Annotated in this window: 54 protein-coding genes (2 of these 54 running past the window's edge); 28 read left to right on the top strand and 26 right to left on the bottom strand. The window is 70.9% G+C overall.

Translation table 11 applies throughout. The features are described from left to right. From gltB to A4R43_RS17310, 3 genes are all read left to right on the top strand, one after another. On the top strand, positions 1-171 hold the end of the coding sequence (gene gltB / locus A4R43_RS17320) for a glutamate synthase large subunit (RefSeq protein WP_113693279.1). It extends 4398 nt beyond the left edge of the window; 171 of the gene's 4569 nt are visible here — the last part of the coding sequence; its start codon lies off the left edge, out of view; the stop codon is at positions 169-171. A 65-nt stretch (positions 172-236) separates the two neighbouring features. After that, positions 237-1745, top strand: a complete 1509-nt coding sequence (locus tag A4R43_RS17315) for a glutamate synthase subunit beta (protein WP_113693278.1) — start codon at positions 237-239, stop codon at positions 1743-1745. A 199-nt stretch (positions 1746-1944) separates the two neighbouring features. After that, positions 1945-2460, top strand: coding sequence for a GNAT family N-acetyltransferase (locus A4R43_RS17310; protein ID WP_113693277.1), 516 nt, complete (start codon positions 1945-1947; stop codon positions 2458-2460). Positions 2461-2464: 4 nt separating this feature from the next. On the opposite strand, the gene A4R43_RS17305 is transcribed toward A4R43_RS17310, so the two are convergent. Next, positions 2465-3517, bottom strand: a complete 1053-nt coding sequence (locus A4R43_RS17305) for an SDR family oxidoreductase (RefSeq protein WP_113693276.1) — start codon at positions 3515-3517, stop codon at positions 2465-2467. Positions 3518-3587: 70 nt separating this feature from the next. Here A4R43_RS17305 and A4R43_RS17300 point away from each other — a divergent pair, with 70 nt between their 5' ends. The 4 genes from A4R43_RS17300 to A4R43_RS17285 all read left to right on the top strand — a co-directional run bounded on the left by A4R43_RS17300 (position 3588) and on the right by A4R43_RS17285 (position 7655). Continuing rightward, positions 3588-4466 carry a LysR family transcriptional regulator gene (locus A4R43_RS17300; RefSeq protein WP_113693275.1) on the top strand — a complete coding sequence of 293 codons (879 nt, stop codon included), beginning with the start codon at positions 3588-3590 and terminating at the stop codon, positions 4464-4466. A 100-nt stretch (positions 4467-4566) separates the two neighbouring features. Next, the gene (locus A4R43_RS17295; protein ID WP_113693274.1) at positions 4567-5103 is read left to right on the top strand and encodes a hypothetical protein; all 537 of its coding nucleotides are present in this window, start codon (positions 4567-4569) and stop codon (positions 5101-5103) included. A 177-nt stretch (positions 5104-5280) separates the two neighbouring features. Continuing rightward, complete coding sequence (locus A4R43_RS17290; RefSeq protein ID WP_113693273.1) at positions 5281-6168, top strand: trypsin-like serine peptidase; 888 nt, start codon at positions 5281-5283, stop codon at positions 6166-6168. A 95-nt stretch (positions 6169-6263) separates the two neighbouring features. Beyond that, entirely contained in the window at positions 6264-7655 is a 1392-nt protein-coding gene (locus A4R43_RS17285) for a class II 3-deoxy-7-phosphoheptulonate synthase (protein WP_162788502.1), read from the top strand. A 133-nt stretch (positions 7656-7788) separates the two neighbouring features. Here the strand turns inward: A4R43_RS17285 and A4R43_RS17280 are convergent, their stop codons facing one another. The 6 genes from A4R43_RS17280 to A4R43_RS17255 all read right to left on the bottom strand — a co-directional run bounded on the left by A4R43_RS17280 (position 7789) and on the right by A4R43_RS17255 (position 14858). After that, positions 7789-9114 (bottom strand): wax ester/triacylglycerol synthase family O-acyltransferase, encoded by a 1326-nt coding sequence (locus A4R43_RS17280; protein ID WP_113693271.1) that lies wholly within the window; start codon positions 9112-9114, stop codon positions 7789-7791. Between the two features lie 225 nt (positions 9115-9339). Then, a complete protein-coding gene (locus A4R43_RS17275) occupies positions 9340-9936 on the bottom strand; it encodes a TIGR03086 family metal-binding protein (protein WP_113693270.1) in 597 nt (198 codons plus the stop codon). Positions 9937-9954: 18 nt separating this feature from the next. After that, positions 9955-10965, bottom strand: a complete 1011-nt coding sequence (locus A4R43_RS17270) for a sigma-70 family RNA polymerase sigma factor (RefSeq protein WP_236809224.1) — start codon at positions 10963-10965, stop codon at positions 9955-9957. A 130-nt stretch (positions 10966-11095) separates the two neighbouring features. After that, the gene (locus tag A4R43_RS17265) at positions 11096-12592 is read right to left on the bottom strand and encodes an SPFH domain-containing protein (RefSeq protein WP_236809078.1); all 1497 of its coding nucleotides are present in this window, start codon (positions 12590-12592) and stop codon (positions 11096-11098) included. Positions 12593-12621: 29 nt separating this feature from the next. After that, positions 12622-12828 (bottom strand): hypothetical protein, encoded by a 207-nt coding sequence (locus A4R43_RS17260; RefSeq protein WP_113693268.1) that lies wholly within the window; start codon positions 12826-12828, stop codon positions 12622-12624. Continuing rightward, complete coding sequence (locus A4R43_RS17255; RefSeq protein WP_113693267.1) at positions 12825-14858, bottom strand: Stk1 family PASTA domain-containing Ser/Thr kinase; 2034 nt, start codon at positions 14856-14858, stop codon at positions 12825-12827. The genes A4R43_RS17260 and A4R43_RS17255 overlap by 4 nt, the downstream gene beginning before the upstream one ends. A 123-nt stretch (positions 14859-14981) precedes the next feature. Between A4R43_RS17255 and A4R43_RS17250 the strand changes: the two genes are divergently transcribed. Both A4R43_RS17250 and A4R43_RS17245 read left to right on the top strand, forming a co-directional pair. Continuing rightward, positions 14982-15350, top strand: coding sequence for an Rv2175c family DNA-binding protein (locus A4R43_RS17250; RefSeq protein WP_113693266.1), 369 nt, complete (start codon positions 14982-14984; stop codon positions 15348-15350). 241 nt (positions 15351-15591) lie between these two features. Then, on the top strand, positions 15592-17121 hold the full coding sequence (locus tag A4R43_RS17245; RefSeq protein WP_113693265.1) for a sodium:solute symporter family protein: 1530 nt from the start codon (positions 15592-15594) through the stop codon (positions 17119-17121). Positions 17122-17206: 85 nt separating this feature from the next. On the opposite strand, the gene A4R43_RS17240 is transcribed toward A4R43_RS17245, so the two are convergent. From A4R43_RS17240 to A4R43_RS17220, 5 genes are read right to left on the bottom strand one after another with little or no spacing between them, the layout of a single operon-like run. Continuing rightward, positions 17207-17995 carry an LLM class F420-dependent oxidoreductase gene (locus A4R43_RS17240; RefSeq protein ID WP_113693264.1) on the bottom strand — a complete coding sequence of 263 codons (789 nt, stop codon included), beginning with the start codon at positions 17993-17995 and terminating at the stop codon, positions 17207-17209. After that, on the bottom strand, positions 17992-18942 hold the full coding sequence (locus A4R43_RS17235) for a phytoene/squalene synthase family protein (RefSeq protein WP_113693263.1): 951 nt from the start codon (positions 18940-18942) through the stop codon (positions 17992-17994). The genes A4R43_RS17240 and A4R43_RS17235 overlap by 4 nt, the downstream gene beginning before the upstream one ends. Further along, positions 18939-20396 (bottom strand): phytoene desaturase family protein, encoded by a 1458-nt coding sequence (crtI, locus tag A4R43_RS17230; protein WP_113693262.1) that lies wholly within the window; start codon positions 20394-20396, stop codon positions 18939-18941. The genes A4R43_RS17235 and crtI overlap by 4 nt, the downstream gene beginning before the upstream one ends. Next, entirely contained in the window at positions 20396-21487 is a 1092-nt protein-coding gene (locus A4R43_RS17225; RefSeq protein ID WP_113693261.1) for a polyprenyl synthetase family protein, read from the bottom strand. The genes crtI and A4R43_RS17225 overlap by 1 nt, the downstream gene beginning before the upstream one ends. 60 nt (positions 21488-21547) lie before the next feature. Continuing rightward, positions 21548-22108, bottom strand: a complete 561-nt coding sequence (locus A4R43_RS17220; RefSeq protein WP_113693260.1) for a CGNR zinc finger domain-containing protein — start codon at positions 22106-22108, stop codon at positions 21548-21550. 56 nt (positions 22109-22164) lie between these two features. Here A4R43_RS17220 and A4R43_RS17215 point away from each other — a divergent pair, with 56 nt between their 5' ends. From A4R43_RS17215 to A4R43_RS17200, 4 genes are all read left to right on the top strand, one after another. Continuing rightward, the gene (locus A4R43_RS17215) at positions 22165-22848 is read left to right on the top strand and encodes an AzlC family ABC transporter permease (RefSeq protein ID WP_113693259.1); all 684 of its coding nucleotides are present in this window, start codon (positions 22165-22167) and stop codon (positions 22846-22848) included. Further along, complete coding sequence (locus A4R43_RS17210; RefSeq protein WP_113693258.1) at positions 22845-23153, top strand: AzlD domain-containing protein; 309 nt, start codon at positions 22845-22847, stop codon at positions 23151-23153. The genes A4R43_RS17215 and A4R43_RS17210 overlap by 4 nt, the downstream gene beginning before the upstream one ends. 61 nt (positions 23154-23214) lie before the next feature. Beyond that, positions 23215-24099 carry a methylenetetrahydrofolate reductase gene (locus A4R43_RS17205; protein ID WP_113693257.1) on the top strand — a complete coding sequence of 295 codons (885 nt, stop codon included), beginning with the start codon at positions 23215-23217 and terminating at the stop codon, positions 24097-24099. A gap of 40 nt (positions 24100-24139) precedes the next feature. After that, a complete protein-coding gene (locus tag A4R43_RS17200; RefSeq protein ID WP_113693256.1) occupies positions 24140-25813 on the top strand; it encodes a DUF885 domain-containing protein in 1674 nt (557 codons plus the stop codon). Between the two features lie 9 nt (positions 25814-25822). Here the strand turns inward: A4R43_RS17200 and A4R43_RS17195 are convergent, their stop codons facing one another. Then, entirely contained in the window at positions 25823-26719 is an 897-nt protein-coding gene (locus tag A4R43_RS17195; protein WP_113693255.1) for a LysR family transcriptional regulator, read from the bottom strand. 81 nt (positions 26720-26800) lie between these two features. Between A4R43_RS17195 and A4R43_RS17190 the strand changes: the two genes are divergently transcribed. Together A4R43_RS17190 and A4R43_RS17185 are read left to right on the top strand one after the other, a co-directional pair. Next, positions 26801-27769: a threonine ammonia-lyase gene (locus A4R43_RS17190; RefSeq protein ID WP_113693254.1), complete on the top strand. Its 969-nt coding sequence runs from the start codon at positions 26801-26803 to the stop codon at positions 27767-27769. 176 nt (positions 27770-27945) lie between these two features. Next, positions 27946-28857 carry a DMT family transporter gene (locus tag A4R43_RS17185; RefSeq protein WP_113697674.1) on the top strand — a complete coding sequence of 304 codons (912 nt, stop codon included), beginning with the start codon at positions 27946-27948 and terminating at the stop codon, positions 28855-28857. A 37-nt stretch (positions 28858-28894) separates the two neighbouring features. Here A4R43_RS17185 and A4R43_RS42780 read toward each other — a convergent pair whose 3' ends face one another. From A4R43_RS42780 to A4R43_RS17175, 3 genes are all read right to left on the bottom strand, one after another. Further along, positions 28895-29053: a hypothetical protein gene (locus tag A4R43_RS42780; protein WP_162788501.1), complete on the bottom strand. Its 159-nt coding sequence runs from the start codon at positions 29051-29053 to the stop codon at positions 28895-28897. A 150-nt stretch (positions 29054-29203) separates the two neighbouring features. Further along, positions 29204-29788: a GNAT family N-acetyltransferase gene (locus A4R43_RS17180; protein ID WP_113693253.1), complete on the bottom strand. Its 585-nt coding sequence runs from the start codon at positions 29786-29788 to the stop codon at positions 29204-29206. Then, positions 29785-30306 (bottom strand): YbaK/EbsC family protein, encoded by a 522-nt coding sequence (locus tag A4R43_RS17175; RefSeq protein WP_113697673.1) that lies wholly within the window; start codon positions 30304-30306, stop codon positions 29785-29787. Before A4R43_RS17175 ends, A4R43_RS17180 begins: the two co-directional genes overlap by 4 nt. Positions 30307-30519: 213 nt before the next feature. On the opposite strand from A4R43_RS17175, the gene A4R43_RS17170 reads away from it, so the two are divergent. From A4R43_RS17170 to A4R43_RS17155, 4 genes are all read left to right on the top strand, one after another. Further along, the gene (locus A4R43_RS17170) at positions 30520-30960 is read left to right on the top strand and encodes an SAV_6107 family HEPN domain-containing protein (protein ID WP_113693252.1); all 441 of its coding nucleotides are present in this window, start codon (positions 30520-30522) and stop codon (positions 30958-30960) included. Continuing rightward, positions 30960-31724, top strand: coding sequence for a maleylpyruvate isomerase family mycothiol-dependent enzyme (locus A4R43_RS17165; RefSeq protein ID WP_113693251.1), 765 nt, complete (start codon positions 30960-30962; stop codon positions 31722-31724). The genes A4R43_RS17170 and A4R43_RS17165 overlap by 1 nt, the downstream gene beginning before the upstream one ends. A 192-nt stretch (positions 31725-31916) precedes the next feature. Then, the gene (locus A4R43_RS17160; protein ID WP_113697672.1) at positions 31917-32564 is read left to right on the top strand and encodes a VOC family protein; all 648 of its coding nucleotides are present in this window, start codon (positions 31917-31919) and stop codon (positions 32562-32564) included. Between the two features lie 77 nt (positions 32565-32641). Continuing rightward, the gene (locus tag A4R43_RS17155) at positions 32642-33730 is read left to right on the top strand and encodes a GNAT family N-acetyltransferase (RefSeq protein ID WP_418190827.1); all 1089 of its coding nucleotides are present in this window, start codon (positions 32642-32644) and stop codon (positions 33728-33730) included. Positions 33731-33844: 114 nt separating this feature from the next. On the opposite strand, the gene def is transcribed toward A4R43_RS17155, so the two are convergent. Together def and A4R43_RS17145 are read right to left on the bottom strand one after the other, a co-directional pair. Next, a complete protein-coding gene (gene def, locus A4R43_RS17150; RefSeq protein WP_113693250.1) occupies positions 33845-34348 on the bottom strand; it encodes a peptide deformylase in 504 nt (167 codons plus the stop codon). A gap of 50 nt (positions 34349-34398) precedes the next feature. Further along, positions 34399-39027 (bottom strand): ATP-dependent helicase, encoded by a 4629-nt coding sequence (locus tag A4R43_RS17145; protein WP_113693249.1) that lies wholly within the window; start codon positions 39025-39027, stop codon positions 34399-34401. A 122-nt stretch (positions 39028-39149) separates the two neighbouring features. On the opposite strand from A4R43_RS17145, the gene A4R43_RS17140 reads away from it, so the two are divergent. Continuing rightward, complete coding sequence (locus A4R43_RS17140) at positions 39150-41087, top strand: Hsp70 family protein (RefSeq protein WP_113693248.1); 1938 nt, start codon at positions 39150-39152, stop codon at positions 41085-41087. 7 nt (positions 41088-41094) lie between these two features. Here the strand turns inward: A4R43_RS17140 and A4R43_RS44450 are convergent, their stop codons facing one another. Next, the gene (locus tag A4R43_RS44450) at positions 41095-41217 is read right to left on the bottom strand and encodes a hypothetical protein (RefSeq protein WP_257791795.1); all 123 of its coding nucleotides are present in this window, start codon (positions 41215-41217) and stop codon (positions 41095-41097) included. 33 nt (positions 41218-41250) lie between these two features. Between A4R43_RS44450 and A4R43_RS17135 the strand changes: the two genes are divergently transcribed. From A4R43_RS17135 to A4R43_RS17125, 3 genes are all read left to right on the top strand, one after another. Further along, entirely contained in the window at positions 41251-41445 is a 195-nt protein-coding gene (locus A4R43_RS17135) for a DUF3046 domain-containing protein (RefSeq protein WP_113697670.1), read from the top strand. A 207-nt stretch (positions 41446-41652) separates the two neighbouring features. Beyond that, a complete protein-coding gene (gene recA / locus A4R43_RS17130; RefSeq protein ID WP_113693247.1) occupies positions 41653-42696 on the top strand; it encodes a recombinase RecA in 1044 nt (347 codons plus the stop codon). Positions 42697-44152: 1456 nt separating this feature from the next. Next, on the top strand, positions 44153-44689 hold the full coding sequence (locus A4R43_RS17125) for a regulatory protein RecX (RefSeq protein WP_113693246.1): 537 nt from the start codon (positions 44153-44155) through the stop codon (positions 44687-44689). A 14-nt stretch (positions 44690-44703) separates the two neighbouring features. Here the strand turns inward: A4R43_RS17125 and A4R43_RS17120 are convergent, their stop codons facing one another. From A4R43_RS17120 to edd, 3 genes are all read right to left on the bottom strand, one after another. After that, positions 44704-45465 carry a VOC family protein gene (locus A4R43_RS17120; RefSeq protein ID WP_113693245.1) on the bottom strand — a complete coding sequence of 254 codons (762 nt, stop codon included), beginning with the start codon at positions 45463-45465 and terminating at the stop codon, positions 44704-44706. Between the two features lie 87 nt (positions 45466-45552). Continuing rightward, a complete protein-coding gene (eda, locus tag A4R43_RS17115) occupies positions 45553-46176 on the bottom strand; it encodes a bifunctional 4-hydroxy-2-oxoglutarate aldolase/2-dehydro-3-deoxy-phosphogluconate aldolase (protein WP_113693244.1) in 624 nt (207 codons plus the stop codon). Further along, a complete protein-coding gene (edd, locus tag A4R43_RS17110) occupies positions 46173-48041 on the bottom strand; it encodes a phosphogluconate dehydratase (protein WP_162788500.1) in 1869 nt (622 codons plus the stop codon). Before edd ends, eda begins: the two co-directional genes overlap by 4 nt. 283 nt (positions 48042-48324) lie before the next feature. On the opposite strand from edd, the gene A4R43_RS17105 reads away from it, so the two are divergent. The 4 genes from A4R43_RS17105 to A4R43_RS17090 all read left to right on the top strand — a co-directional run bounded on the left by A4R43_RS17105 (position 48325) and on the right by A4R43_RS17090 (position 52183). Beyond that, positions 48325-48618, top strand: coding sequence for a hypothetical protein (locus A4R43_RS17105; RefSeq protein WP_113693243.1), 294 nt, complete (start codon positions 48325-48327; stop codon positions 48616-48618). After that, positions 48615-49448, top strand: a complete 834-nt coding sequence (locus A4R43_RS17100; protein WP_113693242.1) for a hypothetical protein — start codon at positions 48615-48617, stop codon at positions 49446-49448. Before A4R43_RS17105 ends, A4R43_RS17100 begins: the two co-directional genes overlap by 4 nt. Positions 49449-49512: 64 nt before the next feature. Beyond that, positions 49513-51426, top strand: a complete 1914-nt coding sequence (locus A4R43_RS17095) for a fumarate reductase/succinate dehydrogenase flavoprotein subunit (protein ID WP_113693241.1) — start codon at positions 49513-49515, stop codon at positions 51424-51426. 1 nt (position 51427) lies between these two features. After that, on the top strand, positions 51428-52183 hold the full coding sequence (locus tag A4R43_RS17090; RefSeq protein ID WP_113693240.1) for a succinate dehydrogenase/fumarate reductase iron-sulfur subunit: 756 nt from the start codon (positions 51428-51430) through the stop codon (positions 52181-52183). A gap of 52 nt (positions 52184-52235) precedes the next feature. Here A4R43_RS17090 and A4R43_RS17085 read toward each other — a convergent pair whose 3' ends face one another. The 4 genes from A4R43_RS17085 to A4R43_RS17070 form a co-directional block, all read right to left on the bottom strand. Next, positions 52236-53150: an amino acid ABC transporter permease gene (locus tag A4R43_RS17085; RefSeq protein ID WP_113693239.1), complete on the bottom strand. Its 915-nt coding sequence runs from the start codon at positions 53148-53150 to the stop codon at positions 52236-52238. After that, positions 53147-53827, bottom strand: a complete 681-nt coding sequence (locus A4R43_RS17080) for an amino acid ABC transporter permease (RefSeq protein WP_113693238.1) — start codon at positions 53825-53827, stop codon at positions 53147-53149. The genes A4R43_RS17085 and A4R43_RS17080 overlap by 4 nt, the downstream gene beginning before the upstream one ends. Before the next feature lie 92 nt (positions 53828-53919). Next, positions 53920-54762, bottom strand: a complete 843-nt coding sequence (locus A4R43_RS17075; protein WP_113693237.1) for a glutamate ABC transporter substrate-binding protein — start codon at positions 54760-54762, stop codon at positions 53920-53922. Positions 54763-54778: 16 nt separating this feature from the next. Then, positions 54779-55507, bottom strand: coding sequence for an amino acid ABC transporter ATP-binding protein (locus tag A4R43_RS17070; protein ID WP_205215494.1), 729 nt, complete (start codon positions 55505-55507; stop codon positions 54779-54781). 241 nt (positions 55508-55748) lie between these two features. Between A4R43_RS17070 and A4R43_RS17065 the strand changes: the two genes are divergently transcribed. Then, positions 55749-55876: the 5' end (the start) of a response regulator transcription factor gene (locus A4R43_RS17065; protein WP_113693235.1), read on the top strand. Its footprint extends 547 nt past the window's final position; the window shows 128 of its 675 coding nt (coding positions 1-128); the start codon lies at positions 55749-55751; the stop codon falls past the right edge of the window.

Genomic DNA, 55876 nt, shown 5'->3' with positions numbered 1-55876 from the left:
CTGACCCGGTCGGTGGTGGCCGCCTCCCTGCTGGGCGACTGGACCCGCCGCTCGGCCGCGTTCACCAAGGTGATGCCACGGGACTACAAGCGGGTTTTGGACGCGGCGAAGGCGGCGAAGGCCGCCGGCCGCGATGTCGACGAGGCGATCATGGAGGCGGCTCGTGGCTGACAATCGCGAAGCACACCACGAGTGCCGACCGGGTGCGGGTGCCCCGCAGGACAAGGAGGCGGCTCGTGGCTGACCCCAACGGTTTCATGAAGTACCAGCGGGCCGAGGCGGCCAAGCGCCCGGTCGACGAGCGCCTCGGTGACTGGCGTGAGGTCTACGAGGCCATCACCCCGGCCGAGCGCAACGAGCAGGTGCGCACGCAGGCCACGCGCTGCATGGACTGCGGCATCCCGTTCTGCCACTCCGGGACCGCGGGCTGCCCGCTGGGCAACCTGATCCCGGAGTGGAACGACCTGGTGCGCCGGGGCGACTGGGAAGCGGCCAGCGACCGCCTGCACGCCACCAACAACTTCCCGGAGTTCACCGGGAAGTTGTGCCCGGCGCCGTGCGAGGCCGGGTGCGTGCTCTCGATCTCGCCGCTGTCCGGCGGGCCGGTGACCATCAAGCGCATCGAGCAGACCATCGCCGACCAGTCGTGGGAAGCCGGGTACGTGCAGGCCCAGGCGTCGGCGGTGTCCTCGGGGCAGCGGGTGGCCGTGGTCGGCTCCGGTCCGGCCGGGCTGGCCGCCGCGCAGCAGCTGACCAGGGCGGGCCACGAGGTCACCGTGTTCGAGCGGGACGACCGGCTCGGCGGGCTGCTGCGGTACGGCATTCCCGAGTTCAAGATGGAGAAGAAGGTGCTCGACCGGCGGCTCGCGCAGCTCCGCAAGGAGGGCACGAAGTTCGTCACCGGCTGCGAGGTCGGCGTGGACCTGACCGTGGACGAGCTGAACGAGCGGTTCGACGCGGTGGTGCTGGCGGTCGGCGCGCTGCGTGGCCGCGACGACCGCGAGACGCCGGGCCGCGAGCTGGCCGGGGTACACCTGGCGATGGAGCACCTGGTGCCCGCGAACCGGTACGTCGAGGGTGACGGGCCGCCGGAGATCGACGCGAACGGCAAGCACGTGGTGATCATCGGCGGTGGCGACACCGGCGCCGACTGCTACGGCACGGCCACCCGCCAGGGCGCGCTTTCGGTGACCCAGCTGGACCAGTACCCGGAGCCGCCGTCCACAAGGGACGACGACCGGTCGCCGTGGCCGACCTGGCCGTACATCCTGCGCACCTACCCGGCGCACGAGGAGGCCGGTGAGCGCAAGTTCGCGGTGGCGGTGAAGCGGTTCGTCGGTGACGAGAACGGCCACGTGCGCGCGGTCGAGCTGCAGCACGTGAAGGTGACCAAGGACCCGGAGACCGGGCGGCGCGAGGTGGTGCCGACCAGCGACGAGGTCGAGGTGCTGCCCGCGGACCTGGTGCTGCTGGCGATCGGCTTCGAGGGTGTGGAGCACATGGCGCTGCTCGACGGGCTTGGCCTCTCGCTGACCAAGCGCGGCACGCTGTCGTGCGGGGCGGACTGGCAGACCTCCGCGCCGGGCGTTTTTGTCTGCGGTGACGCGCATCGCGGCGCGTCGCTGGTGGTGTGGGCGATCGCGGAAGGCCGCTCGGTGGCGAACGCGGTGGACGCCTACCTCACCGGTGCGTCGGACCTGCCCGCCCCGGTGCACCCGACGGCGCTGCCGCTCGCCGTGGTCTGAGCTGCTATGGTCAGGGGGCCGGACGTGGTGTCCGGCCCCCTGAGCTTTTTCGAAGGACGTGAGTTGATGCCCGCCGCGCAGGCCGCTGCGTTCCGCAGTGGCACCCGGACCGTGCTCACCGTCCGGACTCCCGCCTAGCCGACGCCGAACCGGCTCGGTTTCGAAGGCGCGGAGTCCCCACACCTTCGAAAGCTGGACAATGCATTCTCCGTTGTGGAAAACCCGACCGGAAACTCCGGAAGATCGCGCCGCGATTCACGCGGTCAACGCCGCCGCCTTCCCGACCGCCGAAGAGGCCGACCTGGTCGACGCCCTGCGCGCCGATCCGGAGGCCTGGATCGACGGGCTGTCGATGGTGGCCGAGACCGCGGACGGCGAGATCGTCGGCTACGCCCTGCTCACCCGCTGCCAGGTGGGCGGGGAACCGGCGCTCGCGCTGGCACCGTGTGCGGTGCGGCCCGATCACCAGCGCACGGGTGCCGGTTCCGCGGCCATCCGCGCCGGTCTCGACGCCGCGCGTCGCCTCGGCGAGAACCTCGTGGTGGTGCTGGGACATCCCGAGTACTACCCGCGGTTCGGCTTCACCCCGGCCTCCGGGTTCGGGGTGCGGGCGTCGTTCGAGGTGCCGGATGAGGCGTTGATGGCGCTCTCGCTCGACCCGGCACGGCCGACGCCGGCGGGCGTGATCCGCTACCCGGCGGCGTTCGGGGTGTAACCGATCACGGGATGATGTGGCGCTTGCGCAGCTCGTCGAACAGGCGCCACATCATCTCCTCGGTGTCGACGAACTCACCGAAGCCGAACCGGCGTGCCTTGGTGCCGTCGGCGAACATGTCGTAGTCCCACGACAGCACAAAATCGGCGAACGGCCAGGCCGAAACCCGTTGGTACGGCGTGGGTTCGAGGTTGTGCTCGGCGACGATCCGGTTCCACAGCGGTTCCTTGTCCGCCATCACCACCTCCAGCGACATGGGCAGCGGGGGAGCGGTCTCCATGCCGAAGTACCGCGCGATCTTCGGCCACAGCTCGCTCCATCGGAACAGGTCGCCGTTGTTGATGTTGAACGCCTGGTTCGCGCAGCGCTCGTCGGTGGCCGCCCAGACGGTGGCGCGGGCGAGCAGCCCGGCGTCGGTCAGCTCCAGCAGCTTGTCGTAGGCACCCGGTTTCCCGGGGAAGCGCAGCGGCAGGCCGAGTTCCTTGGAGATGGTCGCGTACACCGCGATGGACACGGCCAGGTTCATCGGGTTGCCCAGCGCGGTGCCGCCGACCACGGACGGCCGGATCGCCGACCAGGTCCAGGATTTCCCCTGCTGCCGCCGTTCCAGGAACTCCTGCTGGTCCACATTGAACTCGGGCGGCAGATGCCCGGCGTCGTCCTCGCGGGCGGGTGTCTTGAATGGACCGAGGTGCGCGCCGTAGACCTTGTAGCCCTGCATGAGGCTGACGTGACGCAGTCCGGCGGCGACCGGCTCGATCGCGTCGACCACGTTCACCAGCATCGCCAGGTTCGGCGGCACCAGCTCGGCCCAGGTCGGGCGATCCTGGTACGCGGCGTAGAAGATGTGCGTCACGTCGGTCAGCTCGCCGAGTTTCGCGTGGCAGTCCTCGGCGTCCAGCAGATCGACGGCGACGTGCCGCACGCGCTCGGCCGGCTCACCGCCGCGCCGGGACAGGCCGATGACCGTCCAGTCGCCGAGCCCGACGAGGTGTGCCACCAGGTTGCTGCCGATGATTCCGTGTGCGCCCACGACCAGGGCGACCTTGTTGCTCATGCCTCGATGTTCGGCGGCCGTAGAACATAAGTCCAAGTCTTGTTTCGCATGCGGCCGATAAGCTTTGTTCATGAGCACGCTGCGCCGCTTCGAGTACCTGGTCGCCGTGGTGGACGAGGGGTCCTTCACCAGGGCCGCCGAACGGCTGCACGTCACGCAGCCCGCGTTGTCCCACCAGATCCGCGCGCTGGAACACGACGCGGGCGGTGCCCTGCTGGAACGGCTGCCGCGTGCGGTTCGGCTGACCGCGATGGGCCGCGCGATGCTGCCGCACGCCAGGGCCGCGCTCGCCGACGCCGAGCGCGCGGTCTGCGCCGCCCGGCAGGCCGCCGGGCTGGAGGCCGCGGAACTGCGCGTGGCCACGGTGTACTCGGTGAGCCTGGGCGTGCTGCCGCCGGTGCTGCGGGAGTGGAGCCGGCGGCACCCCGGTGTCGCGATCACGCTTTTTGAGCACCGGCACACCGGCGAACTCCGCGAAGCGATGCTCGCGGGGCAGGCCGATCTCGCCGTCGGGCCGCGTCCGGACGGCTGGGAGGGCCCGGTGCGCACGCTGGGGGAGGAGGACTTCGTGGTGGTGCTCGCCGCGAACGACCCGGCGGCACAAGGGAAATCGGTGCGCCTCGCGGACCTCGCCGACCGCGGCTGGGTGCACTACGCGCCGGAGAACGGGCTCGCCGAGGTGCTCGACCAGGCGTGTGCGGCGGCCGGGTTCACCCCGCGCGCGGCGATCCGCGCGGCACAGACCGCGGCGGTCCCACTGCTCGCCGCCGCCGGGCTCGGCCCCGCGCTGGTCCCGTCGAACGTCCTGCCCGACGACTTCGCGGGCGCGGTGCGCCTGCCCGATCCGCCGGTGCGCCGGGAATTGACCGCCTACACCCGGGGCACGCCGGATCCGGTGGCCGAGGCGTTCGGCGAGTTGCTGGCCGCCCGAGCCTTCCAGGAATTTTGAGAAAATTTCTCCCCGTGCCCTGTACGTTCCCGTGAAAGATTATTACGCTCCCGTCCGGTTCGACCCTGCGGCAGTAATGCGAAACCGTTCTGGAGGGAAAATGCGCAAATTCCTGGTGCGCTCGTTCGTGGCGGGTGCGATCGCGTCACTCGGTGTGCTGGCGAGCGCCGGTGTGGCCTCGGCTTCGGCCGACGGCGCCGATCCGGTGTTCGACCAGCCGGGCGCGGAAGTGGGCGCCATGGTGACCAAGCTGACCCACAGCCAGGCCACCTCGCGGCTGCGCTCGTCCGGCATCACCTGGTCGTCCAGCGGTGGCTGCAGCGACCGCAACCGGCCCAACTGCACGTCGTTCGAGCAGGTCAACCTGGCCACCATCCAGGGGGCCCAGACGCTGAAGTCGGCCTCGGGCTGCGGCCTGAACGTCACCGGCGGCACCGAGACCGGCCACGCCAGCGGCACCTACAGCCACTGGAACGGCTACAAGCTCGACTTCTCGCTGAGCAGCTGCCTGACCAACTACATCAAGGGCAACTTCAGCGCCATCGGCGGCAACAAGTGGAAGGCGGGCTCCGGCAACATCTACTACCTCGAGTCCAACCACTGGGACGTCACCTTCTACAACTGCGGCGGCTGCTGATTTTTCCGAATGCCGGAATCTGTGCGTTGAACGGCGTACTGATTCCGGCATTCGGCGCACAACTTTCGTCTTGAGCGGGGCAGATGGCGTATTGCCGCTGTGTAGTTGCCTGATTACCGTCAATTCGTTCGGGCGGCAAGAAACCGTCGGGTGCGAAGGCGACGAAGAGGTGGCGCGATGAGGCGAGCTTCGATATTGACCGCGATCGGACTGGTGCTCGGCGCGCTGCTGACCGCTCCCGCCACCGGGCAGGCGCAGGCCGCCACCGACTACTGGACCCCGGAGAAGATGCGCTCCGCGGTGCCGGTGGAGAAGCTGCTCACCGCACCGCAGGCCGGGGTCGGCGATGTGCTCGCCGGGCTGCCGGAGATCATTCCCGCCGCCTTCCCGAGCACCGGCGGGCCGTGGGAGGGCGGCGGTGACGTGGTCAAGACCGCGGGCCGGGTCTTCTTCACCATGGGCGGCCAGAACGCCTCGTGCAGCGGCAACGCGGTGACCAGCGCCAACAAGAGCACGGTGATCACCGCCGGGCACTGCGTGAAGTACCAGGGCGCCTTCCACACCAACTGGATCTTCGTGCCCGGCTACGACAACGGGAACGCGCCCTACGGTGAATGGCCCGCCACCAGCACGCTGACCACGCCGCAGTGGGAAGCCGGCGAGGACATGAACTACGACATCGGCGCGGCCGTGGTGGACCAGGTCGGCGGACAGTCGCTGACCGACGTGGTCGGCTCGCAGGGCATCGCGTTCAACCAGCCGCGCAACCAGAACATGTACACCTTCGGTTACCCGGCGGCCGATCCCTACGACGGCACCACGCTGATCCACTGCAGCGGCAGCACGTTCACCGACTTCCTGCTCACCAGGGACCACGGGATGAGCTGCGACATGACCGGCGGGTCCAGCGGCGGGCCGTGGTTCCTGCAGTTCGACGAGCAGACCGGCCGCGGGGTGCAGGCTTCGGTGAACAGCTTCGGCTACGTCTTCCTGCCCGGCGTGATGTTCGGCCCGTACTTCGGCGCCGAGGCGCAGGCGCTCTACAACGAGGCGCAGGCCGCATGACCGCGGGATGAAAGGTGAACGAGTTCGCGGTGTTCACTGCATGGGACTGGCGTCCCGGCGACCGGGAGACGGGGGTCACCCCATATTCTTGACCCGTGAACTGGACAGTGGACGTTCCCGTAGACACGCTCCCTGAACTCCCGCCGCTGCCGCCCGAACTGCGGGCCAGGCTCGACGAGGCACTGGCCCGCCCGGCGGCCCAGCAACCCGACTGGCCCGACCAGGGGCTGACCCGGCGGGTGCGCGGCGTGCTGGAGAGCGTGCCGCCGATCACCGTGCCCGCCGAGATCGACCGGCTGCAGCAGCGGCTGGCCATGGTGGCCAACGGTGAGGCGTTCCTGCTCCAGGGCGGTGACTGCGCGGAGACCTTCGAGTCCAACACCGAACCGCACATCCGGGCCAACCTGCGCACGCTGCTGCAGATGGCGGTGGTGCTGACCTACGGGGCCAGCCTGCCGGTGGTCAAGGTGGGCCGGATCGCCGGTCAGTACGCGAAACCGCGCTCGGCCTCGACCGACTCGCTCGGGCTGCCGGTCTACCGCGGCGACATCGTCAACTCGCTGGTGGCCAAGCCGGAGCTGCGGGTGCCCGATCCCGGCCGGATGATCCGCGCCTACGCGAACGCCGGTGCCGCGATGAACCTGGTGCGCGCGCTGACCGCGGCCGGCATGGCCGACCTGGCCCAGCTGCACGACTGGAACCGCGACTTCGTCCGCACCTCGCCCGCCGGGGAGCGGTACGAGGCGCTGGCCAGCGAGATCGACCGCGGCCTGCGGTTCATGTCGGCGTGCGGGGTCACCGACACCTCGCTGCACACCACCGAGATCTTCGCCAGCCACGAGGCGCTGCTGCTGGACTACGAGCGCTCGCTGCTGCGGCTGGACAACGCCGACGCGGCCAACCCGAAGCTGTACAACCTGTCCTCGCACTTCCTCTGGATCGGTGAGCGCACGCGGCAACTGGACGGCGCGCACATCGCCTTCGCCGAGCTGCTGCACAACCCGATCGGGTTGAAGATCGGCCCGACCACCACGCCGGAGCAGGCGGTGGAGTACGTGCGGCGGCTCGACCCGCGCAACGAGCCGGGCCGGCTGACGCTGATCGCGCGCATGGGCAACGGCAAGGTGCGCGAGGTGCTGCCCGCCATCGTGGAGAAGGTCGAGGCGTCCGGGCACAAGGTCATCTGGCAGTGCGACCCGATGCACGGCAACACGCACGAGTCGTCCACCGGCTACAAGACCCGGCACTTCGACCGGATCGTGGACGAGGTGCAGGGCTTCTTCGAGGTGCACCGCAAGCTGGGCAGCTACCCCGGCGGCATCCACATCGAGCTGACCGGCGAAGACGTCACCGAATGCCTCGGCGGTGCGCAGGACATCTCCGACATCGACCTGGCCGGCCGCTACGAAACCGCCTGCGACCCGCGGCTGAACACGCAGCAGTCGCTGGAACTGGCCTTCCTGGTCGCGGAGATGCTCCGCTCGTAATTTGGCCGCGCCTCCGGCGCGGCGGCGAGGTCGCTTTTGAGCCGGTGACTGGAGCGACCTCGGAGCACGGCCTTGGGGGCCGAGCCCCGAGCCCGCTCCAGTCACCGGCGCGACCTCGCGGGCGGTGTCGGGCTCACATGCAGGTGGCGACCAGCTTCGCGGTGGACTTGTCGAAGGCGTCCCGCAGGGAGCCGAGGTCGGCGACGGCCTCGCCGTTGGCCTGCAGCCCGATGTGCACCGACTCGCGGTAGATCGACACCGCGATGCCCAGCGCCTGGTGCGGCGGCAGCGGCACCAGCGGGTAGATCTCCCGCAGCCGCGCGCCGTCCAGGGTCAGCGGACGGCCGGGCATCGGCACGTTCGTCACCACGGTGTCGAACAGCAGCGGCGCCGCCCGCCCGGCCGCCCTGGTGGCCAGGCGGTGCACCGGCGCGGGCAGCCGGTTCGCCAGGATCGGGAAGGCACCCGGCCCGGTCGCGGTGCCCTTGGCCTTGGCGTGGTCCATCGACCGGCGCACCGCGTGCAGCCGCGCCACCGGGTCGTCCAGGCCGACCGGCAGGTCGCACAGGTAACCCGAGAGCTGGTTGCCGTCGGTGCTGCCCTGCTGCCGCGCGCGCACGCTGACCGGGATCAGCGCACGCAGCGTGCGATCGTCCGCGCGCTGCCCGCGGTTGACCAGCCAGCTGCGCAGCGCACCGGCCACGATGGCCAGCACCACGTCGTTGGTGGTGCCGCCGTGTGCCTTGCGCACCCGGCGGAGATCGGCCAGGTCCAGGCGGACGAAGCCGAGGCAGCGTTCGTCGGCGTTCGGCGCGGAGATCGGTGAGGTCGGGTACGGCCGCGCGGCCCGCAGCACCGACGACGCGATCGACGCGCCTTCGGTGGCTTGGGCGACGACGGCGGAGAAGCCGTCCTTGAGCAGGCCCAGCGGACTGCGCGGCGGCTTGGCGGCGACCGGCTTGGCGGCGGTGGCGCGAGGCGTGCGGGCGCCGGGCAGTTCGTCGAGCAGGCCCGACCCGATCGAGAAGGCGCCGGCGCCGTCGGTGAGCGCGTGGTGCAGCTTGAGCAGTACCGCGAACCGGCCGTCGGGCAGCCCGGTCACCAGGCACAGGTCCCACAGCGGGCGGTCCATGTCGAGCGGTTCGGCGATCCACAGTGAAGCGAAGGCGGCGAGCGGTTCCGGTTCGTACAGCGAGGAAACGTGGTGCACGTGGATGTGGTCGGCGGGGTCGAAGCCGGGGTCCTCGGCCCAGGCCGCGCCGCCCGGCGGCAGCAGCGTGGGGCGAATGTGCTTGCGCAGCTTGGGAATCCGCGCCGCGCGAGCGGCGAGCAACCGGCCGAGGTGCGCGGTGTCGGCCGGCCCGTCGAAGGTCACCACCGCGCCCATGTGCATCGGGGTGCGTTCGCCCTCCAGGCAGAGGAAGGCCACATCGAGTCCGCTGAGCTGGCCGTCGAGCATCGATCAGACCTCCCTGGAATGGTTCGTGGAATCGGCAACCAGTTCATCAGCATGACGTGTCAGGGGAATGGTCGGGGTGTTTCCACGGGGATAACGCATCCTCTCGTTCACTCGAAAGGAGGACATTCGATCTTCCGGGGATTCCTCGCTGTCGAGTTTCCCGCCGATCCCCGGCCGGAGGCAGCCGCCTTTTGCCCTAAACGCGGTGAAACCGTTGCCAGGTAACTAATCTCGGCTGACTAGCCCGGGCGAGTGTGAGCAAGCTCTCCGGCCCAGAAAAGCGAGCAGGCGGTCACCGGCGGACGCCCCGGCGGGTACTGCGATCGGTGCGGCGAATCGCTCCGGACGGTCGGCGGCGGTGACGAACAGTGCGGAAAGCTCGAGCATTTCCGCGGCGAGCGCGGGCGGTAGTGGACGGTCGTGCCCGCAGGCGCGCGCGACGTCCCAGCCGTGCACCGCGATCTCCAGCGCCCCGGCACCGGCAACCACGACCGCGGTCATCGGCGCCCCCGCCACCGAGACCGGACCCGCCGCCGGTTCACCCATCCAGGCGCCGAGAAGTTCACCCGCCCGTGCCCGCACGGCAGCCGCCGGATCACCCGGCACCGGCGCCACCGGGTCGAGGCCGACGCGGCCGAGGTTGGCAGCTTCGGCCAGCGCGATGAGCGCGTCGTCCAAATGCGCCAGCAGTGCACGCAGGTCCCAGTCCCGGCACGGGGTGGCGTTGCCCATCGACTCGTCGGTGACCAGCCGCAGGCAGCCCAGCGTGTAACCGACGGCGCGCTCCAGCAGGGCGACCCCGCCGGCCAGCGCGGGCGGCATGGGGGACACGGCGGTGGCTCAGGCCGTGGCGGCCGGGTAGTCGGCGGGCAGCGACTCCGGCAGGTCGAACACCGCGAACAGGTCCGCGTCCACGAAGTTCGCCACGTGGCTGATCCCGGCCGGGCCGACGGTGAGCACCTGGAGGTTGAACGCGCGGAACCGCTCGCCGTCGCGCTCGCGCAGGTAGGTGCCGAACGCGGGCTGCCCGTTGGCCCAGGTGGGCAGCAGGCGGGTGTGGCCGGGGCGGCACGGGCACCGGCTGCTCAGGTGGCGCGCGATCCGCTCGGCGCCGAGGTACCAGCCGGCGAACGGCGGCATCTCCCAGACCGCGTCCTCGGTGAACAGCGAGATGATCGCCGGGATGTCCTTGGCCTCGAAGGCGGTGACGAACTTGTCGAGCAGTTCGCGCTGGTCGGCTGCCGACGGCTCGGTCACCTCGTTCTCGGTCGGCGCGATCTTCTCCAGCTGGGCGCGGGCGCGCTGCAGGATGCTGTTCACCGCCGGGGTGGAGATGTCCATCAGCTCGGCGACCTCGGCGGCCCGCCACTTCAGCACGTCACGGAGGATGAGCACGGCACGCTGACGCGGCGGCAGGTGCTGCAGCGCGGCCACCAGCGCCAGCCGGATGCTCTCGCGCGAGGTGACGATCGCCGCCGGGTCGGCGCCGTCGGCCCCGGTCAGCGCGTCGGGCACCGGCTCCAGCCACGGCACCTCGTGGCGTTCCTGGAGGTCGTCCTCGGGCTCGCAGCCGGGCGCGCCGAGCCCGGTCGGCATCGGACGCCTGCCGCGGCTCTCCAGCGCGGTCAGGCAGGCGCTGGTGGCGATGCGGTAGAGCCAGGTGCGCAGCGAGGAGCGGCCCTCGAAGCGGTCGTAGGCACGCCAGGCGCGGAGGTAGGTCTCCTGCACCAGGTCCTCGGCGTCGTGCACCGAGCCGAGCATCCGGTAGCAGTGCGCCATCAGCTCGCGCCGGTACGGATCGGCCTGGCTGAGGAAGTCACCGTCGACCCCCGGGCTCATCGTCTCCGTCATCGTCACCACGACCTTTCCTCCCGCCTTGCCGAATCCTAGGCCGCCCAGATGGCTCCGTCAGCGGTATTGACCGGACGCGGGCGGCGAACTCATCGGTCGGCGGGAAATACGTGTCCAGCCCGCGATCGGTTCAGCGCAGGTCGGTGGTGGTGGGCACCACCGAGCCGTTGGCCTCCGGCTCCACCGGCTTGCTGGTCTGGCCCATCGCCTCCATCAGCTGGCGGGCCAGGCCGAGTCCGGTGCCGCCCAGCGAGAGCGCCTTGCTGAACATGTCGGACACACCGTCGGCGCCGTTGAGCACCACCATGTGGTCCACGCTGCCGAAGGCCTTCGCCCCGGCTTCGACGATCTCCGGCCAGCGTTCGGCCAGCTGCTGCGCCACCACGGCTTCCTGGTTCTCCGCCAGCGCCGCGGCCCGCGCCTTGATGGCGTCCGCCTCGGCGAGGCCCTTCGCCTTGGCCGCCTCGGCGTCGGCGAGACCCTTCGCCCTGGCGGCTTCGGCCTCGGCCAGGCCCTGTGCCTTCGCCGCGTGCGCCTGGGCGTCACCGGTTGCCCTCGTCGCCGCGGCGCTCGCTTCACCGCGTGCCTTGGTGGCCTGCGCTTCGGCCTCGGCGGCGGTCTTCACCTTGGTCGCGTCGGCCGCCGCCCGCAGCTCGGTCTCCTTGGCCTCGGCCTGCGCCTTGGCGATCGCCGCGTCGCGCTCGGCGTCCGCGGAGGTCCTGGTGTCGTAGGCGCGCGCGTCGGCGGGCTTGCGGACCTCCGACTGCAGCCGCTGCTCGGCCAGCGCGGCCTCCAGCTCCGCCGCCCTGGTCTCCTGCACCACGACCTCCTGGCGGGCGGTCGCCTCGGCCAGCGGACCCGACTGGCCCGCCTTCGCCCGCGCCTGGTCCACTTCGGCCTGGAACCCGGCCTGCTTGATCTCGCTCTCGCGGATCGCGCCCGCCTTCTGCGCGGCGGCGACCTGCTCGGCCTCGGTGGCCTCCTGGTCGCGCTGCGCCTCGGCGATGCGGGCGGAGGCGGCCACCGCGGCCGCGTGCGGCTTGCCCAGGTTCAGGATGTAACCCGACTCGTCGTCGATCTCCTGGATCTGCAGCGAGTCCACCACCAGCCCGAGCTTGATCATCTCGTTCGCCGAGGAACTGCGGATCTCCCCGGTGAGCGCGTCCCGGTTGTGGATCATCTCCTCGATGGTCAGCCCGCCGACGATCGAGCGCAGGTGCCCGGCGAACAGCTCGTGGATGGTGTTGTTCATGCCGTCCTGCTGGTCGAGGAACCGGCGCGCGGCGTTGGCGATCGAGGCGAAGTCGTCGCCCACCTTGTAGATCACCACCGCCCGCACGGTCACCGGCAGGCCCTGCTTGGTCACGCACGAGACCTGCAGGTTGGCGCCCCTGGTGTCCAGCGACAGCCGCCGCGCGGTCTGGAAGCCGGGGATCACCAGCACGCCCTTGCCGGTGATGATCTTGAACCCCAGGCTGTCCGCGGTTTCCGAGCGCTGCACGCGCACGCCCCAGCCCGAGATGATCAGCGCCTCGTTGGGCTCGGCGACCTTGTACAGCATGCGCAGCAGGACGAACAGCACGATGATGGCGCCGACGACAACGCCGGCGAGGATCAGCGGATCCACGTCAGTCTCCCCCAGTCAGAAGTGGCTGGTCAGACGAGTGGCTGCCAGCGCTGGACGTAGACCGTACGCGGCGCCTCGAAGTCCACCACCAGGACCTGGGTTCCGTTTTCAAATCGTTCTTCACCGTCGGCCGGGTAGGCGTAGAACGCCTCCGTGCCACCCCGCACGGACAGCAGCACCTCGCCGATCAGGCCGGGTCCGATGGTGCCGGTGACCCGGCCGCGGCTGCCGATCACAGGAACGTCCTGATCTTGATCTTGGTCCCCTTGCCGACCGGGGTGCCTGCCGGTGGATCGGTCTCCAGCACCAGGTTGAAGTCGTTGCCCTCGTCGTCCTTGCCGCGCTTGAAGTCCGGGTCGAGCCCGGCCTCGCGCAGGATCTTCGCCGCTTCCTTCGGTGAGCGGCCGACCACGTTCGGCACCTGCACCGCGCTGGAGAGGTACACGCCGATCCGCTTGTCCCCGCCGGTCACCACGGTGCCGCCGGGCGGGCTGGTCCGGCTGACCTTGCCGGCCGGCACGTTCTGCACGAACTCCTCACCGGCCTGGAACGGCTGGAACCCGGCGTCGGTCAGCGCCTTGAACGCCTCGTCCTTGCTCTTGCCGGTGACGTCCGGCACCGGCAGCGGCGGCGGGCCCTTGGACAGCCCGATCGACACCGGGTCGCCGATGTTGGCCTTGCTGCCCGGGGTCGGCTGCACCTTGACCACCGCGCCCTTGGGCACGGTCGGGCTGTAGTCGTCGAGCGCCGGGTCCAGCTTCGGCTCCAGCTTGACCAGCCGGATCGACTGCTCCGCGGTGGCCGGGTCGGCGCCCGGCTTGATGTCGGGCACCACCGGCTGGCCCTCGGAGACGACCACCGACACCTGCTCGTCGAGCAACACCTCGGCACCGGCGTCGGGATCGGTCCGGATGACCGTGCCCGCGGGCACCGTGTTGTGCAGTTCCTTGGTGTAGGCCGGGTTCAGCTGGACCGCGCGCAACGCGTCGCCCGCCTCGGCCTGCGACATGCCGGCCAGCTTCGGCACCTCGGCGTACCGGCCGCCGGAGTACCACCAGGACGCCGCGCCGATCGTGCCACCGAGCAGCACCACGACCAGCCCGATCAGCAGGTACATCCGCCGCCGGTTGCGCGGGGGCGGTGGCTCCTGGTAGGCGGGCGTGCCGGTGGGCGGCGACGGCGGCGGCTGGTGCGCTGGCGGCTGGTGCGGTGGCGGTGGTGGCACCGGCCGGTCGTACATCTTCGTGGCCCGCGGCCCGGCCGTCGGCTGCACGGCGGGCACGGCCGGGGCGGTCGGCGCGGCGGCGATCGCGGCCAGGTGCGGGGTGGTCTTCTCCACGTCGGATTCGTGGTCCACGTCCGGGGGCGGCGGCACCGGCACCGGAACCGGCTGAATGCCCAGCTCGGCACGCACCCGCAGGAGTTCGTCGAGGAAGGCGCCCGCGTCGGCGGGCCGGGCCTCCGGATCGCGGCGGGTGGCCCGCAGGACGAGCTGGTCCAGCGCGGGCGGAATGCCGGGGCGGACCTGGCTCGGCGCCGGTACGTCGTCGTTCACGTGCCGGTAGGCCACCGAAATCGCCGTGTCGCCGGTGTACGGGGTCTGCCCGGTGAGCATCTCGTAGAGCAGGATGCCCGCGGAGTACACGTCGCCGCGCACGCTCGCCGCGCCGAGCGTGACCTGCTCGGGGGAGAGGTAGGCGACCGTGCCGAGAATGACGCTGGAGCTGGTGGTTCCCGCGCTGGCCACGGCGCGGACCAGGCCGAAGTCGCCCACCTTCACCACGCCGGCGCCGAGCTGGCCGCCGCGGCCGATGAGCACGTTCTCGGGTTTGACGTCGCGGTGCACCAGCCCGGCGCGGTGCGCGGCGGCGAGCGCGGCGAGCACCGGCTCGGCCACCGACAGCGCCAGCGCGATGTCCAGCGGCCCCCGCTCGGTGAGCACCTCACGCAGCGTGCCGCCGTCGACCAGTTCCATCACCAGGAAGGCGCGGCCGACTTCGGCGGAGTTGTCCAGGCCCTGGTCGTGCACGGCGACCACGTTCGGGTGGTGCAGCTTGGCCGCCGACCGCGCTTCGCGCTCGAAGCGGTCCACAAAGGAGCGGTCGTCGGCGAACCGCGGGTCCATGACCTTGATCGCCACGGGCCGGTCCAGCCGGGTGTCCACGCCGCGGTACACCGAGGACATGCCACCGCGGGCGAGCAGCCGGTCGACCCGATACCGCCGGTCGAGCAGCGTGCCGACCAGGCTGGTTTCCGTGCGTGTCACGGTTGACGATCGTACGGATGTGCCCATGCACCTGGGGACGTGCCCTGCCGGGTGATGGTTGGCCTTGTTGAGGTTTCGTTACGCCATCGGTGCCGGAGGGCTCGCTGTGGCACAGTGTCGGGTGTGAGTGCGATTCCTGTCGCTGATGACGTGCTCGAGGCCGGGGTGGCCGTGCTCGGGGTGGCCGAAGTGGCCGCCGCGCTGGGCCAGTCGGCCAACAAGGTCCGGCAGCTGCTGCGGGACGGCCAGCTGATCGCCGTCCGGCGCGACGGCGAGCTGATGGTCCCGGCGGACTTCCTGGTCGGAGGCGCGATCGTGAAGGGCCTCGGCGGCACCATCACCGTGCTGGCCGACGCCGGGTTCGGCCGCACCGAGATGCTCCGCTGGCTGTTCGCCGCGGACGAGACGCTGCCCGGCACCACGCCGATCAACGCGTTGCGCACCAGCCACGGCACCGAGGTCAAGCGCCGCGCGCAGGCGATGGCCTTCTAGCCCTGAGCTAGGACAGCGCTAGTACCGAGCTAGTCCCTGACCCGTCGTCCGCTCGCGCGGCCGAACGGGTGAAATCCGGCTGTGCCCGCCCCACCGGCGCTTCCGCACGCCTGGAAAGTGTTCATGTATGTGAAAGTAAGTCACAAGTGTGATTCACTTCCCAGCCGAGACTTCCAACGACCGAAATCCCCTCGTAAGACGTACGTCACACAACTCGCGCGGGTGAACTCAGGGAGGTGCGATGGAGACGCTCGACTGGATAGTGGTCGGCGCTTACTTCTTCGTGATGGTGGCGATCGGCCTGTGGTCGAAGAACCGCATCCAGAACGTGGTCGACTTCTTCACCGCCGGCGGCCGGATGCCGTGGTGGCTGTCCGGGATCTCGCACCACATGTCGGGCTACAGCGCCGTCATGTTCGTGGCGTTCGCCAGTGAGGCCTACCGGCTGGGCCTGACCGTCTACGTCTGGTGGGCGCTGACCATCGGCGTCGGCGTGGGCATCGGCAGCTGGCTGTTCGCCGCCCGCTGGAACCGGCTGCGCGCCAAGCACGGCGTGGCCTCCCCGCTGGAGTACCTGGCGCGGCGCTTCAACGTGCCGACGCAGCAGGTGATGGCGTGGTCCGGTGCGGTGCTCAAGGTGGTCGACATCGCGGCGAAGTGGTCCGCGGTGGCGATCCTGCTGCGCGGGTTCGCCGGCGTGCCGATCGAGGTCGGCATCCTGCTGGTCGGCGTGGTCACCATGATCTACTCGGTGATGGGCGGGCTGTGGGCCGACGCGCTCACCGACTTCGGCCAGTTCATCATCCAGGCCGCGGCGGGCATCGTGATGTTCGTGGCGGTGGCCGCGCACTTCGGCGGCATCCAGTTCATGTGGGAGATCTGGGACCAGCTGCCGCCCGACCGGAGCCAGCCGCTCAACGGCGAGTACACCTCGACCTTCTTCATGGCGCTGTTCGTGATCAAGACGCTGGAGTACAACGGCGGCATGTGGAACCTGGCGCAGCGCTACATGGCCGCGCCGGACGGGGCGGCGGCCCGCAAGTCCGCGGCGCTGTCCAGCTTCCTGTGGCTGGTCTGGCCGCTGGTGCTGTTCTTCCCGATGTGGGCCGCGCCGCTGATCGTGCCGGACCTGACCAACGCCGGTGACGCCTACATCGAACTGGGCAAGGTGATGCTGCCGGTCGGCATGATCGGGCTGGTGCTGGCCGGGTTCTTCTCGCACACCATGGCGATGGTGTCCTCGGACGCCAACGTGATCTCGGCGGTGATCACCCGCGACATGCTGCCCAGGCTGTGGAAGGGCGCGAAACGGATGAGCGCGGACGCGCAGCTGAAACTGGCGCGGATCACCACGTTCGTGTTCATCGGGCTGAGCATGGCGATCGCGTTGTCACTGGACACCAACGGCGGGGTGCTCAAGGTGGTGGTCGACCTGGTGGCGGCCACGATGGGACCGATCGCGGTACCGCTGATGCTGGGCCTGCTGCCGTGGTTCCGCCGGATGGGCCCGGTGGCCGCGCTGACCTCCACGCTGAGCGGGCTGGTGGTGTGGGCGAGCCTGTACATCTCGCAGCAGAACGGGGTGAAGATCCCGAAGGAGGCGCTGGTGGCCTACCCGCTGCTCACCTCGCTGGTGCTGTTCCTGGTGATCGGGCTGGTCTTCTCGCAGCGCACCCCGGACCGCGACCAGCTGGTGGACTCGCTGTCCACCGACGCGCCGACGGCCAAGCCCGGCGAACCGGGCGAACCCGCCAGGGTGGCCGCGAAGTAACCCCGGCCGATGTCACGAATGTGGCTTTCGAGACGTTCTGCGTCTCGAAAGCCACATTCGTGACGTTCGGCGGGGCGGGCGGGCCTCAGCCGTTGGTCTTGTCCCGCCATTCGACCCACTGCCGCAGCAGGGAGAAGTCGTAGTCGGGGCCGGTCACGCCGACGGTGAACAGCGAGACCCCGCGCTCGAGCAGCTGCGGCCCGAGTTCGCTGGGCTCCGACTCGACCGCAACCGAACGCTCGATCTCCGCCGGGTCGCGGCCGACGTCGGCGCAGTGCTGGTCGAGGATGCGCACCTTGCGCTCCACCACCTCCGGGTCGCCGAAGCCGTGCCAGATGTCGGCGTGCTTGGCCACCAGGCGCAGCGTCTTCTTCTCCCCGCCGCCGCCGATCAGCACCGGGATCTTGCGCACCGGCTGCGGGTTCAGCTTGCCGAGCCTGGCTTCGATGCGCGGCAGCGCGTCACCGAGGTCGTTCAGCCTGCCGCCGGCGGTGCCGAACTCGTAGCCGTATTCGGTGTAGTCCTTCTCGAACCAGCCGGAGCCGATCCCGAGGATCAGCCTGCCGTCGCTGATGTTGTCGACCGTGCGCGCCATGTCGGCGAGCAGTTCGGGGTTGCGGTAGCTGTTGCAGGTGACCAGCGCGCCGATCTCCACCCGCGAGGTGGATTCGGCCCAGGCGCCGAGCATGGTCCAGCACTCGTAGTGCTTGCCTTCGGGTTCCCCGTAGAGCGGGTAGAAGTGGTCCCAGTTGAAGGCGATGTCGACGCCGAGGTCCTCGGCCTCGGACGCGGCCCGGCGGATGGTGGCGTAGTCGGCGTGCTGGGGCTGGATCTGGACTCCGACCCGGATCGGCCGGTTGGCGGGTGTCGTCATGTTTTCGAGCGTAGTGGTGATCTGGTGTTCCGCGCTGCCTGAAGCAACTCCAGCCCCTGCACGCGGAGCAGGCTCGGCCCGGCCACCGCGAGCCGCCGCCGCTTCGGCACCACGACCCGGCGGTTGAGCACGTGGTAGTCCGCCGCCACGATCTCGTCCAGGATGCCTTCGTACAACGTCAGCGCGGTCGCCACGCACGGCCGGGATTCCTTGCGCAGCAACGGAACGCCGAGGCGGGCCCGCCGGTAGACCGCGCGGTTGCGCGCCACCGCCGCGGCCAGCGCGCGCCGGATCCGGGGGTCGGTGACCTGGCGACGGCGGCAGGATTCGAGCAGTTCCCGGTCCACGCCGAACGCCGCGAGTTCGGCACGCGGCAGGTAAACCCGGCCGCGGTCGAGGTCTTCGCCGATGTCACGCAGGAAATTGGTCAGCTGGAAGGCTTCCCCGAGCGCGGCGGCGCTCGGCTCGGCTTCCGCGCGCCCGCTCACCGTGCCGAACACCGGCAGCATCTGCAGGCCGATCACCGAGGCCGAGCCCCAGGTGTACTCGGCGAGGTCGGCGTAGGTCTCGTATTCGGTCACCGTCAGGTCCATCCGCATGGACCGCAGGAAGGCGTCGAACAGCGAGCGGTCGAGGTCGAACCGGCGCACGGTGTCGGCCAGCGCGGGGAATTCCGTGGTCCGCCCGGAGAACACCTCGTCCAGCTGCGCGGCCACCGCGTCCAGTGCGGTGGCCGGATCGGTGCCGGGCGCGGGATTGTCGACCACCTCGTCGACCGCCCTGGCGAAGCCGTACAGCGCGTGCGCGAACGGGCGGGCCCTGGCCGGGAGCAACCGGGTCGCCAGGAAGAAGGTGCGGCCGTAGTGCGCGTTGATCCGGCGGCATTCGGTGTAGGCGGCACGCAGGGCGGGGTCGTGGATGCCCGCGGCGTCGAGTTCGGCGCTCATGCGGCGAGAATCCTTGCCGCGGCGAGCTTTCCGGAGATCAGCACCGGCGGGATGCCGACGCCCGGGGTGGTCCCGCACCCGGCGAGCGCGGCGTTTTCGATGCCGCGCAGCACATTGCGTGGCCGGAACGGTCCGGTTTGGGCGAAGGTGTGCGCCAGCGAGAACGGCGTACCGGCGCCGAACCCGCGCTCGGCCCAGTCGGCGGGCGTGCTCGTCTCGACCAGCTCGAACTCGTCGCCGAACCCGGTCAGGCCGCGGTTTTCCAGTGTCCGCACCAGTTCCTCGCGATAGGCCGGGCCGACGCGGTCCCAGTCGATCCGCCCGGTCCGCAGGTTCGGCGCGGGTGCCAGCACGGAAACCAGCTGACGGCCCTCGGGCGCCAGCGCCGGGTCGGTCGCGGTCGGCCGGGTGACCAGCAGCGACGGATCGCTCATCAGCCTGCCCTCGCGGATGATCTCGGTGAAGGTCCGTTCCCAGGCGCCGCCGAAGAAGATGGTGTGGTGGTCCAGTTCCGGCCACGACCGGCCGGTGTGCCCGTGCAGCACCACCGCCGACGGCGAGTACCGCAACGGCAGCGTCCGCCGCGGGTGCGCGCCGAGCAGCTGGTACGCCGAGGTCAGCTCGGTGGCCACGACCACCGCGTCACACGGGATCCGCTCGCCCGCGCTGGTGCGCACAGCGTCCACATGGGACCCGCGGCGCTCCAGCCAGGCCGCGTGCGTGGCGAACTTCAGCTGTGCCCCGGCTTTTTCGGCGGCGTCCGCCATCGCCTCGGCGACCTTGCCGATCCCGCCCATCGGGTAGTACACCCCGCCCACGGTGTCCATGTAGGAAATGACGCCGTAGGCCCCGATCGCGCGCATCGGGTCGAGCCCGGCGTAGAGCGCCTGGAAGGAGAACAGCCGCCGCACGCGTTCGTCGGACAGGTATCCGGCCACGCGCGGGCCGAGCCTGCCGAACCCGCCGAGCGCGGTCAGCTTCGCCAGTTCCGGGCGGACCAGGTCGAGCGGCGAGTCGAAGTTCGCGCCGATGAAGTGGTCCTTCTGCGTCGCGTACAGCTCGGTCAGCCAGGTGCGCAGGCGCCGGTAGCCCGCGGCCTCCCGCGGTCCGGCGAACTCGCGGATCTCGGCTTCCATCGCGCCGGCTTCGGTGCGCAGCGCGAGCGTGCTGCCGTCGGCGAAGTGCGCGCGGTAGGCCGGATCGAGGCGAACCAGCCGCATTCTGTCCGAAATGGACTCACCGACCGCGGCCAGCGCCTCGTCCACCAGTTCCGGCATGGTGAGCACGCTGGCGCCGGTGTCGAAGCGGTACCCGTCGCGCGCGGACTGGCCGGCGCGGCCGCCGGGGCGCTCGTCCTGCTCGACGAGGGTCACCTCGCGGCCGGAACCCAGCAGGTGCAGTGCGGCCGACAGCCCGGCGAGGCCGGCGCCGACCACCACGACTCGGTCGGTCACTAGTACTTCCTCTGCGTGGCCTGGACCGCCAGCTCCCGCAGCCGGGTGGCGGCCGGTTCGGCGAGTTCGGCGGCGTCGAGCGAGGCCAGCGCCGCGGCGGTGAGGTCGTCGATGCGGCGTTCGACCGCGGCGACCGCACCGACCTCGGTCAGCGCTTCGCGCACCTCGGTGACCGCGTCCTCGGTGAGGTCCTTGTCCCCGACGGCGTCCGCGATGACCGCCGCGACGGCCTCGCGGTGCTGCGCGGCGGCCAGCTCCATGCCGAGCGCGAGCAGCAGCGTCCGCTTGCCCTCGCGCAGGTCGTCCCCGGCGGGCTTGCCGGTCACCGACGGGTCGCCGAACACGCCGAGCAGGTCGTCCCGCAGCTGGAAGGCGACCCCGAGGTCGCGGCCGAAGGAGAGCAGGGTGCCGATCAGCCGGTCGTCCGCCCCGGCCAGCGCGGCGCCCAGGTGCAGCGGGCGCTGCACGGTGTAGGCGGCGGTCTTCAGCCGGTCGATGCGCAGCGCGGCTTCGGGGGAGGAGTCGCCGGTGGCCTGGGTGTGCACGTCCAGGTATTGCCCGGCGAGCACCTCGGTGCGCATCGCGCGCCACGCGGGCCGGGCGGCGGCGAGCGTGGTCGCGGGCAGCGGGGCGGCGGCGAACATGTCGTCGGCCCACGCCAGCGCCAGGTCGCCGAGCAGCACGGCCGCGGCCTGGCCGAAGCTGGCCGCCGAACCGAGCCAGCCGTGGTCGGCGTGCCGCTTCGCGAAGGCCACGTGCACGGTCGGCGAGCCGCGGCGGGAGTCGGAGGAGTCCATCAGGTCGTCGTGGATCAGCGCGCAGGCCTGCACCAGCTCCAGGCTGGACACCGCCTGCAGCACGCCCTCGGCGTCCGGGCCGGCCGGGTCCCCGCCCGCGCCGCGCCAGCCCCACCAGGCGAAGGTCGGCCGCAACCGCTTGCCACCACCGAGCACGAACTCGCTCAGCGCGTCCACGCCGGGTCCGGTGCTCGGTTCCATCGCGCGGATCGGGTCACCCGCTTCACGCAGGAACTTCTCGAGCGCGCGCTCGACGTGTGCGGGGAAATCGGCGTCGAAGCCCGGCTCGCTCATGCCTACATCGTCCGTGTTCACCCGGATGGATGCCCAGCCGGGGTGGCCAGATGTGGTGAATCAGACGGGTTCGCGGGCCCGCCGGTAGTGCCGCCGGGCGCGTTCGCGGTTGCCGCAGTCGTCCGAGCGGCACCACCGGCGCGAGTGGTTGCGGGTGGTGTCGATGAACAACCAGGCGCAACCGCGTCCCTCGCACTGGCGGATGTTCGCCGTGTCGGGGGAGCGGAGCAGTTCGTCGGCACGCAGCGTCAGCGCCGGGACGAGGTCGTCCGGTGTTTCCACGCGCACCGACCAGCGGACCGGCAGGGCGGGCTCGGCCTTCGCCCGCGTGTGCGCCTCGGCGAGCAGCTCACCGAAGCGGTCGAGATCCGCCTGCCGCGGTGCGCTGTCGGCGAGCAGGTCGTAGAGCAGTTCACGCAGCTCCCGGACGCCGGGCAGGGCCGCTGACAGATCGCCGTCCGGCCGTCCCAGTCCGGTCCGCTCGAGCCAGTCCGCGAAGAACCCGGGCAACTCCAGCCGGTCCAGCCGTCGTGGCGGGTCGCCACGCCACGACACCGTGTTGACCAGGTCGAGCGCGAGGTGCCCGCCCGCCAGTCGGTACCCGTGCCAGCTGTCCGCCATGTCCGCCAGCCTAGGCTCTCATGGTCTAACTCGCTTTAGCCTGTTAGGTTGGGACCATGGCTTCCCAGACCTCGAAGCGTGGATACGCCGCCGGGATCCGGGTCGGCGCCGGTTTCGCCACGGCGACCGCGGTGCTCGGGCTGACCTTCGGCGCGCTCACCCAGACCCTCGGCTGGGGCGCGCTCGCCCCCGTCGCCGCCTCGGTGCTGGTGTTCTCCGGGTCCGCGCAGTTCGCGCTGGCCGCGGCGCTGGCTGGCGGCGGCGGGCTGGGCGTGGCCGTCGGCGCGGCGGCACTGATCAACGCGCGCTTCCTGCCGATGGGCGTGGCCGCGGCCGGTGCCTTCAAGGGCGGCAGGCTGCGCCGGGCACTGGAGGGCCAGGCCGTGGTGGACGCCTCGTGGGCCGCCGCGCACCTCGGCGGCGGGCGGTTCGACCGGGAGAAGATGATCGGCGGCACGCTGGTGCAGTTCCCGGCCTGGGTGCTCGGCACGGTGGCCGGCGTGCTGGTCGCGCCGCCCGCGGACGTGGTGCACCGGTTCGGCCTCGACGTGGTGTTCCCCGGCTTCTTCCTGCTGTTGCTGATCGACGAGCTGCGCAAGGAACCCGCCGCGCGGGCGGTGGCGGCGCTCGCGGTGGTGCTGGCCGCCGGGCTGGCGCTGGTGCTGCCGGTCGGGCTGGCCATCGTCGGCTCGGCCGCGGCCGCGCTGCTCGGCCTGCGCACGCGGCGGGCGGCGGCATGAGCACGGTGTGGGCGGGCATCCTGCTGGTGGCGGCGGTCAGCGTGGCGATCAAGGCGGCGGGCCCGGCGCTGCTGGGTGATCGCGAGCTGCCGTCGTGGGCATCGGGGGTGATCGCCGCGCTGGCGCCGGCGTTGCTGGCCGGGCTGGTGGTCACCGACGTGACCGGTCAGGGCTGGACCGCCGTCGACTGGCGGCTGCTCGCCGGGCTGGGCGTGGCCGCCGGGGCCTACTCCGTCCGGTTGCCCGCGCTACCGTCGATCGCGCTCGCCGTGGTGGTCACGGCCGGGCTGCGCTGGCTGGTGTGATCTTCTCATCACCCGGGAGGCCGGTCCCATTGACCGGACTAAGCCCACTAGCATGACCGCTATGACCTCGGTGGTGGAACGGCTGCGCGGTAACGAAACCGTGTTCTCGGTGGAGTTCTTCCCACCACGCGACGACGCCGACGAGGCCGTGCTGTGGCGGTCGATCCGCGAGCTGGAGGGCTTCGACCCGGCCTACATGTCGATCACCTACGGGGCCGGTGGCACCAGCCGCGACGGCACCATTCGCAGCATCGCCAGGGTGGCCACGGAGACCACGCTGGTGCCGATGGCGCACCTGACCGCGGTCAACCACTCGGTGGCGGAACTGCGCAACGTGATCGGCTGGTACGCCGCCGTCGGCGTGCGCAACGTGCTCGCGCTGCGCGGCGACCCGCCCGGCGACCCGTACGGCGAGTGGATCGCGCACCCGGAAGGGCTGAACTACGCCGAGGAACTGGTCGCGCTGGTGCGTTCGCTCGGCGACTTCTGCGTCGGCGTGTCCGCGTTCCCCTACGGCCACCCGCGTTCGGCCGACCTGGAGACCGACACCCGGCACCTGGTGCGGAAGTTCAAGGCGGGCGCCGATTTTGCCATCGCGCAGCTGTTCTTCGAGGCGGAGGACTTCCTGCGCCTGCGTGACCGCGTGGCCGCCGCCGGTTCGGACGCGCTGATGATTCCCGGCATCATGCCGCTGACCACCCCGCGGACCCTGCGCAAGACCATCGAGCTGTCCGGGGCCACCGCGCCGAAGAGCCTGCTCGACCGGCTCACCCCGCTCGAAGACGACCCAGCCGCCTTCCGCGCCGAGGGCCTCGACGTGGTCACCGAAATGTGCGAACGGCTGATCGCCGAAGGCGTGCCGGACCTGCACTTCTACACCTTCAACCGGTCGAAGGCCACGCGCGAGGTGGTGAGCAGGCTCGGGCTGGTCCCGGCACGCGCCTAATCGGCTGCCGGTTCCCGCGCGTGCCAGGTAGCGTGCGGCCATGGTTTCCACTGAACACGGCGTGCACGCGATCTGCGACCGCTACGTAGACGACCTCGCGGCCGCCGACCCCGTCGCCGCGACGACGTACGGCATCGCCGGCCACGACCACAAGCTGACCGACTACTCGCCGGCCGGGTACGCCGCCCGCGCGACGCTGGCCCGCCGCGCGCTGGAGGCGGTCGAGGCCGCCGAGCCCGCCGACGACGGCGAGCGCGCGGCGAAGGCGGTCTTCCGCGAGCGGATCGGGCTGGAGCTGGAGATCCACGAGGCCGGGCTCGACCTGGCCTCGCTGAACGTGATCGAGAGCCCGGTGCAGGCCCTGCGCATGGTGTTCGACCTGATGCCCACCGCGACCGCCGAGGACTGGCAGACCATCGCCACCCGGATGGCCGCGGTGCCCGAGTCGCTCGACGGCCTGCGTGCCTCGCTGCTGACCGCGGCCGACGCCGGCCGGGTGTCCGCGCTGCGCCAGGTCAGCAAGGTGGCCGAGCAGGCGGAAACCTGGGCCGGGCTGCACGGCAAGAAGGGCTATTTCAGCACGCTGATCGAGGGCGCGCCGGAACGCACACCGGAACTGGAGCGTGGCGCGCGGCTCGCCGAAGAGGCGTACGCGGAGCTGGCCGGGTTCCTCCGCGCCGAACTGGCGCCGCTGGCCCCGACCAAGGACGCCGTCGGCGAAGAGGTCTACCAGCTGTGGTCTCGGTACTTCGTCGGCGCGCGGCTGGACCTGCGTGAGGCCTACGAGTGGGGCTGCGCGGAGTTCCTGCGCCTGGAAGCCGAAATGCGCGAGGTCGCCGAGCGGATCAAGCCGGGCGGCACGCTCGCCGAGGCGGCCGCGACGCTCGACGCCGACGAGCGGTACCGCGTCCACGGCCGCGAAGCCTTCGAGCGGTGGATGCAGAACCTTTCCGACGACGCGCTGAAGTCGTTGCGGGGCAAGCACTTCGAGATCCCCGACGCGCTGATGGCGCTGGAGTGCAAGATCGCCCCGCCCGGTGGCGGGGTGGGGGCGTACTACACCTCGCCGAGCGAGGACTTCAGCCGCCCCGGCCGGATGTGGTGGTCGCTGCCCGAGGACAAGAACGAGTTCACCACCTGGCGCGAGGTGAGCACCGTCTACCACGAGGGCGCGCCGGGGCACCACCTGCAGATCGCCACCGCGGTGTACCAGTCGGCTTCGCTGAACAAGTACCAGCGGCTGGTCGCCTTCACCTCCGGGCACGCGGAGGGCTGGGCGCTCTACAGCGAGCGGCTGATGCAGGACCTCGGTTACCTCGACGACCACGGGAACCTGCTCGGCATGCTGTCGGAGCAGCTGTTCCGCGCGGCGCGGGTGATCGTGGACATCGGCATGCACCTGGAACTGCCGATCGCGGACGAGCTGGACTTCCACCGGGGTGAGCGCTGGACGCCGGACCTGGGCCTGGAGTTCATGCTGAAGCGGACCATCACCGACGAGGCACACGTGTACGACGAGATCGACCGGTACCTCGGCTGGCCGGGGCAGGCGCCGTCGTACAAGCTGGGGGAGCGGCTGTGGCTCGCCGCCCGTGAGGAGGCGCGGGCGCGCAAGGGGGAGTCCTTCGACATCAAGGAGTTCCACACCAAGGCGCTGGCACTGGGCGGCATGGGCCTGGACACCCTCCGCGAGCAACTCGCCCAGCTGGACTGACCGGACGGCTCACCGCGGCCAGCCGGGTTCCCCGGTGGTCGCGGTGAGCGCGTCGGCGAGCGCCCGCACCGGCCGTGGCAGCGGTGGTTTTCCATACGTGGCAAGGAGAACGCGCCGCTGGTGGCCGGCGAGCCGGTCCGCACGCACGCCCGCGTGGCGGTTCGCCAGCAACGCGAGCCCCGGCAGCGTGCTCACCCCGAGCCCGGCGGCGACGAGCGCCTGCACGGCCACGTAGTCGTCCGTCTCGAAGGTGATTTCGGGCTGGAACCCGGCTTCCGCGCACGCGCCGACCAGATGCGCCCGGCAGCGCGGGCAGCCCGCGATCCACTTCTCCCCGGCGTAGGTGGCCAGTTCCGCGCGCGGCCCGGTCCATTCGCGACTCGCCGCGGTCACCGCGTAGAGCGGCTCCTCCAGCAATGGCGTGAGCCGGATGTTGCGCAGGTCCGGGATCTGGTCGTGCTCGAAGACCAGTGCCACGTCGGCGTCCCCGTTGCGCAGCGCGGTCAGCGCCTCCGGCGGTTCGGCCTCAGTGAGCGCCAGTTCGATGCCGGGGTGCTCGGCCGCCAGCCACGCCGCGGCCGCGGGGACCAGCGTCGCCAGCGCGGTCGGGAACGCCGCCAGCCGCACCCGCCCGGTCCGCAGTCCGGCGTGCGCGGCCAGTTCCGCCCGCGCCGATTCGACCTGCCCCAGGATTTCCTCGGCCCGCCGCACCAGCAGTTCGCCCGCTTCGGTGAGCCGGACGCCGCGACCGGCCCGTTGCAGCAGCGGCACGCCAGCCTCGGCTTCCAGCTTCGCGAGGTGATGGCTCACCGACGGCTGCGCGTAGTGCAGCGCGTCGGCGGCCGCGGTCACCGAGCCTTCCCTGGCCACCGCCACCAGCACCCGCAGCCGGACGAGATCGAACACGAGCCCAACTATAGATCTCGTCGATGATTTGTTGACAAATTTCCATTGGACCTATGCTCTCGCCGCTGCGACGGTGAAGGCATGCGGCTTCCGACCATCACCGACGTGCTTCACGCGCGTCAGCTCCTTCGCCCGCTGCTTTCGCCGACCCCGCTGTCGGCGTACCCCGCGCTCGACGCGGCGACGGGCGCGAAGGTCCGCGTCAAGCACGAAAACGTCCAGCCGACCGGCGCGTTCAAGGTGCGTGGCGGCCTCAACCTGCTCGCCTCGCTCGACCCGGCGGAACGCGCTCGCGGGGTGCTCGGGTACTCGACCGGCAACCACGCGCAGTCGCTCGCCTACGCCGCCGCCCACCACGGTGTGCCGTGCACGATCGTCATGCCGGAGCGGCCGAACCCGGCCAAGGCGCGGGCCGTGCGTGACCTCGGCGCCGAGCTGATCGAGTACGGCGAACGGTTCGACGAGTCCCGCGCGCACGCGGAAACGGTCGCCGCCGAACGCGGGATGCGGCTGGTCAGTGCGGCGAACGAACCGGCGATCATCGCCGGCGTGGCCACCGCCTACGTCGAGCTGTTCGAGCAGGCGCCCGGCCTGGACGTGGTGCTGGTCCCGGCCGGCAGCGGCACCGGGGCGGCGGCCGCCGCGCTGGTCGCCGCGGCTCTGGCGCCGGACTGCGAGGTCATCGCCGTGCAGTCGTCGGCGGCACCGGCCGCACACGATTCCTGGCGCGCGGGTGAGCTGGTCGACCGGCCCAACCGCACCGCCGCCGAAGGCCTTGCGACGGGTTCCGGGTTCGCGCTGACCCAGCGGCTCCTGCGTGCCGGGCTGACCGACTTCCTGCTGGTCGAGGACGCCGAGATCGCGCGGGCCCAGCGCCTGTTCCTGCGGGCCGCGCACACCGTGGCCGAGGGCGCGGGTGCCGCCGCGCTCGCCGCACTGGTGGCCAACCGGGACCGCTTCGCCGGCCGGTCGGTGGCCGTGGTCTGCAGCGGCGGCAACGCCAGTGAGGCCGAACTCAATTCGATGGGCCGCGCGGCGCCGATCGGGTAGGTTCACCGCCATGCACCGGGTCTTCCTCGTCACCCCACCCCCGCGCTCCTGAGCGGGGCGTGCCCGGCCGGCTGGTGATCGACCACCACCGGCGTTCTTGTGCTGTCTGCCGAACCAGCGCCCCGCACGTCGGAATTCCCCCTTTTCTTCGACGTTGGAGCGTGTTCTTCTTGTCCATTTCCGTAGTCGCGCCCGCGAAAGATCGGGCTGCCGTCGCATTGGTCACCGCGGGTGTTCTCTGGGGCACGGGCGGTCTCGCCGGTTCCTTTCTCAGTGCGCAGGGAAATCTGCACCCATTGGCCGTGGCCGGTTGCCGGCTGTTGTTCGGCGGATTGTGCGCCATTGGGTACCTGCTGGTGACCGGGCAACTGCGGGCGGTGCCGCGCGGGCGCGCGGTGCTGGTCCGGTTGCTGGTGGTCGGCGTGCTGCTGGCGGAGTTCCAGGTGAGCTACTTCGCCTCGGTCGCGCTGACCTCGGTCAGCCTGGCGACGATGACCACGATCGGCAGCGTGCCGGTTTTTGTCGCGGTGGCCACCACCATCCGGGACCGGCGGCTGCCCGCGCCGGCCACCGTGGCCGCGGTGGTCATCGCGCTGGCCGGGCTGGCATTGCTGACCTCGTCGTCAATCGGCACGGAAGGCACGGGCGGCGGTGGTGTGCTCGTCGGCGGACTGGCCTGCGCGCTGGCCGCCGGGGCCGGGTTCGCCGTGCTGACGCTGGTCAACGGCAAGCCGGTGGCCGGGCTGGAACCCTTGCCCACCATCGCTTTCGGCTGCCTGGCCGGAGGTGTGCTGCTGGTGCCGCTGAGCCTCGGCTCGGTGCTCTCGGCGGACTGGCGGCCCGAGGTGATGGCCGCGGCGCTGTTCCTCGCGGTGTGCCCGACCGCGGTGGCCTACGCGGCCTACTTCCGCGGGCTGCGCACCGCGCACCCGGTGGTGGCGGCGCTGGCCGCGTTGCTGGAACCGCTGGTCGCCGCGCTGCTGGCGGCCCTGCTGCTCGATGAGCGGTTGGGCCTGACCGGCTGGTGCGGGGCGGCGTTGCTGGTCGGCGCGCTCGGCGTGGCGTCGGTGCGGCAGCAGCGGGGCTGACCGGCGGCCGGGGCCCGGCCGCCGGTCCGGGCCCCGGTCAGCGCCGGAGCTGGCGGACCTGGATGGCGAGCGAGTGCAGGGCGCGGCTCAGCCTGTCCTCGCGGTCCGCGGCGCGGCGTCCGTCGTGCTCCGGATCGCGGCGCCGCCTGCCCGCCGCACCGAGCACGAGCAGCGGCCTGGTGAATTGCTCGGGCATCTCTCTCCTCGGGGGTTTCGCGCGGCAATTCGATTCGCCCAACGAGTCGTCGCGGCGCCGCACGACGTTACACGCGCGTGGTCGACCCGGATACCTTGCCGAATAACCGCCGGAGTTCGCCACCGAATTCCGGTCGAACAAAAACACCGTTCAATTCGACGGCGTGGGCGGATCCAGCGGCAGGGTGCGGCCGAGAATGGCGAACGCCCGCGGATCACCGGCGAAGTAGTAGTCCCGCAGCACGTCGGCGAAACCGACGCGGCGGTAGAGCTTCCACGCCCGGCTGGTGCCCTCCGGGGTGGACAGCAGCACCCTGGCGTTGTCCACCCCGTCGAGCAGGCGGCGCAGCAGGTCTTCGCCGATACCGGCGCCCTGCTGGTCCGGCCGCACGTGGATCTCGGTCAGCTCGAAGTAGTCACCGAGCCAGCGGCTGGCGGCCTCCTGGCCTTCGCGCTGCAGCAGGCCGCGCCGCACCTGTTCGTGCCACCACTGCCCGACGCTGCCCCGGTAGCCGTAGGCCAGCCCGAGCAGCGTGTCCTCCTCGTCGAGCGCGGCGACGCAGCGCCAGCCCTCGCGCAGGGCGTGCGTCAGCCACATCGGCGCGCGCTGCTCCGCCGTGCCGTCGGGATAGCGCATGGCGCTGACGTAGATGTCGAGCGCTTCGGGGAGCCGCGCCCGGAACTCCGCCTGGGACAGGCGGGCGAACCGGGTGTAGCCGGAGGAGGTCGCGGTCACGGGTGTGCATTCTCCCGCGCGCCGGCCAGCGCGCCCGCACGACCCCCGGTGAGCGCGAGCAGTTCGGCGTAGGTGGTGGGGAAAACCGCTTTCGCGTGGCCCGCGGCCGCCCAGACCACGTCGTACTGCCGCAACGCGGTGTCCACCAGCGTGGTCAGCTTCGCCGGGTGCCCGACCGGCGCCACGCCGCCGATCACCTGGCCGGTGTGCTGCTTGACGAAGGCGGGATCGGCCTTGCCGACGGCCGAAGCGCCGGACAGCTCGGCGAGCGTGGCCACGTCGGCGCGGTGCGCGCCGGAGGTGAGCGCGAGCAGCGGGCCGTCACCGTCGTCGAAGGTGGCGCGGAAGACCAGGCTGTTGGCGATGGCGCCGACCGGCACCCCGAGCGCTTCGGCGGCCTGCGCGGCGGTGCGGACTTCGGCGGGCAGTACCCGGATGCCGTCGGCGGCGCTGGGCAGGCCCGCCTCGGCGAGTGCGGCCGCCACCTTGGCGATCGCGGGGTGTTCGAAGGTGCTCATGCCGTCCATCAGATCACGGGACGCCAGGCCGGCGCAGCGTCCCTGCCCCGCCCACTTGGCGAATCGCCGCCGACGGGTTACTGTGGAGTTCGAACATACGTTCGACGCTCGGTGGGCGCCCGCCGAGAGGTGCCCGGCGGCGGGGCGGGGGAAGCGTTTCGCCGCCGGGTGCCGCGACCACCCGGTCCCCCGGGAAAGCGAAAGGCTGCCGTTATGTCCACAGCGATCACTTCACGAGTGTGCGCCGCGCAGACGATGCTGCCGATGTCCCTGCGACCGCCGGCGCCGCCGGCGGCGGTCTCGCTGCTCGCCAGGGCCCGCCGGGCGCTGACCGAGGCGAGCCGCGAAACCGAGCCCGCCGAGCGGTTCGTGGCCGCCTACCTGGCCGCGCACAAGTCGGCCGCGGCCGTGGTCGCCGCGCGTGGCCGCCCGCACCGCGGTCGCGCCAGACCAGCCAGCGTGTGGGTGCTGCTGGAAGCCGCCGTGCCCGAACTGAAGGAGTGGGCGCTGTTCTTCGCGGCCAATTCCGCGACGCAGGCCGCGCTGCTGTCCGGCACCAGCCGCCGCCCGAGCGCGGAGACCGCCGACGAGTTGTTCGAGCAGAGCGCGCAGTTTCTCGAGCTGGCCCGTCAGGCCGTGCACGGGAGCAGTTGATGTGGGCGCACGACCTCGTCGATCCCGGCCGGTTGCTGGACGTGATCGCTACCGAGGGCGAGTCGCTGAGCGAGCTCGCGCGCACGACCGCGCCGGAAGCGCCGGTGCCCGCCTGTCCCGGCTTCACCACCGACGGGCTGCTGCGGCACGTGGGCAGCGTGTGCCGGGTGGTGACGGCGCGGCTGGCGGGTGGCGAGCCGCCTGCCCACTGGCAGCGTGAGCCGGACGCGGAGCAGACGACCGAGGAGTACCTGCGCACCGGGCTGCGCGAGCTGCACGCCCGGCTGGTCGCGCACCCGCCCGGTGAGTGGGCCTCCACCTGGTCGCCGGAGGACGAGTCCTATTTGTTCTGGCGCCGCCGGATGGCGCACGAGGTCACCGTGCACCGGGTCGACCTGGAGGAGGCCGCCGGGCGGGAACGCGGCCACATCGGGGAGGACGTCGCGCTCGACGGGGTGGACGAGGTGCTCCGCGTCTGGTTCGCGCACCGGCTCTTCCAGCTGGGCCTGTCCGGCACCAGGGAGGGCTCGGTGGCGGTGCGCACCGGTGACCACAGCTGGTTCGCCAGGGCCGGTCCGGGGGAGACGCATGCCTGGCGCTGCACCGAGGAGGAGGCCGATCGGGCCGACGCCCAGGTCACCGGTCCGCCGGTGGTGGTCTACCTCTGGTTGTGGGGCAGGCTGCCCAACGGCGCGGTGGAGCAAAGCGGCGACTTCGACGCGATCGCCCAGCTGTGGGCGCTGCTGCGGCTGGCCACCCGATAGCGGATCCATGGGGAAGTGGATCGGGCTAGGGTGCTTTTCACAAGTCTTGTTCGCGCTCTCCGCGCCCGGGCGGCCCTGGCGGCACCGGGCCTTCGGCCGAGTACAAGGCCGAACGCCCGGGCACCGCCAGGAACCACCTGGATCACGGAGCCCATCGAACAGGCTCGTGAAACACGTCCTAGGTTGGTGGTCATGACGTTGAAAGCGGTGGTCTTCGCGGTGGCCCGCCCGCGGGCGGTCGCCGGGTTCTGGTCGTCCTTTGTGGACTGGCCGATCACGGTGGACCGCCCCGGCCGCGTCGAGCTCACCTCGGCCGCGGCCGGTTTTTCGCTGGCCTTCGAGCAAACCGCGACACCGAAGACGGTGAAGAACCGGATCCACCTGGACCTGGCCAGTTCCTCCGCCGCGGCCCAGAAGTCCATTGTGGACAAGGCGCTGGCGCTGGGCGCCACCCGAGCGGACATCGGCCAGGGCGAGCTGCCGTGGGAGGTGCTGGCCGATCCCGGCGGCAACGAGTTCTGCGTGCTGGAGCCGCGGCCGGAGTACGCCGAAACCGGGGTGCTGGCCGCCGTGGTGCTCGACAGCGGGCCGGTCGAGCCCGCCGCCTTCGAGCAGCTGGCGGAGTTCTGGTCCACCACCTCGGGCTGGCCGATCGTCAAGCGGCATCCGGTGCAGATCGGGCTGCGTGCACCCAGCGGGGTCGGCCCGTGGCTGGAGGTCCTGCGTGACGGTGACGCCAAGCAGGTCGAGGACAGGGTGCGCCTGGAGGTGACGGGCCCCGCGCCCGGCCTGCGCCAGGATCCGGGCGGCAACGACTTCCGGGTTGTTTCCCCCGGGTGACCGGGGGTGCGCATCAGCTGACAAGGCCGAAACACCCACGCCCCCGACCGGCAACAACCGGGGCGGACCGTGGGGTGATGGACATGGGCCGAACGCGCACCACCACCGCAATCGTTCCGGGCGTCGCCGCGAACACCGCGGGCCACACGGACACCACTGCCACCTGGCGGCTGCGGATCCGCATGGACGACAGCCCCGGCACCCTGGCCAGGGTCACCATCCGGCTGGCCGATCTCGGCTGCAACATCCTGGGCCTGCAGGTCATGCCGGTCCCCGGCGGCGTGGTCGACGAGCTGGTGCTCCGCCCGGCCGCCGGCCTCAGCCGTGCCGAACTCGTCGAGGCGCTGGCCGCGGAAGGCGCTGACTGCGCCGGGGTCACCGACGCTGACGTGCACGAGCTGGTGGACCCGTCCGCCGCCGCGCTGGCCGCTGTCGGCCGCGCGGTCGACGACCCAGCCGCCGTGGCCGACGTGCTGCGTGAGGTGCTGGCCGCGGACGTGGTCACCCTGGTGCCCGCGGCCGAAGCCAACCCGGTGCGCACCGAAGGCGGCCACCGCCGGGTCTTCCCGGCCGGCCGGGACGGCGCGCTGGTCGCCCGCCGCAGCTGGGCGCCGTTCGTGCAGCTGGAGATCACCCGCGCGCAGGCCATGCTCGACCTGCTCGTCGCGGTACGGGCGAACCTGTCCGGCCCCGCCGTGGTGACCTGCGAGGACGGCGCCATGGTGGTGCTGCGCCCCGGCAGGCCCGCTGACGCCGACGCGGTTTTCGCGCTGCACTCGCGGTGCTCGATGAGCACCATGTTCCACCGCTACCACACCGGTGTGCGCACCGTGCCCCGCCGCTGGCTGCACCGGCTGCTCATGCCGCCGCGCGGGCTGAGCCTGCTCGCCGTCGCCGGGCGTGAGGTGGTCGCCCTCGGCCAGCTGATCCCGGCCGCCACCGGCGGCACCGCCGAGGTGTCCCTGCTGGTCGAGGACGGCTGGCAGCGGCAGGGCCTCGGCACCGCGTTGATCGGCAGGCTCGCCGAACTGGGCGCTGCCGCCGGGCACCACGAGCTGACCGCGGTCTGCCTGCCCGGCCAGGACGCCGTGCGCCGGGCCGCTCTGCGCGCGGGCCTGCGTGCCCCGCTGCCCGAGGACGGCGTGCTCCGCATCGCGATTCCCTGAGCGCGAAGTGGCCTCCGGCACTCAAGGGGGGAGGAAGCTCCGGAGGCCGCAGTTCAGCCTACGGCGACCCGCTGTCGTCTCGCTGTCACAAACCGCCACTCACTGACCCCGCGGTCAGCGGCGCGACCAGAACCAGTCCTTGCCCCTGGCCTCACGCAACGCCTTCTTCTTGCGGTCCTGGGTCAGCCGGTCGAGGTAGAGCAGCCCGTCGAGGTGATCGGTCTCGTGCTGCAGGCACTGCGCCAGCACGTCGTCGCCCTCCACCACGATCGGCTCGTTGCGCAGGTCGACGCCCTTCACCACGGCGTGCTTCGCCCGGACGGTCGGGAACCACAGCTCCGGCACGGACAGGCAGCCCTCGGTGATCTCGTGGGTCTCCTCGGAGAGCTCAACGATCTCCGGATTGATCACGTACCCCTTGAGCGAGCCCACGTCGTAGCTGAACACCCGCAGGTTCACCCCGATCTGCGGGGCGGCGAGCCCGGCCCGGCCGGGTGCGTCGACGGTGTCCAGCAGGTCGGTCACCAGCGCCTCGGTGGACTTGTCGAACCGGGTGACCGGATCGCTGACCGTTTTCAGCACCGGATCGCCGAAGTACCGCAGCTCCCGCAACGCCATGAATCTGTTCCTTCGTTAGGCCCCAGCTTTCCCCGCAGTTTAGGAGGCCCTCAGGCCCGCAACCGCAGACCCTTCGGTGTCGCCCGGAATCCGGCTTCGCGGAGGATTTCGGCGAGCGCGGAGGTCAGTGCCTGTTCGCCGTCGGCCCGCTGCACCGACAACTGCCCGAGCCAGCCGGACCGCACCGCCGTGGACAACGCCTCCGCCGCGGCCCGCAACGCCGGTTCCGCCTCGGTGAACGACAGCAGCGAGCGCCCGCCGCGTTCCACGTACAGCACCGGCACCCCGTCGACCAGCACCGCGAGCGCCCCGGCCTTCCTGGCCGGGCGGTGCTTGGTCTCGCCCACCGCGGCGGGCCAGTCGAGCGCGGCCCCGTACGGCTGGGCCGGGTCGGTGGCCGCCAGCACCACCGCGCCGGTGGCCGTGCGCCCGCCCGCGTTGTCCGACATCGCCCGCAGCCGGTCCACCGCGCCCTTCGCCGCGAACTGGGCCGCGCCGAGCCCTTCCACCACATAACCCCGGATCACCTGGCCGGAGTCCTCCATGCCGCGCAACACCTTGTAGATCCCGGAAAACCCGCCGGTGACCCGTTCGGTGTCGAGCGCACCCCTGGTCAGCACGCCATGCCGTTCCAGGAAGGCCTCGGTCCTCGCGTGCGTGCGCCGCGTGGGCTCGGTCTCCCGGTTCGGGGTGAGCCCCCAGCGCCCGGCGACCGTCGGCGGCCCGGTTCGCGAGGGCATCGCGGGCCGGGCGGCCCGCATCCGCGCGTACCGGCCGCGCGGCGCCGACCGGCGTGGTTTGTGCGCCGCGCCCGCCCCGGAAACCTGCGCCCGCATCGGGGCGAGCGTGTCACCGGTGACCAGCCCGGCCCACACCAGGTCCCACAGCGCGGTCACCACGTCCCCGTCGTTGGGCGGGGTGTCCACCAGCACCGAAATCCGGTCCACCAGCTGGCGGAAGAACAGCGCCCCGCCGTCCAAAGTGGACAGGATCGCGGCGTGCACCGGACCGTCCGGCGGGTTCTCCTCCACCTCGGGCAGCAGCAGGTCGGCGACGTCGGCCGGGGCGAGCGCCAGCCAGCCGTCGCTGCCCGGCAGCGTGCCGCACCCGGCCCAGACCACCTCGCCGGCGGTGGTCAGCTCGTCGAGCAGGGCCGGGTGGTACCCCGGCAGCCTGCTGGGCAGGATCAGCGACTCCACCGCGCTGGCCGGCAGCGGCGCCCCGGCCAGCTGCTCCACCACCGACAGCACGTCGTCCGCGGTCGGCGCCGACCGCATCCGCGCGCCGATCCCGTGCCACGCGGGCAGGAACCGCCCCAGCGCGGCGGGCTCCACCGGCTCGACCTCGGCACGCAGCTTCGCCAGCGAGGCCCGCCGCAACCGCCGCAGCACCGCCGAATCGCAGTACTCCAGCCCCAGGTCGTGCGGTTCTCGTTCGCCAGGGTGACCCACCGGGCTCAGCTCACCGCGGACCAGCCTGCCCTCGGTGGTGAGCCTGTCGAGCACACCGGTCACCACCGCCGGCCCCAGCCCGAACCGCTCCGCCGCCTGCCGCGCGGTGAACGGCCCGCGCGTCCGGGCGTACCGGATGAGCAGCCCGCCGAGCGGATCCGGCACCGGCTCGGTGAACGCCTCCGGCACACCGACCGGCAACGCCACCCCGAGCGCGTCACGGACCCGCCCCGCGTCCTCGATCGCGAGGAACCGTTCCGCCCCGGCGATCCGCACCCGGATCGCCCGCCGGGCCGACTCCAGTTCGGTCAGCCATTCCGGCTGGATGCCCCGCTGCCCGGCTTCCTCCACCGACAGGTCACCGAGGAACCGCAGCAGATCGGCGGCGTCCTCCGCGTGCCGGGCGTGCCGATCCTCGTCCAGCCGCTGCAACGAGCGCTCCACCTCGGCGACGGTCTCCGCGTCGAGCAGTTCGCGGATCGCCTCGGTGCCGAGCAGTTCGGCCAGCAGCGTGGAGTCCAGCGACAGCGCCGCCGCCCGCCGCTCGGCCAGCGGCGCGTCCGTTTCGTAGAGGAACATGCCGACGTAGCCGAAGAGCAGGCTCCGCGCGAACGGCGACGGCGACGGCGTCTCCACCTCGACCACCCGGACCTTGCGTGCCCGCACGTCCGCCATCAGCTCGCGCAGCCCGCCGACGTCGTACACGTCCTGCAGGCACTCCCGCATGGCTTCGAGCACCACCGGGAACCGCTCGTACTTCGCCGCCACCGACAGCAGTTGGGAAGCCCGCTGCCGTTGCTGCCACAGCGGACTCCGCCGCCGCGGATCGCGCCGGGGGAGCAGCAGCGAGCGCGCCGCGCACTCACGGAACCGCGCGGCGAACAACGCCGAACCACCCACCTCGGCGATGATCAGCTGCTCGACCTCCTCCGGGTCGAGCAGCACGTCGTCCACCTCGACCCGGACGTCCGCGCCCTCGGCGTCGAGCGCGTCCGGCAACCGCAGCACGATGCCGTCGTCGGAATGGGCCACCTGCGCGTCCACCCCGCGGTTCTCCCGCAGCCGCGCGGCGATCGCCAGCGCCCACGGCGCGTTCACCTGCGCGCCGAACGGGGAGTGCAGGATCACCCGCCAGTCGCCCAGCTCGTCGCGGTAGCGCTCGAGCAGGACCGTGCGGTCGTTCGGCACGTGCCGGGTGGCCGACCGCTGCTCGGCCAGGTAGGCCAGCAGGTTGCCGGTGGCGAACTCGTCGAGCCCGGCCTTCCCGGCCCGCTCGCGTGCCGCCTCCTCGTCCAAAGTGGACAGCTCGCGGACGAAGGCACCCAGCGCCCGCCCCAGTTCCAGCGGCCTGCCCGGCGCGTCCCCCTTCCAGAACGGCATGCGGGCCGGTTCGCCGGGAGCGGGCACCACGATCACCCGGTCGTGCGTGATGTCGGTGATCCGCCAGGACGAGGTGCCGAGCAGGATGGTGTCGCCCACCCGCGACTCGTAGACCATTTCCTCGTCCAGCTCGCCCACCCGCGAGCCCGGCCTGCCCTCGGCACCCGGCGTCATCACGGTGAACAGCCCGCGATCCGGGATGGTGCCGCCCGAGGTGACCGCCAGCCGCTGTGCCCCCGGCCGCCCGCGCAGCTCGCCGGTGACTCTGTCCCAGGTGATCCGCGGCCGCAGCTCACCGAACTCCTCGCTGGGGTACCGGCCGGCGAGCATGTCCAGCACGGCGTGCAGCGCGTCGTCCGGCAGCCCGGCGAACGGCGCCGCGCGCCGGACCAGCCCGGCCACCTCTTCCACCGTCCACGGCTCCAGCGAAACCATCGCCACCACCTGCTGGGCCAGCACGTCCAGCGGGTTGCGCGGATACCGCACCGCCTCGATCGCCCCGGCCGCCATCCGCTCGGCGACCACCGCGCAGGAGACCAGGTCACCGCGGAACTTCGGGAACATCACCCCGCTGGAGACCGCGCCCACCTGGTGCCCGGCCCGGCCGACGCGCTGCAGCCCGGAGGCCACCGTCGGCGGCGCCTCGATCTGCACCACCAGATCGACCGCGCCCATGTCGATGCCCAGCTCCAGCGAGGAGGTCGCCACCACGCACGGCAGCCGCCCCGACTTCAGTTCTTCTTCCACGTGGGTGCGCTGCTCGCGCGACATCGATCCGTGGTGCGCCCGCGCCACCACCGGCTCCGCTCCGGTGGACAGGCCCGATTCGCCGATCGCCTCGGCCGGGTACCGCTGCCCCGGCTGCAACTCCGAACCGATCTCGGTGGCCAGTTCGTTCAACCGCGAGGTGAGCCGCTCGGTCAGCCGCCGCGAGTTCGCGAACACGATGGTCGAGCGGTGGGCTCGGATCAGCGCCAGCACCCGCTCTTCCACCGCTGGCCAGATCGACGGGCGCCTGACCTCCTCCGGTGGTTCGAGTTCACCGTCCATCGGGAACGGTGGCGCGACCTCCGGTTCCCGTGACTCCCGCGGCGCGTCCAGGTCGGCCATGTCCTCGACCGGCACCTCGACCCGGACCTCGATGGTCTTGGCCAGCTTCGGCTGCACCACCCGCACCGGCCGCCCGCCGCTGAGGAAGGCGCTCACCTCGTCGAGCGGGCGGACCGTGGCCGACAACCCGATCCGCTGGGCCGGTTTCGGCAGCAGCGCGTCCAGCCGCTCCAGCGACAGCGCCAGATGCGCCCCGCGCTTGCCGCCCGCCACCGCGTGCACCTCGTCGACGATCACCGTCTCCACCCCGCGCAGCGACTCCCTGGCCGACGAGGTGAGGATGAGGAACAGCGACTCCGGCGTGGTGACCAGGATGTCCGGCGGGGTGCGCTGGAACGACCGGCGCTCGGCGGCGGTGGTGTCACCGGTGCGCATGCCGACCTCGATCTCCGGCGGCCGCAGCCCGAGCCGCCGCGCCGCCTGGGAAATACCGGCCAGCGGCGCGCGCAGGTTGCGCTGCACGTCGACCGCGAGCGCCTTGAGCGGCGAGACGTACAGGATCCGGCAACGGTGCAGCGCGCTCTCCGGCGGCGGCTCCACGGTCAGCCGGTCCAGCGCCCACAGGAAGGCGGACAGCGTCTTGCCCGAGCCGGTCGGCGCGACCACCAGCGCGTGCTCGCCGGCGTGTGCCGCTCGCCACGCTCCCTCCTGCGCCTGGGTGGGCGCGGCGAAGGCCCCCGCGAACCAATCCCTGGTCGCGGGGGAGAAGAGGTCCAGCACTCCGGTCACGCTGTCCATCTTGCGCCGGGGGTCCGACAATTTCGCGACGGGGGAATCTGGCGGGTGGCCATACGCGCCGGTCGCCGACGTGGGAACATCACCGCGTTCGTCCCGCTGGGGGGCTTGGAGAGGGGAGAGTCGTGCGGATCCTGTCGGTGGACCTCGGGACCTCGAACACGGTGGCCGTGCTGTCCGCACACGGACGAGCGCCCCGCGTGGTCGAGGTGGACGGTTCGGCGAACATGCCGTCCGCGGTGTTCGCCGGCGAGGACGGCACGCTGATGGTGGGCCGGGACGCCGAACGCCGCGCCCGGCTGGACCCGACGCGCTTCGAACCCAACCCCAAGCGCCGCGTGGACGAGCAGACCCTGTTGCTGGGCAACGACATCGTGCCGGTCAGCGAGGCATTGGCGGCGATCCTGCGCCGCGTGCTCGACGAAACCTCCCGCCAGCTCGGCGGCGAGCAGCCCGACGAGGTCCGGCTGACCCACCCCGCGCAGTGGGGCCCGGTGCGCCGCAACGTCCTGCTCTCCGCGGCACGGCTGGCCGGGATGGGCACGAACCTGTCGCTGGTGCCCGAGCCGGTCGCGGCCGCCGCGCACTTCGCCTCGTTCCCCGGCAAGACGCTGGCCCCCGGCCAGGCGCTCGCCGTCTACGACCTCGGGGCGGGCACCTTCGACGTGGCGGTGGTCGGCGCCACCCAGAACGGGTTCACCGTGCTCGCCGAGGACGGCCTGCCCGACCTCGGCGGCCTCGACGTGGACCAGGCGCTGCTGGTGCACGTCGGCCGTGAGGTCTCGCACAAGGACCCCCAGCGCTGGCAGCGGCTGCTCCGCCCGGAGTCCACTCCGGACCGGCGCACCCGGCGCGCGCTGCAGGAGGACGTGAAGGCGGCCAAGGAGGCGCTTTCCCGGCACCCGCAGACCGAGGTGCCGATGCCGGAGCCGTTCGCCGACGTGCTGGTCACCCGTTCCGAGCTGGAGGCGCTGGTCCGGCCCGCGATGCTGCGCAGCGTCGAGCTGCTCTCGCGGACCGTGCGCTCGGCGGGGCTGTCCCCGGACCGGCTGGTCGGCATCTACCTGGTCGGCGGGTCCTCCCGGCTGCCGCTGGTCGGCAGCATGATCGCGGAGAAGCTGGGCGTGGTCCCGGCGAGCCTCGACCAGCCGGAGACCGCGGTCGCGCTCGGCGCGCACCACGTCGCCCGCGACGGCATCAGCATGCGCACCCAGCACGTCGAAGGCCACCTGGCGGCCAACGGCACCGGCACGCACACCGTGACGCCGGGCCTGCCGGGACCCCCGCCGCAGCAGCCGGTGCCCTCGATGCCCGGCCCCTACCAGCAGCAGGGCGCCCCCGCGCCGAACTTCCCGTCGAACTTCCCGCCCAGCGGGCCGCAGCAGGCGCTCGGCGGTCAGCAGCAGGCCCCGTCGAACTTCCCCACCTATTCGCTGTCCGGGCAGAACGAGGGCGGGGACGCGGCGGCCAAGAAGAAGAAAAAGCTGGTCATCGGCATCTCGGCGGCGGTGGCCGTGGTGGTGGCCGCGGCCGCGGCGTTCTTCTTCTGGCCAACGGGCTCGGCCACCACCTACACCGCGCAGGAGTGCGCGCAGCCGGGGCAGCCCGACGGCGCCGACGGGCTCACCGGCTGCATGCGGCAGCTGGCCGGGCACGTGGCCGACAACGGCCAGTGCTCACCCGGCATCCGCGGGGCGGCCGCCCCGCCGGACGTGGCCGCGCTCGGCGTCGCGGTCACCTGCTCGGCGCCCGGCCGGGCGGGCACGCAGATCAACTACGTGCACGCCAAGGACGCCGACCTGGTCAAGCAGCACACCGACTCGCTGCTGAACACCGCCGGCGGCGGTGACAGCGACAAGGTCGAGGCGGACTGGAAGGGCAACGGCCTGCAGGGCCGCTACACCTCGGCGAGCAGCCCGGCCACCTCGGTGCTGGTGTTCACCGTCAGCGACCGGCCGCTGGTCGGGTTCATCTACCAGGTCAACGACCAGAGCCAGCCGAATCCGCCGGGACCGTCGGAACTGGCGGACTACTTCGAGCAGCAGGTTCAGCCGGGCGAGTGACCCCGCCTCAGCGCCTGCGGTTGTTCCGCAGGGCGCGCAGGCCGACCACGATCGCCGCGACCAGCGTCGCGGCCGAAGCGATGGCCAGCGCGGTGCCGCCCCACGCGGGCATCTCCTGGGCCAGGTGCATGTGTTCACGGTACCGCTGTCTACGCTGGGCGCGATGCGTATCACGGTGTTCCGGCGGTTGATGGCGGACGAGTTCGGCCCGGCCAGGGCCGAGACCCTGAGCAAGGATCACCAGTTCAGCGGGCTCGGCGGGCGGACGGTGGAGCAGGCGCTGGCCGCCGGTGTCCCGGCCAAGGAGATCTGGCAGGAGGTCTGCGTGGCCTTCGAGATCCCCGCCGAACGCCGATGAACCAACCACGCGGGCGTGTCGCTGTCAACCTCGAACACGTGTTCGGCTATGGTGTTGTCCACAACGCGATGGTCGATCCACAGATCGCGGCCTGTGCCCGGAAATTGTCGGACCCGGCCCGTAGCGTCGGCATCGACAACTGACAGCCCCGGCACCAGCCACAGGCAAGCCAGCCGGAAACCGGCTCCGACCAACGAGGTGGAATCCATGCCAGCAGCACCGGACAGGGACAAGGCGCTCGAGCTCGCCCTGGCGCAGATCGACAAGCAGTACGGCAAGGGCTCGGTGATGCGCCTCGGTGACGAGGGGCGCGCGCCGATCGCGGTGATCCCCACCGGCGCCATCGCGCTGGACATCGCGCTCGGCATCGGCGGCCTGCCGCGCGGCCGCGTGGTGGAGATCTACGGCCCGGAGTCCTCCGGTAAGACCACGGTCGCCCTGCACGCGGTGGCCAACGCCCAGCGCAACGGCGGCATCGCCGCGTTCATCGACGCCGAGCACGCGCTGGACCCGGAGTACGCCAAGGCGCTCGGCGTGGACACCGACGCGCTGCTGGTGTCCCAGCCGGACACCGGTGAGCAGGCGCTGGAGATCGCGGACATGCTGATCCGCTCCGGCGCGCTGGACATCCTGGTCATCGACTCGGTGGCCGCGCTGGTGCCGCGCGCCGAGATCGAGGGCGAGATGGGTGACTCGCACGTAGGCCTGCAGGCGCGCCTGATGAGCCAGGCGCTGCGGAAGATCACCGGTGCGCTGAGTAACTCCGGCACCACCGCGATCTTCATCAACCAGCTGCGCGAGAAGGTCGGCGTGATGTTCGGCTCGCCGGAGACCACCACCGGTGGCAAGGCGCTGAAGTTCTACGCCTCGGTCCGGCTCGACGTGCGCCGCATCGAGACGCTGAAGGACGGCGGCGAGCCGGTCGGCAACCGCACCCGCGTCAAGGTGGTCAAGAACAAGGTCGCGCCGCCGTTCAAGCAGGCCGAGTTCGACATCCTCTACGGCAAGGGCGTCTCGCGCGAAGGCTCGCTCATCGACATGGGCGTGGACCAGGGCCTCGTCCGGAAGTCGGGTGCCTGGTACACCTACGAGGGCGACCAGCTGGGGCAGGGCAAGGAAAACGCCCGCAAGTTCCTGCTGGACAACCCGGACATCGCCAACGAGATCGAGAAGAAGATCAAGGAAAAGCTCGGCATCGGCGCCCAGCTGGACGCCGAAGACGCCGTCGCCCCAGCCCCAGTCGACTTCTGATCCCAAGAGCGCAACGAGCAGTCGAACCGGACCGCTCAGCGCCGAGCAGGTGTGTTGCTCAGCGCAGGGGAGCAAGCGTGCTGGCTCAACGCAGAGCGCAGTCAGGTTGGCTCAGCGCAGGGAGCAGGCGTGCTAGCTCAGGGCTGCGGGCAGTCCACCGCCGAGAGACCAGGCGGTGCCGCGTAGGCGTGCTGGTTCAGCGTGGAGGGCAGTCGGGTTGGCTCGGCGCAGTGCGCGGGCGGCTGGCTCCGGGCTAAGAGCGGGCTGGCCGACTCAGCGTCGAGAGACCAGGCGTGCCGCTCAGGGCGGCGCGTAGGCGTGCTGGCTCAACGCAGAGCGCAGTCGGGTTGGCTCGGCGCAGGGGAGCAGGCGTGCTGGTTCAGCGTGGAGGGCAGTCGGGTTGGCTCGGCGCAGTGCGCGGGCGGCTGGCTCCGGGCTAAGAGCGGGCTGGCCGACTCAGCGCCGAGAGACCAGACGGCCGCTCAGTGCAGGCGTGCTGGCTCAGGGCGAAGGGCAGTTGGGCTGGCTCGGCGTACGGAGCAGGCGGCTGGCTGAGGGCTGGCGTGCTGGCTCCGGGCTGAGAACGGTCGGGCAGGCTCAGCGTAGGAGGGAGCAGTCGGGCTGGGCTCAGAGGCGAGAGCGAGCGTGCTGGCTCAGCGCCCTGTCCCGCCACTCGCCTGACTCTCCGGGCCCACGCTCGGCACGGTGACCGTCCCACCGCCCATCCACGCCGGGACGGTGCCGCGGGTCCGCCCCCACATCGGGGGCGGCGCCGCTGGCCCGGCCCCACCGGGGACGGCACCGCGGCGTAGCTGGCTGACCGGCCGCGAAACGGCCGACCGATGCCAGACGACCGACTGGTGCCAGTTGGCCGACCCGTCGTGAAACGCGCTGATCGGTGCCAGTTGGCTGACCGGTCTCGAACGACCGAGCAGTCTCAGTCGGCCGAACGGGTGCCAACTCGCCGACGAGCGAGATGATCGGCCACCCTGGAAGCCGACCGGCCAGCTGGCGGATCGGCACCGGGTGGCGGGTCGGCAGCGGCTGGGCCACCGGCCTCGGAAGGCCAGGCGGCACCGGCTAGCTGCTCTCGCTGGAAAGCCGACCGGCGACAGATAGCCGACCGGCGCGGAGAGCTGACCGGCGCCGGATAGCCGACCGGCGCGGAGGGCTGACCGGCGACGGATAGCCGATCGGTGCCGGAGGGCTGACCGGCGCCGGATAGCCCATCGGTGCCGGAGGGCTGACCGTTGTCGGTAGCCAACCGGGGCCGGAGAGTTGAGCGGTGCCAGTCGGTCGACCGGTCCGGATGGTCGGCCGGTGCCAGCTGGCTGGCCCCGGGAATCCGGGCGGCGCAATGAGCGAATCGGCGGCGCGGGCGCACCGCGGTGCCGAATGCCGAACCGGGCAACCGGTCCCGCCGGGGTTGTGACGGAAAGATCTGAGTAGGAGAGCAGTGCCGAGGCTTAATCCCGAGGAGCTGTCGCCGGAGGAGCGGGCGAAGAAGGCCAAGGAGGTCTGCTTCGACCTGCTCGCCGCGCGGCCCCGGACCAAGGACGAACTGCGGCAAGCCTTGCGCCGCAAGGGGTTTGACGAGGACACCCGCGAGACCATTCTCGGCAAGCTGGACAACGCCGGTCTGGTCGACGACGCGGCCTTCGCCGAAGTATGGGTGCGGTCGCGGCACAACCACCAGGGGCTGGCCCGCAACGCGCTGGTGGCCGAACTCAAGCGCAAGGGCGTGGACGCCGAGATCGCGGTGCAGGCCGCGGGCGAGGTGGACCGGGAAGCCGAAGAGCAGAAAGCACGGGAGCTGGTGCGCAAACGCCTGCGCACCCTGGGAAACGTCGACGAGCAGACAGCCATCCGCCGCCTGCTCGGCACCCTCGCCCGCAAGGGGTATCCCCAGGGCCTGGCCTACACCGTCATCCGCGACGAACTCCGTGAATACGGCGCCGACCCCACCACCCTCCCCGACTACATCCCGGACTAGGGCGCAAACCGTTCTCAGGGCTGGTGAATACTGAAGGTGCCGCCCTGGGGACCGGCGAGCATGGCCAGCTGACCCACCGGGGTGGCAAACGGCGCCATCAGCACCGAGCCACCCAGGGACGGAGCCACTTCAACCGTGGCGGCGACGTTGTCCACGGCGAAGTAGACGTGCCAGTGATTCGGCAGGTCCCCGCCGGGTGACGGGCTCACGCCCGCCACATCCGACCCACCTGCCTGGAACATGGTGTACTTCTCGCCGTCCATACCGGTTTCGGTGACGCCCAGGCCCAGCACCCGCTGATAGAACGGCACCACCTGCTCGGGTGCGGACGTGAGCAGCTCGTTCCACACCACCCCGCCCGGTTCGTTGACCAAGCCCGCGCCGATGTGCGAATACGCCTGCCACAGGCAGAACACGGCCCCACCCGGATCACTCGCCACGGCCATGCGGCCGTAGTCCGCCACGTCGAACGGCGCCATCACCAGCTTGCCGTCGGTCGGCTCGATCTTCGCGCACGTGGTGTCCACGTTCTCGACCGCGAAGTACGTGTTCCACATCGGCGGCATCCCCCGCTGCGCGGGCGGTTGCGCAGAGAGCGCGGCCACCGCCGAACCGTTCTTCAGCGCCATCGAGTAAACGCCCCCGCCGGGCACCGGATCGTCCTGGAACTCCCAGCCCAGCAGGCGCCCGTAGAACGCCTTCGCCGACTCCTGGTCCGTGGTCGGCAGGTCCGTCCAATTCGGGGTGCCTTCGGCATACGTGGTACGCAACGGCATCGCGAGCCTCCCAGTGCGGCGCGTCGGACAGGCCCAACCTGCACCTGCCCGCGCGCCCGCACCAGGGTCCAAAGGCCCCGAAAAAGATCAGCGCAGCTTCGCCGCTTCCGCCGCCAGCTGCTCGATCCGCGCGAAGTCCTTCGCCGCCAGCGCGTCCTTCGGCGTCAGCCACGAACCGCCGATGCAGCCCACGTTGGGCAGCGCCAGGTACTTCGGCGCCGACGCCACCGTGATCCCACCCGTGGGGCAGAACTTCAGCGACGGCAACGGTCCGGCGATCGACTTCAGGTAGTCGACCCCGCCACTCGCCTCGGCCGGGAAGAACTTCAGCGCGCTCAGCCCGCGCTCGGCCAGCCGCATCGCCTCCGACACCGTGCTCGCGCCGGGCAGGAACGGCAGCCCGGTGGCAAAGCAGGCGTCCAGCACACCGTCCGTGGTGCCCGGGGTGACCAGGAAGCGCGCGCCCGCGTCCGCGGCCTGCTTCGCCTGGTCCGGCGTGGTGATCGTGCCCGCGCCGATCAGGATGTCCGGCACCTCGGCCGCGACCCGTTCGATCGCCGCCAGCGCCACCGGGGTGCGCAGCGTCAGCTCGATCACGCCGATGCCACCGGCGAGCAGCGCCGACGCGACGGGCACCGCGTCGGCCACGTCGTCCACCACGACAACCGGCATCACGGGGGATGCCTCGAGCAGTTCCAAGCCGGTGGTCAAGCCACTACCTCTTTCGTCAGCCCGGCACCGAAGTGCCCTGGCGTGTACCCGCCGAAAACGCTCGCGCCCTGGTCAGCGGGTCCGACCGCACGACGGAGCGCCCCGAACAGTTCGCGTCCGGTGCCGGTCCAGGATGCCTCATCGGGCGGACCGTCCACCAACGGCCGTGCCGCCAGCTCGGCCGCGTCCACCAGCACCTCCAGCTGCCCGGCGTCGGCGTCCAGGCGCACCAGGTCGCCGTCGGCGATGCGGGACAGCGGCCCGCCCGCGGCGGCTTCCGGGGTCAGCTGGATCGCGGCCGGGATCTTGCCCGACGCCCCGGACATGCGGCCGTCGGTGACCAGAGCGACCTGGTACCCGCGGTCCATCAGCACGCCCAGCGCGGGCGTCAGCCCGTGCAGCTCGGGCATGCCGTTCGCCATCGGGCCCTGGTTGCGGATCACCACCACCACGTCCCGCTCCAGCTCACCGGCGCGGAACGCGGCCGAGAACTGCTCCTGCGTGGTGAACACCCTGGCCGGTGCCTCGACCACCCGGTGCTCCGGCGCCACCGCGGACACCTTGATCACCGCGCGCCCGAGGTTCCCGGTGACCATGCGCAGGCCGCCGTCGGCGGAGAACGGGCGCGAAGCCGGGCGCAGCACCTCTTCGTCGAGGCTGTGGCCGGAGGTGTCGCGCCAGGTCAGCTCGCCGTCCAGCAGCACCGGCTCCTGGCGGTACCGGTTCAGCCCCGGCCCGGCGACCGTCCGCACGTCCTCGTGCAGCAGCCCGGCGTCGAGCAGCGTGCCGATCAGGAACTGGATGCCGCCCGCGGCGTGGAAGTGGTTGATGTCCGCGCTGCCGTTGGGGTACACGCGCGCCAGCAGCGGGACCACCGCCGACAGCGAGGCGAAGTCGTCCCAGGTGAGCTGGATGCCCGCGGCCGCGGCGATCGCGGGCAGGTGCAGCGTGTGGTTGGTCGAGCCGCCGGTGGCCAGCAGCGCCACCACGCCGTTCACCACCGCCTTCTCGTCGACGACCTGGCTCAGCGGCGTGTATTCGTCACCACGCGAGATCGCCACGGCACGCCGTCCGGCTTCCTCGGTGAGCGCGCGGCGCAACGGGGTGCCGGGGTGCACGAAGGTCGCGCCCGGCAGGTGCAGGCCCATCACCTCGACGACCATCTGGTTCGAGTTCGCGGTGCCGTAGAAGGTGCAGGTGCCGGGGGAGTGGTACGACGCCGCCTCGGCCTCGAGCAGGTCCTCGCGGGTGGCCAGGCCCTCCGCGTAGAGCTGCCGCACGCGTGCCTTCTCCTTGTTGGGCAGGCCGGAGGTCATCGGCCCGGCGGGCACCAGGATCGACGGCAGGTGGCCGAAGGACAGCGCGCCGACGAGCAGGCCGGGCACGATCTTGTCGCAGACACCGAGCAGCAGCGCGCTGTCGAACATCTCGTGCGACAGCGCGATCCCGGTCGCCATCGCGATCACCTCGCGGCTGAACAGCGAAAGCTCCATGCCCGCGCGGCCCTGTGTGATGCCGTCGCACATGGCGGGCACGCCGCCGGCGAACTGGGCGACACCGCCGGCTTCGCGCACGGACACCTTGAGCCAGTCCGGGTACTCGTGCAGCGGCTGGTGTGCCGAGAGCATGTCGTTGTAGGAGGACACGATCGCCACGCCGGGACGGCGGGCCGCGCGCAGCGCTTCCTTGTCCCCGCCGGTGATCCCGGCGAAGCCGTGGGCGAGGTTGCTGCACGCGAGGCCGCGACGGGCGGGGCCTTCGTCGTGGGCGGCGGCGGTGCGTTCGAGGTACGCGGCACGGCTCGCGGCGCTGCGAGCGGCGATGCGCTGGGTCACTTCGGCGATGACGGGATGCAGACGGCTCATTCGGCGGCTCCGGTGCGGATCACGGGGATTCGGGAGTGGTCCGGTGACGGCGTCGCTGGCGTCCGGTCTTCGTGGTGACGGTCCACACAGTACCGAACAGCGAACTTCGAATCAAAATCGATCCAGATGATCCCGGAACGTGACCCCGATCACGTACGGCGACCAGGGTGTGCTACTTGTCACACTGGACAAGGCAAGGCAGAGTCAGGCATCAGCGCGCCCCACCACGGTGCGGCCCGGCCTCGGCCCCGCCGCACGAACTGACTGACCGTCGGAGGTACGTATGACCACCACCGAATTCACCGAACTGCGCCGCACCATCGGGCAGTTGCGACAGTGCGTAGGCGCGCTGCGAGCCAAGTACGGCGAGGCGCCGGCGGTGCGCCGGATCGCCAACGACGTGGAGCGGCTCGAGATCGACGTCAACGAGTTCGACGCCACGCCGCCGGTGCCCCAGCAGGCCCGCGCCACCGACCGCGCCAACGTGGTCGTGGTACCCGACACCCCTTACGACCCGTCACTCTGGCAGGGCGCGGACGACGAAGGCGTCGGCGGCTACCAGCGTGACCAGCGGTGAGCGCCCCGGCTCGCAACGAGGCAAGCCGGGCGGGCACCGGGGTCTTCGCGCCGATGCGCGCGAAGATCTCCGAACGGACCCTGCGCACGGACCGGTGGTGGCTCGGGCCGCTGCTCACCACGCTCGGCCTCGCCACGTTCGTCGTCTACGCGACGATCCGGTCGTTCGTGCGCACCGCGTACTGGGTGGAGGAGTACCACTACCTCACGCCGTTCTACTCGCCGTGCCTGAGCGATTCGTGCGTGCCGGGGTCGAGCCACTTCGGCACGCCGTTCGGTGAGCTGCCCGGGTTCATCCCGCTCGGCTTCCTCGTGCTGCCGTTCCTGCTCGGCTTCCGGCTCACCTGCTACTACTACCGCAAGGCCTACTACCGGTCGGTGTGGTTCTCGCCGCCGGCCTGCGCGGTCGCCGAACCACACGCGAAGTACACCGGCGAGACCCGGCTGCCGCTGATCATCCAGAACGCCCACCGCTACTTCTTCTACGTGGCCGTGGTGGTGGCGCTGATCAACACCTGGGACGCGATCACCGCGTTCCACGGCTCCGGCGGCGGGTTCGGCTTCGGCCTCGGCAACATCGTGCTGCTCGGCAACGTGATCATGCTCTGGGCCTACACGCTGTCCTGCCACTCGTGCCGGCACATCACCGGCGGCAGGCTCAAGCACTTCTCCAGGCACCCGGTGCGGTACTGGATGTGGACCCAGGTGACCAAGCTGAACAACCGGCACATGACGCTGGCGTGGATCACCCTCGGCACCCTGGTGCTGACCGACCTCTACGTGATGCTGGTGGCCAGCGGGACGATCACCGATCTCCGGTTCGTCAACTGAAACCCTTACCTCCCAACACTTTTCTCCGACAACGGCGTCAGAACGCACTGAGGTGGATTGATTCATGACCGAGGTCGAACGGCACAGCTACGACGTGGTGGTGATCGGTGCCGGTGGCGCCGGTCTCCGCGCGGTGATCGAGGCGCGGCAGCGCGGCCTCAGCGTGGCGGTGGTGTGCAAGTCGCTGTTCGGCAAGGCGCACACGGTGATGGCCGAAGGCGGCTGCGCGGCGTCGATGGGCAACGCGAACGAGCGGGACAACTGGCAGGTGCACTTCCGCGACACCATGCGCGGCGGCAAGTTCCTGAACAACTGGCGCATGGCCGAACTGCACGCGCGGGAGGCGCCGGACCGCGTCTGGGAGCTGGAGACTTACGGCGCGTTATTCGACCGCACCGCCGACGGCCGGATCAGCCAGCGGAACTTCGGCGGGCACACCTATCCGCGGCTGGCGCACGTCGGTGACCGCACCGGGCTCGAGCTGATCCGCACCATGCAGCAGAAGATCGTTTCGCTGCAGCAGGAGGACTTCGCCGAGCACGGCGACTACGAGGCGAAGATCAAGGTGTTCGCCGAGTGCACGATCACCGAGCTGATCAAGGACGGCGACCGGATCGCCGGGGCGTTCGGTTACTACCGCGAGAGCGGCCGGTTCGTGTTGTTCGAGACACCGGCCGTGGTGCTGGCCACCGGCGGCATCGGCAAATCGTTCAAGGTCACCTCGAACTCCTGGGAGTACACCGGGGACGGTCACGCGCTGGCGCTGCGTGCCGGGGCGACGCTGATCAACATGGAGTTCGTCCAGTTCCACCCGACCGGCATGGTCTGGCCGCCGAGCGTGAAGGGCATCCTGGTCACCGAGGGCGTGCGCGGTGACGGCGGGGTGCTGAAGAACTCCGACGACAAGCGCTTCATGTTCGAGTACATCCCCGACGTGTTCAAGGGGCAGTACGCGGACAACGAGGACGAGGCCGATCGCTGGTACACCAACCAGGAGGAGAACCGGCGCACCCCGGACCTGCTGCCGCGCGACGAGGTGGCGCGGGCGATCAACTCCGAGGTCAAGGCGGGCCGGGGGTCCCCGCACGGCGGGGTGTTCCTGGACATCGCCAGCAGGCTGCCCGCCGAGGAGATCCGCAAGCGGCTGCCCTCGATGTACCACCAGTTCAAGGAACTGGCCGATGTGGACATCACCGCCGAGCCGATGGAGGTCGGCCCGACCTGCCACTACGTGATGGGCGGCATCGAGGTCGACCCGGACACCGCGGCTTCGGTGGTGCCCGGCCTGTTCGCCGCGGGCGAGTGCTCCGGCGGCATGCACGGCTCGAACCGGCTCGGCGGGAACTCGCTGTCGGACCTGCTGGTCTTCGGCAGGCGGGCGGGCCTCGGCGCGGCGTCCTATGTGGAGGGTCTGGAGCGACGGCCGGTGGTGTCGCAGGAGCGCGTCGACGCCGCGGCGAAGATGGCGGTGGCACCGTTCGACCCGCCGGCGAACGGGGTCGAGGAAAACCCGTACACCCTGCACACCGAGCTCCAGCAGTCGATGAACGACCTGGTCGGCATCATTCGCAAGGCCGAGGAGATCGAGCAGGCGCTGGCCAAGCTCGCCGAGATCAAGCAGCGCGTGCACCAGGTCGTGGTGGAGGGGCACCGGCAGTTCAACCCCGGCTGGCACCTGGCGCTGGACCTGCGGAACATGCTGATGGTCAGCGAATGCGTGGCCAAGGCGGCGCTGATGCGCACGGAAAGCCGCGGCGGGCACACCCGTGACGACCACCCGCAGATGGATGCCCAGTGGCGCAACCGGTTGCTGGTGTGCCAGGTGGCCGACGGCGACGACGTGGTGCCGGGCGTGACGGTGACGCCGAAGCAGCAGGAGCCGCTGCGCCAGGACCTGCTCGAGCTGTTCGAGCTGAGCGAGCTGGAGAAGTACTACACCGAGGAAGAGCTGACCACGCACCCGGGAAGGCAGGCCTGAGATGGGGTACAAGGCGAGCTTCCGGGTCTGGCGCGGCGACGACACCGACGGTGAGCTGCAGGACTACACCGTCGAGGTGAACGAGGGTGAGGTCGTGCTCGACATCATCCACCGCCTGCAGGCCACCCAGGCGCCGGACCTGGCGGTGCGGTGGAACTGCAAGGCGGGCAAGTGCGGCTCGTGCTCGGCGGAGATCAACGGCCGTCCGCGCCTGCTGTGCATGACGCGGATGTCGGTGTTCGACGAGGACGAGGTCATCACGGTGACCCCGATGCGGACCTTCCCGGTGATCCGCGACCTGGTCACCGACGTGTCCTTCAACTACACCAAGGCGCGCGAGATCCCGTCGTTCACCCCGCCCGCGGACCTGAAGCCCGGCGACTACCGCATGCAGCAGGTGGACGTCGAGCGCTCGCAGGAGTTCCGCAAGTGCATCGAGTGCTTCCTGTGCCAGAACACCTGCCACGTGGTGCGTGACCACGAGGAGAACAAGGAAGCCTTCGCCGGGCCGCGGTACCTGATGCGGATCGCGGAGCTGGAGATGCACCCGCTGGACGTGGCCGACCGCCGGGACGCCGCGCAGGAGGAGCACGGGCTCGGGTACTGCAACATCACCAAGTGCTGCACCGAGGTCTGCCCGGAGGGCATCCACATCACCGACAACGCGCTGATCCCGATGAAGGAGCGCGTGGCGGACCGCAAGTACGACCCGATCGTCTGGCTGGGCAACAAGCTGTTCCGCCGCAACGATTCCTGACCAGCACGAAGGCCCTGCTCGCGCGCGAGCAGGGCCTTCGTCGTGCGGTGGGTCAGATTCCGCCACCGGTGCCGGCGGCACCGGCCTGCGTGGTCGTGGTGATCTGCGAGGGTGCGTCGATCAGGGGCTGGGTGCCCTTCGGGGTCTTCTTGCGGCGGGCCATCTTCTTCTGCAGCCACGAAGCGAAGCTGGTCAGGATGAAGTTCAGCACCACGTAGATGACGCCGATGACGATGTAGGTCGGAATGGTGTTGCCGAAGTTCCCGGAGATCACGTTCGCCTGGCGCAGCAGGTCCGGCACCGACAGCGCACCACCGGCCAGCGCGGTGTCCTTCAGGATGACCACCAGCTGGCTGACGATCGCCGGCAGCATCGCGGCCACCGCCTGCGGCAGCAGCACGTTGGTCATCGTCTGGGTCTTGCGCAGCCCCAGCGCCGACGCCGCCTCCGTCTGTCCCTTCGGGAGGGACAGGATACCGGCGCGCACCACTTCCGCGAGCACGGAAGCGTTGTACAGCACCAGACCGGTCACCGCGGCGAAGAGCACCCGGTTGTCCGAGTCCACATCGGTGTACTCCGAGTAGAACTCGTTCGCGAAGATCATCAGGATCAGCACCGGGATGGCGCGGAAGAACTCCACGATCACCCCGGCCACCGTGCGGATCCACTTGTGGTCGGACAGCCGCGCGATGCCGAAGATGGCCCCGACCGGCAGCGCGATCACAATGGACAGTCCCGCGATCAGCAGGGTGTAGCCGAGGCCGGGCAGCAGGAAGGTCACCCACGTGCCGCTCTCGATGAACGGCGTCCACTTCTCGCCTGCCAGCTGGTTCTTCTCGGCGAGCTGGGCGATCACCAGGTAGGCGATCAGCACCAGGATCGCCCCGAAGATCACCGTGTAGATGATGTTGCGCGCCTTGGCCTTCGGACCGGGGGCGTCGTAGAGAACAGAGGGGGCGCCGCTCATCGTTTCACCGCCACTTTCTTCGCCACCCAGCCGAGCAGCAGCCCGACCGGCAGGGTGAGGAGCACAAAGCCGAGTGCGAACACCGAGAACACCAGGATGATCGCGTCACTCTCGTTCTCGATCATCTCCGCCATCAGCAGCGAGGCCTCGGCGACACCGATGACGCTGGCCACCGTGGTGTTCTTGATCAGCGCGATCAGCACGCTCGCCAGCGGCGCGATCACCGAGCGGAACGCCTGCGGCAGCACGATGATCCGCAGCACCTGGGAGAAGCTCAGCCCCAGCGCGCGGGCCGCCTCGGCCTGGCCGACCGGGACCGTGTTGATGCCCGAGCGCAGCGACTCGCAGACGAAGGTCGAGGTGTAGGCCACAAAACCGAGGACGGCGAGCCGGAAGCCGTTGTCGATGATGAAGGTCGGCGAGTTCTCCGGCGCCAGGTTGAAGGCCAGCGTGGAGGACAGGCCGATGGAGCAGAAGAAGATGATCACCGTCAGCGGAGTGTTCCGCACGACGTTGACGTAGGCGGTGCCGAATCCCCGCATGATCGGGACCGGGCTCACCCGCATCCCGGCCAGGATCGTGCCCCAGATCAGCGAGCCGACGGCGGAGAGCACCGCCAGCTGGATGGTCGTCCAGAAGGCACCGAGGATGTCGTAGTCACCGAGGAAGTCGAACACGGAAAACTCCTCGTCGGATATGGGACGGCGCGCCGCGATCGGGTCGCGGCGCGCCGCCGTGCTTCTTCATTCGGGAAGGGGAAGGCTCGTGCTTACTTCTCGGTCACCGGCGAGGGCTCGGGGATCTTGTAACCCGACGGGCCGACGTTGGCCTCCAGCGACTTCTTCCAGCTGCCGTCCTGCTGCATCTTGGTGATCGCGTTGGCGATCGCGGTGCGGCTCTCGGCGTCGTCCTTCTTCAGGCCGACCCCGTAGTTCTCCTTGCTGAACGGCTCGCCGACCAGCTTGAACTTGCCCGGGCTCTTGGCCGCGAAACCGGCCAGGATCACGTCGTCGGTGGTGACCGCGTCGATGCTGCCGTTCTCCAGCGCGGTGATGCAGTCGGAGTACTTGCCGTACTCCTGCAGCTGCGCGTCCTTGGAGTACTCGTCCTTGATCTTCTGGGCCGGGGTGGAGCCCTTGACCGAGCACAGCTTCTTGCCGTTGAGCGCGGTGTTGCCGGTGATGTCGGTGTTGTCCGCGCGCACCAGCAGGCCCTGGCCCGCGACGAAGTACGGCCCGGCGAAGGCCACCTTCTCCTTGCGCTTGTCGGTGATCGAGTAGGTGGCGACGATGAAGTCGACGTCACCCTTCTCGATCAGGTTCTCGCGCTCGGCGGACTGGGCTTCCTTCCAGGTGATCCCCGACTCTTCGACGCCCAGCTCCTTGGCGATGTACTTCGCCACGTCCACGTCGAAGCCCTCCGGCTTGCCCGCCTGCGTCTGGAGCCCGAGCCCCGGCTGGTCGAACTTGATGCCGATGGTGATCTTCTTGTCTTCCTTGGCGCGCGCGACCAGGTTCTTGCTGCCGCTTTCCCCGCCGCCACCACAGGCGGCGAGCGTGAGGCCCGCAACCGCGACGACTGCGCTCGTACGCAGAACTCGACTCAACCGCATCTGATTGGGTTCCTTCCTAGTGGGTCAGGATCTTGCCGAGGAAGTCCTTCGCGCGGTCGGACTTCGGGCTGGTGAAGAACTCGTCGGGGGTGGTGTCCTCGACGATCTCGCCGTCGGACATGAACACCACCCGGTGCGCGGCGCGGCGCGCGAAGCCCATCTCGTGGGTGACCACCAGCATGGTCATGCCGTCGGCGGCCAGGCTGGTCATCACGTCGAGCACCTCCTGGACCATTTCCGGGTCCAGCGCGGAGGTCGGCTCGTCGAACAGCATCACCTTGGGCCGCATGGCCAGCGCCCTGGCGATGGCCACGCGCTGCTGCTGGCCGCCGGAGAGCTGCGCCGGGTACTTGTCGGCCTGGTTGGCGATGCCGACCCGCTCCAGCAGCTCCATCGCGGTCTTGCGCGCCTCGGCCGAGGAGACCTTGCGGACCTTCTGCGGCGCCAGCATCACGTTCTCGACGATGGTCTTGTGGGCGAACAGGTTGAACGACTGGAAGACCATGCCGACGTCGGCGCGCAGCGCGGCCAGCGCCTTGCCCTCGGCGGGCAGCGGCTTGCCGTCCACGTGGATCTCGCCGGAGTTGATCGGCTCGAGCCGGTTGATCGCCCGGCACAGGGTGGACTTGCCGGAGCCCGACGGCCCGAGCACCACCACCACCTGGCCGCGCGGCACCTCGAAGTCGATGTCCCGCAGCACGTGCAGGTCGCCGAAGAACTTGTTCACGGCGGCCGCCTTGATCATCGGCGGCGCCGGCGTCGCTGTGGTCATCTGGCCTCCAGGCGGCGAGCTGCGGTGTCCTTCTTGGTTGCCGTAACTCTAGTCACACCTCGTACACGGCCCATGTCGCAGGTCTGGACTGGGCCCTTTCGCGCATGACGAGTCGGCGATGGCGGAAACTTACTCTGCTCCGTCAGGGTGTAAAGCCCGCTTGACTAACACTTAGGGTTTCAAATCGATCTCAACCCACCGGAAAGGAGCCGGCGTGCGCGTTCTGCTCGTCGAGGACGACGACAGGGTGGCCGACGCACTGGTGCCGGCGCTGCTGCGCCGCGGGCTGTCGGTCCGGCGCCTGGCCTCGGGCGCCGAGGTGCTGGACCGGATCGCCGACGC

The organism is Amycolatopsis albispora, assembly GCF_003312875.1.
GTDB lineage: Bacteria > Actinomycetota > Actinomycetes > Mycobacteriales > Pseudonocardiaceae > Amycolatopsis > Amycolatopsis albispora.
This window is presented reverse-complemented; position numbering and strand designations above follow the sequence as displayed.

What these genes read in the sequence shown, in the direction of transcription:
- A4R43_RS17310 (WP_113693277.1), top strand. Translation starts at nt 1,945, where the DNA reads ATGCATTCTCCGTTGTGGAAAACCCGACCGGAAACTCCGGAAGATCGC.
- A4R43_RS17305 (WP_113693276.1), bottom strand. Translation starts at nt 3,517, where the DNA reads ATGAGCAACAAGGTCGCCCTGGTCGTGGGCGCACACGGAATCATCGGC.
- A4R43_RS17300 (WP_113693275.1), top strand. Translation starts at nt 3,588, where the DNA reads ATGAGCACGCTGCGCCGCTTCGAGTACCTGGTCGCCGTGGTGGACGAG.
- A4R43_RS17295 (WP_113693274.1), top strand. Translation starts at nt 4,567, where the DNA reads ATGCGCAAATTCCTGGTGCGCTCGTTCGTGGCGGGTGCGATCGCGTCA.
- A4R43_RS17290 (WP_113693273.1), top strand. Translation starts at nt 5,281, where the DNA reads ATGAGGCGAGCTTCGATATTGACCGCGATCGGACTGGTGCTCGGCGCG.
- A4R43_RS17280 (WP_113693271.1), bottom strand. Translation starts at nt 9,114, where the DNA reads ATGCTCGACGGCCAGCTCAGCGGACTCGATGTGGCCTTCCTCTGCCTG.
- A4R43_RS17275 (WP_113693270.1), bottom strand. Translation starts at nt 9,936, where the DNA reads ATGCCGCCCGCGCTGGCCGGCGGGGTCGCCCTGCTGGAGCGCGCCGTC.
- A4R43_RS17270 (WP_236809224.1), bottom strand. Translation starts at nt 10,965, where the DNA reads ATGACGGAGACGATGAGCCCGGGGGTCGACGGTGACTTCCTCAGCCAG.
- A4R43_RS17245 (WP_113693265.1), top strand. Translation starts at nt 15,592, where the DNA reads ATGGAGACGCTCGACTGGATAGTGGTCGGCGCTTACTTCTTCGTGATG.
- A4R43_RS17240 (WP_113693264.1), bottom strand. Translation starts at nt 17,995, where the DNA reads ATGACGACACCCGCCAACCGGCCGATCCGGGTCGGAGTCCAGATCCAG.
- A4R43_RS17235 (WP_113693263.1), bottom strand. Translation starts at nt 18,942, where the DNA reads ATGAGCGCCGAACTCGACGCCGCGGGCATCCACGACCCCGCCCTGCGT.
- A4R43_RS17225 (WP_113693261.1), bottom strand. Translation starts at nt 21,487, where the DNA reads ATGAGCGAGCCGGGCTTCGACGCCGATTTCCCCGCACACGTCGAGCGC.
- A4R43_RS17220 (WP_113693260.1), bottom strand. Translation starts at nt 22,108, where the DNA reads ATGGCGGACAGCTGGCACGGGTACCGACTGGCGGGCGGGCACCTCGCG.
- A4R43_RS17215 (WP_113693259.1), top strand. Translation starts at nt 22,165, where the DNA reads ATGGCTTCCCAGACCTCGAAGCGTGGATACGCCGCCGGGATCCGGGTC.
- A4R43_RS17210 (WP_113693258.1), top strand. Translation starts at nt 22,845, where the DNA reads ATGAGCACGGTGTGGGCGGGCATCCTGCTGGTGGCGGCGGTCAGCGTG.
- A4R43_RS17205 (WP_113693257.1), top strand. Translation starts at nt 23,215, where the DNA reads ATGACCTCGGTGGTGGAACGGCTGCGCGGTAACGAAACCGTGTTCTCG.
- A4R43_RS17200 (WP_113693256.1), top strand. Translation starts at nt 24,140, where the DNA reads ATGGTTTCCACTGAACACGGCGTGCACGCGATCTGCGACCGCTACGTA.
- A4R43_RS17190 (WP_113693254.1), top strand. Translation starts at nt 26,801, where the DNA reads ATGCGGCTTCCGACCATCACCGACGTGCTTCACGCGCGTCAGCTCCTT.
- A4R43_RS42780 (WP_162788501.1), bottom strand. Translation starts at nt 29,053, where the DNA reads ATGCCCGAGCAATTCACCAGGCCGCTGCTCGTGCTCGGTGCGGCGGGC.
- A4R43_RS17175 (WP_113697673.1), bottom strand. Translation starts at nt 30,306, where the DNA reads ATGAGCACCTTCGAACACCCCGCGATCGCCAAGGTGGCGGCCGCACTC.
- A4R43_RS17170 (WP_113693252.1), top strand. Translation starts at nt 30,520, where the DNA reads ATGTCCACAGCGATCACTTCACGAGTGTGCGCCGCGCAGACGATGCTG.
- A4R43_RS17165 (WP_113693251.1), top strand. Translation starts at nt 30,960, where the DNA reads ATGTGGGCGCACGACCTCGTCGATCCCGGCCGGTTGCTGGACGTGATC.
- A4R43_RS17160 (WP_113697672.1), top strand. Translation starts at nt 31,917, where the DNA reads ATGACGTTGAAAGCGGTGGTCTTCGCGGTGGCCCGCCCGCGGGCGGTC.
- A4R43_RS17155 (WP_418190827.1), top strand. Translation starts at nt 32,642, where the DNA reads ATGGACATGGGCCGAACGCGCACCACCACCGCAATCGTTCCGGGCGTC.
- def (WP_113693250.1), bottom strand. Translation starts at nt 34,348, where the DNA reads ATGGCGTTGCGGGAGCTGCGGTACTTCGGCGATCCGGTGCTGAAAACG.
- A4R43_RS17145 (WP_113693249.1), bottom strand. Translation starts at nt 39,027, where the DNA reads ATGGACAGCGTGACCGGAGTGCTGGACCTCTTCTCCCCCGCGACCAGG.
- A4R43_RS44450 (WP_257791795.1), bottom strand. Translation starts at nt 41,217, where the DNA reads ATGCACCTGGCCCAGGAGATGCCCGCGTGGGGCGGCACCGCGCTGGCC.
- A4R43_RS17135 (WP_113697670.1), top strand. Translation starts at nt 41,251, where the DNA reads ATGCGTATCACGGTGTTCCGGCGGTTGATGGCGGACGAGTTCGGCCCG.
- recA (WP_113693247.1), top strand. Translation starts at nt 41,653, where the DNA reads ATGCCAGCAGCACCGGACAGGGACAAGGCGCTCGAGCTCGCCCTGGCG.
- A4R43_RS17120 (WP_113693245.1), bottom strand. Translation starts at nt 45,465, where the DNA reads ATGCCGTTGCGTACCACGTATGCCGAAGGCACCCCGAATTGGACGGAC.
- edd (WP_162788500.1), bottom strand. Translation starts at nt 48,041, where the DNA reads ATGAGCCGTCTGCATCCCGTCATCGCCGAAGTGACCCAGCGCATCGCC.
- A4R43_RS17105 (WP_113693243.1), top strand. Translation starts at nt 48,325, where the DNA reads ATGACCACCACCGAATTCACCGAACTGCGCCGCACCATCGGGCAGTTG.
- A4R43_RS17095 (WP_113693241.1), top strand. Translation starts at nt 49,513, where the DNA reads ATGACCGAGGTCGAACGGCACAGCTACGACGTGGTGGTGATCGGTGCC.
- A4R43_RS17090 (WP_113693240.1), top strand. Translation starts at nt 51,428, where the DNA reads ATGGGGTACAAGGCGAGCTTCCGGGTCTGGCGCGGCGACGACACCGAC.
- A4R43_RS17085 (WP_113693239.1), bottom strand. Translation starts at nt 53,150, where the DNA reads ATGAGCGGCGCCCCCTCTGTTCTCTACGACGCCCCCGGTCCGAAGGCC.
- A4R43_RS17075 (WP_113693237.1), bottom strand. Translation starts at nt 54,762, where the DNA reads ATGCGGTTGAGTCGAGTTCTGCGTACGAGCGCAGTCGTCGCGGTTGCG.
- A4R43_RS17070 (WP_205215494.1), bottom strand. Translation starts at nt 55,507, where the DNA reads ATGATCAAGGCGGCCGCCGTGAACAAGTTCTTCGGCGACCTGCACGTG.